Source organism: Bacillus infantis NRRL B-14911 (assembly GCF_000473245.1).
Classification (GTDB): domain Bacteria; phylum Bacillota; class Bacilli; order Bacillales; family Cytobacillaceae; genus Bacillus_AB; species Bacillus_AB infantis.
Window position 1 is genome coordinate 272501 of record NC_022524.1, and the last position, 57671, is coordinate 330171.

Annotated in this window: 59 protein-coding genes, 2 rRNA genes, 1 pseudogene and 1 riboswitch (2 of these 63 running past the window's edge); of the genes and pseudogenes, 49 read left to right on the forward strand and 13 right to left on the reverse strand. The window is 47.9% G+C overall.

Annotated features, from left to right (window positions below):
- From N288_RS01575 to purD, 16 genes are all read left to right on the forward strand, one after another.
- Positions 1-35, forward strand: a 23S ribosomal RNA gene (locus tag N288_RS01575) (it extends 2909 nt beyond the left edge of the window).
- A 69-nt stretch (positions 36-104) separates the two neighbouring features.
- A 5S ribosomal RNA gene (gene rrf, locus N288_RS01580) occupies positions 105-221 on the forward strand.
- Between the two features lie 647 nt (positions 222-868).
- Positions 869-1390 carry a DUF2179 domain-containing protein gene (locus N288_RS01585; protein WP_165352696.1) on the forward strand — a complete coding sequence of 174 codons (522 nt, stop codon included), beginning with the start codon at positions 869-871 and terminating at the stop codon, positions 1388-1390.
- A complete protein-coding gene (locus N288_RS01590; RefSeq protein ID WP_009792572.1) occupies positions 1387-1590 on the forward strand; it encodes an NETI motif-containing protein in 204 nt (67 codons plus the stop codon). Before N288_RS01585 ends, N288_RS01590 begins: the two co-directional genes overlap by 4 nt.
- Before the next feature lie 106 nt (positions 1591-1696).
- Positions 1697-1798: riboswitch (purine riboswitch) on the forward strand.
- Between the two features lie 146 nt (positions 1799-1944).
- The gene (gene purE, locus N288_RS01595) at positions 1945-2427 is read left to right on the forward strand and encodes a 5-(carboxyamino)imidazole ribonucleotide mutase (RefSeq protein WP_009792571.1); all 483 of its coding nucleotides are present in this window, start codon (positions 1945-1947) and stop codon (positions 2425-2427) included.
- Positions 2414-3574 carry a 5-(carboxyamino)imidazole ribonucleotide synthase gene (purK, locus tag N288_RS01600; RefSeq protein WP_009792570.1) on the forward strand — a complete coding sequence of 387 codons (1161 nt, stop codon included), beginning with the start codon at positions 2414-2416 and terminating at the stop codon, positions 3572-3574. The genes purE and purK overlap by 14 nt, the downstream gene beginning before the upstream one ends.
- Complete coding sequence (purB, locus tag N288_RS01605) at positions 3571-4863, forward strand: adenylosuccinate lyase (protein ID WP_009792569.1); 1293 nt, start codon at positions 3571-3573, stop codon at positions 4861-4863. The genes purK and purB overlap by 4 nt, the downstream gene beginning before the upstream one ends.
- A gap of 66 nt (positions 4864-4929) precedes the next feature.
- On the forward strand, positions 4930-5649 hold the full coding sequence (gene purC / locus N288_RS01610) for a phosphoribosylaminoimidazolesuccinocarboxamide synthase (protein WP_009792568.1): 720 nt from the start codon (positions 4930-4932) through the stop codon (positions 5647-5649).
- The gene (gene purS, locus N288_RS01615) at positions 5642-5896 is read left to right on the forward strand and encodes a phosphoribosylformylglycinamidine synthase subunit PurS (protein ID WP_009792567.1); all 255 of its coding nucleotides are present in this window, start codon (positions 5642-5644) and stop codon (positions 5894-5896) included. The genes purC and purS overlap by 8 nt, the downstream gene beginning before the upstream one ends.
- Positions 5893-6579 (forward strand): phosphoribosylformylglycinamidine synthase subunit PurQ, encoded by a 687-nt coding sequence (purQ, locus tag N288_RS01620; protein ID WP_009792566.1) that lies wholly within the window; start codon positions 5893-5895, stop codon positions 6577-6579. The genes purS and purQ overlap by 4 nt, the downstream gene beginning before the upstream one ends.
- Complete coding sequence (gene purL / locus N288_RS01625) at positions 6563-8779, forward strand: phosphoribosylformylglycinamidine synthase subunit PurL (RefSeq protein ID WP_009792565.1); 2217 nt, start codon at positions 6563-6565, stop codon at positions 8777-8779. The genes purQ and purL overlap by 17 nt, the downstream gene beginning before the upstream one ends.
- Positions 8764-10176 carry an amidophosphoribosyltransferase gene (gene purF / locus N288_RS01630; RefSeq protein ID WP_009792564.1) on the forward strand — a complete coding sequence of 471 codons (1413 nt, stop codon included), beginning with the start codon at positions 8764-8766 and terminating at the stop codon, positions 10174-10176. The genes purL and purF overlap by 16 nt, the downstream gene beginning before the upstream one ends.
- Before the next feature lie 61 nt (positions 10177-10237).
- The gene (gene purM / locus N288_RS01635) at positions 10238-11266 is read left to right on the forward strand and encodes a phosphoribosylformylglycinamidine cyclo-ligase (protein WP_022543256.1); all 1029 of its coding nucleotides are present in this window, start codon (positions 10238-10240) and stop codon (positions 11264-11266) included.
- A 20-nt stretch (positions 11267-11286) separates the two neighbouring features.
- The gene (gene purN, locus N288_RS01640) at positions 11287-11880 is read left to right on the forward strand and encodes a phosphoribosylglycinamide formyltransferase (protein ID WP_009792560.1); all 594 of its coding nucleotides are present in this window, start codon (positions 11287-11289) and stop codon (positions 11878-11880) included.
- A gap of 25 nt (positions 11881-11905) precedes the next feature.
- Positions 11906-13441 (forward strand): bifunctional phosphoribosylaminoimidazolecarboxamide formyltransferase/IMP cyclohydrolase, encoded by a 1536-nt coding sequence (gene purH / locus N288_RS01645; RefSeq protein WP_009792559.1) that lies wholly within the window; start codon positions 11906-11908, stop codon positions 13439-13441.
- An 18-nt stretch (positions 13442-13459) separates the two neighbouring features.
- Positions 13460-14743: a phosphoribosylamine--glycine ligase gene (purD, locus tag N288_RS01650; RefSeq protein ID WP_009792558.1), complete on the forward strand. Its 1284-nt coding sequence runs from the start codon at positions 13460-13462 to the stop codon at positions 14741-14743.
- Here purD and N288_RS25760 read toward each other — a convergent pair.
- Positions 14709-14822 carry an EYxxD motif small membrane protein gene (locus N288_RS25760; protein WP_323131897.1) on the reverse strand — a complete coding sequence of 38 codons (114 nt, stop codon included), beginning with the start codon at positions 14820-14822 and terminating at the stop codon, positions 14709-14711. The two genes, purD and N288_RS25760, sit on opposite strands and share 35 nt — an antisense overlap.
- Positions 14823-14891: 69 nt before the next feature.
- Positions 14892-15242, reverse strand: a complete 351-nt coding sequence (locus tag N288_RS24480) for a YgaP family membrane protein (RefSeq protein ID WP_009792556.1) — start codon at positions 15240-15242, stop codon at positions 14892-14894.
- 185 nt (positions 15243-15427) lie between these two features.
- Here N288_RS24480 and N288_RS01660 point away from each other — a divergent pair, with 185 nt between their 5' ends.
- The 13 genes from N288_RS01660 to N288_RS01725 all read left to right on the forward strand — a co-directional run bounded on the left by N288_RS01660 (position 15428) and on the right by N288_RS01725 (position 34147).
- Positions 15428-17173, forward strand: coding sequence for an adenine deaminase C-terminal domain-containing protein (locus N288_RS01660; RefSeq protein WP_022543258.1), 1746 nt, complete (start codon positions 15428-15430; stop codon positions 17171-17173).
- Positions 17174-17226: 53 nt separating this feature from the next.
- On the forward strand, positions 17227-18294 hold the full coding sequence (locus tag N288_RS01665) for a DUF3048 domain-containing protein (protein WP_442852298.1): 1068 nt from the start codon (positions 17227-17229) through the stop codon (positions 18292-18294).
- A gap of 37 nt (positions 18295-18331) precedes the next feature.
- Positions 18332-18646, forward strand: a complete 315-nt coding sequence (locus N288_RS01670; protein ID WP_009792553.1) for a YerC/YecD family TrpR-related protein — start codon at positions 18332-18334, stop codon at positions 18644-18646.
- A 219-nt stretch (positions 18647-18865) separates the two neighbouring features.
- The gene (pcrB, locus tag N288_RS01680) at positions 18866-19546 is read left to right on the forward strand and encodes a heptaprenylglyceryl phosphate synthase (RefSeq protein WP_009792551.1); all 681 of its coding nucleotides are present in this window, start codon (positions 18866-18868) and stop codon (positions 19544-19546) included.
- Positions 19547-19618: 72 nt separating this feature from the next.
- Complete coding sequence (gene pcrA / locus N288_RS01685; RefSeq protein WP_009792550.1) at positions 19619-21859, forward strand: DNA helicase PcrA; 2241 nt, start codon at positions 19619-19621, stop codon at positions 21857-21859.
- A gap of 319 nt (positions 21860-22178) precedes the next feature.
- Complete coding sequence (gene ligA / locus N288_RS01690) at positions 22179-24185, forward strand: NAD-dependent DNA ligase LigA (protein ID WP_009792549.1); 2007 nt, start codon at positions 22179-22181, stop codon at positions 24183-24185.
- Positions 24186-24199: 14 nt separating this feature from the next.
- Entirely contained in the window at positions 24200-25372 is a 1173-nt protein-coding gene (locus tag N288_RS01695) for a CamS family sex pheromone protein (protein WP_022543261.1), read from the forward strand.
- Positions 25373-25632: 260 nt separating this feature from the next.
- Positions 25633-26646 (forward strand): nuclease-related domain-containing protein, encoded by a 1014-nt coding sequence (locus N288_RS01700; RefSeq protein WP_009792547.1) that lies wholly within the window; start codon positions 25633-25635, stop codon positions 26644-26646.
- A gap of 63 nt (positions 26647-26709) precedes the next feature.
- The gene (gene pruA / locus N288_RS01705; protein ID WP_009792546.1) at positions 26710-28257 is read left to right on the forward strand and encodes an L-glutamate gamma-semialdehyde dehydrogenase; all 1548 of its coding nucleotides are present in this window, start codon (positions 26710-26712) and stop codon (positions 28255-28257) included.
- Positions 28258-28807: 550 nt separating this feature from the next.
- Positions 28808-30271 (forward strand): sodium/proline symporter PutP, encoded by a 1464-nt coding sequence (gene putP, locus N288_RS01710; RefSeq protein ID WP_035401909.1) that lies wholly within the window; start codon positions 28808-28810, stop codon positions 30269-30271.
- Positions 30272-30631: 360 nt separating this feature from the next.
- Complete coding sequence (gene putP / locus N288_RS01715) at positions 30632-32134, forward strand: sodium/proline symporter PutP (RefSeq protein WP_009792544.1); 1503 nt, start codon at positions 30632-30634, stop codon at positions 32132-32134.
- A 151-nt stretch (positions 32135-32285) separates the two neighbouring features.
- Positions 32286-33569 (forward strand): isocitrate lyase, encoded by a 1284-nt coding sequence (gene aceA / locus N288_RS01720; RefSeq protein ID WP_009792543.1) that lies wholly within the window; start codon positions 32286-32288, stop codon positions 33567-33569.
- A 131-nt stretch (positions 33570-33700) separates the two neighbouring features.
- On the forward strand, positions 33701-34147 hold the full coding sequence (locus N288_RS01725; protein WP_009792542.1) for a YueI family protein: 447 nt from the start codon (positions 33701-33703) through the stop codon (positions 34145-34147).
- Between the two features lie 73 nt (positions 34148-34220).
- Here the strand turns inward: N288_RS01725 and N288_RS01730 are convergent, their stop codons facing one another.
- Positions 34221-34679, reverse strand: a complete 459-nt coding sequence (locus tag N288_RS01730; RefSeq protein ID WP_009792541.1) for an NUDIX domain-containing protein — start codon at positions 34677-34679, stop codon at positions 34221-34223.
- Between the two features lie 284 nt (positions 34680-34963).
- On the opposite strand from N288_RS01730, the pseudogene N288_RS01735 reads away from it, so the two are divergent.
- Positions 34964-35762: pseudogene (locus N288_RS01735) on the forward strand (VanW family protein).
- 249 nt (positions 35763-36011) lie between these two features.
- Here N288_RS01735 and N288_RS01740 read toward each other — a convergent pair.
- A complete protein-coding gene (locus N288_RS01740; RefSeq protein WP_009792538.1) occupies positions 36012-36362 on the reverse strand; it encodes a cupin domain-containing protein in 351 nt (116 codons plus the stop codon).
- A 259-nt stretch (positions 36363-36621) separates the two neighbouring features.
- Here N288_RS01740 and N288_RS01745 point away from each other — a divergent pair, with 259 nt between their 5' ends.
- The 5 genes from N288_RS01745 to N288_RS01765 all read left to right on the forward strand — a co-directional run bounded on the left by N288_RS01745 (position 36622) and on the right by N288_RS01765 (position 42000).
- On the forward strand, positions 36622-37863 hold the full coding sequence (locus N288_RS01745) for an MFS transporter (RefSeq protein WP_009792537.1): 1242 nt from the start codon (positions 36622-36624) through the stop codon (positions 37861-37863).
- 179 nt (positions 37864-38042) lie between these two features.
- On the forward strand, positions 38043-38333 hold the full coding sequence (gatC, locus tag N288_RS01750) for an Asp-tRNA(Asn)/Glu-tRNA(Gln) amidotransferase subunit GatC (RefSeq protein ID WP_009792536.1): 291 nt from the start codon (positions 38043-38045) through the stop codon (positions 38331-38333).
- 11 nt (positions 38334-38344) lie between these two features.
- A complete protein-coding gene (gene gatA, locus N288_RS01755; RefSeq protein WP_009792535.1) occupies positions 38345-39802 on the forward strand; it encodes an Asp-tRNA(Asn)/Glu-tRNA(Gln) amidotransferase subunit GatA in 1458 nt (485 codons plus the stop codon).
- Positions 39803-39815: 13 nt separating this feature from the next.
- Complete coding sequence (gene gatB, locus N288_RS01760; protein ID WP_009792534.1) at positions 39816-41243, forward strand: Asp-tRNA(Asn)/Glu-tRNA(Gln) amidotransferase subunit GatB; 1428 nt, start codon at positions 39816-39818, stop codon at positions 41241-41243.
- A 205-nt stretch (positions 41244-41448) separates the two neighbouring features.
- Positions 41449-42000: a thioredoxin family protein gene (locus N288_RS01765; RefSeq protein WP_009792533.1), complete on the forward strand. Its 552-nt coding sequence runs from the start codon at positions 41449-41451 to the stop codon at positions 41998-42000.
- Positions 42001-42110: 110 nt separating this feature from the next.
- On the opposite strand, the gene N288_RS01770 is transcribed toward N288_RS01765, so the two are convergent.
- From N288_RS01770 to plsY, 4 genes are all read right to left on the reverse strand, one after another.
- Positions 42111-42434, reverse strand: a complete 324-nt coding sequence (locus tag N288_RS01770) for a hypothetical protein (protein WP_009792532.1) — start codon at positions 42432-42434, stop codon at positions 42111-42113.
- Positions 42435-42562: 128 nt separating this feature from the next.
- Complete coding sequence (locus N288_RS01775; RefSeq protein WP_009792531.1) at positions 42563-43003, reverse strand: NUDIX hydrolase; 441 nt, start codon at positions 43001-43003, stop codon at positions 42563-42565.
- A gap of 71 nt (positions 43004-43074) precedes the next feature.
- Complete coding sequence (locus N288_RS01780) at positions 43075-44322, reverse strand: dicarboxylate/amino acid:cation symporter (protein ID WP_009792530.1); 1248 nt, start codon at positions 44320-44322, stop codon at positions 43075-43077.
- A gap of 195 nt (positions 44323-44517) precedes the next feature.
- A complete protein-coding gene (gene plsY, locus N288_RS01785) occupies positions 44518-45144 on the reverse strand; it encodes a glycerol-3-phosphate 1-O-acyltransferase PlsY (protein WP_022543262.1) in 627 nt (208 codons plus the stop codon).
- 126 nt (positions 45145-45270) lie between these two features.
- On the opposite strand from plsY, the gene N288_RS01790 reads away from it, so the two are divergent.
- Together N288_RS01790 and lepB are read left to right on the forward strand one after the other, a co-directional pair.
- On the forward strand, positions 45271-46065 hold the full coding sequence (locus N288_RS01790; RefSeq protein ID WP_009792528.1) for a class I SAM-dependent methyltransferase: 795 nt from the start codon (positions 45271-45273) through the stop codon (positions 46063-46065).
- A 104-nt stretch (positions 46066-46169) separates the two neighbouring features.
- Entirely contained in the window at positions 46170-46721 is a 552-nt protein-coding gene (lepB, locus tag N288_RS01795; RefSeq protein WP_009792527.1) for a signal peptidase I, read from the forward strand.
- A 41-nt stretch (positions 46722-46762) separates the two neighbouring features.
- Here the strand turns inward: lepB and N288_RS01800 are convergent, their stop codons facing one another.
- Positions 46763-47896: an NAD(P)/FAD-dependent oxidoreductase gene (locus N288_RS01800; RefSeq protein ID WP_022543264.1), complete on the reverse strand. Its 1134-nt coding sequence runs from the start codon at positions 47894-47896 to the stop codon at positions 46763-46765.
- A 153-nt stretch (positions 47897-48049) separates the two neighbouring features.
- On the opposite strand from N288_RS01800, the gene N288_RS01805 reads away from it, so the two are divergent.
- Positions 48050-48595: a putative periplasmic lipoprotein gene (locus N288_RS01805; protein ID WP_009792525.1), complete on the forward strand. Its 546-nt coding sequence runs from the start codon at positions 48050-48052 to the stop codon at positions 48593-48595.
- 110 nt (positions 48596-48705) lie between these two features.
- Positions 48706-48870, forward strand: a complete 165-nt coding sequence (locus tag N288_RS24485) for a DUF3934 family protein (protein WP_009792524.1) — start codon at positions 48706-48708, stop codon at positions 48868-48870.
- A 65-nt stretch (positions 48871-48935) separates the two neighbouring features.
- Here the strand turns inward: N288_RS24485 and N288_RS25325 are convergent, their stop codons facing one another.
- Positions 48936-49091, reverse strand: a complete 156-nt coding sequence (locus N288_RS25325) for a hypothetical protein (RefSeq protein ID WP_009792523.1) — start codon at positions 49089-49091, stop codon at positions 48936-48938.
- 52 nt (positions 49092-49143) lie between these two features.
- Entirely contained in the window at positions 49144-49581 is a 438-nt protein-coding gene (locus N288_RS01810; RefSeq protein ID WP_009792522.1) for an Lrp/AsnC family transcriptional regulator, read from the reverse strand.
- A 122-nt stretch (positions 49582-49703) separates the two neighbouring features.
- On the opposite strand from N288_RS01810, the gene N288_RS01815 reads away from it, so the two are divergent.
- The 6 genes from N288_RS01815 (at position 49704) to N288_RS01840 (ending at position 53985) form a co-directional block, all read left to right on the forward strand.
- On the forward strand, positions 49704-50189 hold the full coding sequence (locus N288_RS01815; protein WP_009792521.1) for a carboxymuconolactone decarboxylase family protein: 486 nt from the start codon (positions 49704-49706) through the stop codon (positions 50187-50189).
- Positions 50189-50737, forward strand: a complete 549-nt coding sequence (locus tag N288_RS01820; protein WP_009792520.1) for a cysteine hydrolase family protein — start codon at positions 50189-50191, stop codon at positions 50735-50737. Before N288_RS01815 ends, N288_RS01820 begins: the two co-directional genes overlap by 1 nt.
- 120 nt (positions 50738-50857) lie before the next feature.
- The gene (locus N288_RS01825; protein WP_009792519.1) at positions 50858-51433 is read left to right on the forward strand and encodes an RNA polymerase sigma factor; all 576 of its coding nucleotides are present in this window, start codon (positions 50858-50860) and stop codon (positions 51431-51433) included.
- Positions 51430-51900 carry a hypothetical protein gene (locus tag N288_RS01830; protein WP_009792518.1) on the forward strand — a complete coding sequence of 157 codons (471 nt, stop codon included), beginning with the start codon at positions 51430-51432 and terminating at the stop codon, positions 51898-51900. Before N288_RS01825 ends, N288_RS01830 begins: the two co-directional genes overlap by 4 nt.
- Positions 51900-53000 (forward strand): hypothetical protein, encoded by a 1101-nt coding sequence (locus N288_RS01835; RefSeq protein ID WP_009792517.1) that lies wholly within the window; start codon positions 51900-51902, stop codon positions 52998-53000. Before N288_RS01830 ends, N288_RS01835 begins: the two co-directional genes overlap by 1 nt.
- A 40-nt stretch (positions 53001-53040) precedes the next feature.
- On the forward strand, positions 53041-53985 hold the full coding sequence (locus tag N288_RS01840) for a LiaI-LiaF-like domain-containing protein (RefSeq protein WP_101552163.1): 945 nt from the start codon (positions 53041-53043) through the stop codon (positions 53983-53985).
- Positions 53986-54024: 39 nt separating this feature from the next.
- On the opposite strand, the gene N288_RS01845 is transcribed toward N288_RS01840, so the two are convergent.
- A complete protein-coding gene (locus N288_RS01845) occupies positions 54025-54213 on the reverse strand; it encodes a hypothetical protein (protein ID WP_156916983.1) in 189 nt (62 codons plus the stop codon).
- A gap of 163 nt (positions 54214-54376) precedes the next feature.
- Here N288_RS01845 and N288_RS01850 point away from each other — a divergent pair, with 163 nt between their 5' ends.
- Both N288_RS01850 and N288_RS01855 read left to right on the forward strand, forming a co-directional pair.
- Complete coding sequence (locus N288_RS01850) at positions 54377-55732, forward strand: TrkH family potassium uptake protein (RefSeq protein WP_009792514.1); 1356 nt, start codon at positions 54377-54379, stop codon at positions 55730-55732.
- A gap of 97 nt (positions 55733-55829) precedes the next feature.
- Positions 55830-56348, forward strand: a complete 519-nt coding sequence (locus N288_RS01855; RefSeq protein ID WP_157638545.1) for a spore coat protein — start codon at positions 55830-55832, stop codon at positions 56346-56348.
- On the opposite strand, the gene N288_RS01860 is transcribed toward N288_RS01855, so the two are convergent.
- On the reverse strand, positions 56289-56939 hold the full coding sequence (locus N288_RS01860) for a hypothetical protein (RefSeq protein ID WP_022543266.1): 651 nt from the start codon (positions 56937-56939) through the stop codon (positions 56289-56291). The genes N288_RS01855 and N288_RS01860 overlap by 60 nt on opposite strands.
- 255 nt (positions 56940-57194) lie before the next feature.
- On the opposite strand from N288_RS01860, the gene N288_RS01865 reads away from it, so the two are divergent.
- A complete protein-coding gene (locus N288_RS01865) occupies positions 57195-57443 on the forward strand; it encodes a hypothetical protein (RefSeq protein ID WP_009792511.1) in 249 nt (82 codons plus the stop codon).
- Between the two features lie 15 nt (positions 57444-57458).
- Positions 57459-57671, forward strand: partial view of a GNAT family N-acetyltransferase gene (locus N288_RS01870; RefSeq protein ID WP_009792510.1) — the beginning only. The gene runs 345 nt beyond the window's last position; 213 of the gene's 558 nt are visible here — the first part of the coding sequence; it begins with the start codon at positions 57459-57461; its stop codon lies off the right edge, out of view.

Here is a 57671-nt window from a genome sequence, read left to right on the forward strand (position 1 = left end):
GCTGACAGATACTAATAGATCGAGGACTTAACCACATTTGATTGCTTTGTAATTCTTCTTCTGCATTATCTAGTTTTGAGGGAACAAAAACCTCATCTAAATAGTCTGGTGGCGATAGCGAGAAGGTCACACCCGTTCCCATACCGAACACGGAAGTTAAGCTTCTCAGCGCCGATGGTAGTTGGGGGCTCTCCCCCTGTGAGAGTAGGACGCTGCCGGGCGAAACGAAGAACAGTCTGCATGACTGTTCTTTTTTTATGCTTTTTTAGTGAAATGGAGAGATTTTTAATAAGAAAATTGCTCTTAAGCGGAAATGAGTGGCCAGGTAGGCGAATGAGAAGGGTTTTTGAAGGGGAGAATAGACGATTCAATCGCGAATTTAATTAATTCTCCCAATAATCTACCGAATTTACTATTTATTTACCGAATAGGCCGAGTAATTTACCGAATTCCAATGGTATTTTACCATTTGTCCAAGAAACATCAATTCACCTTCACCATTTATTTCACCAACCGCACTTAACCCGCCCAACTCAGCCAAAGCCCCAGCAAAGCCCCAATAAAGCCGCCAGCAAAGCCGCCAGCTAACCCTCCTGCTTACTTAATAACCGAAACCATCCTGCAGTCCCTGACTTCTAATCCCCCGGAAAAAACTCTGCGTCCTTCCTCCAGCTTCCCTCCATTTCCCTGCCCACGCTATCCGCAGCAGCGTTTTATCATGAGCCAAATAGGTTAACATAACAAAAAGATCCTTTTATTTTTTCTAAGTGGTTCGCAAATGCAGATTTCTCTTGTACAATAGGGATTTACGTTGAATTAAGGCCGAGGCTTGGAGGAGGTTTATTTTTTGCTTGAAAATAGTTTAGTGATGGTTGCCATCATACTTGTCATTAATATTGTATACGTCTCCTTTTTTACGATCAGGATGATCCTTACGCTGAAAGGGCAGCGTTATTTGGCGGCTTTTATCAGCATGATCGAAGTGGTCATTTATGTAATCGGACTGGGGCTTGTACTCGATAATCTGGATCAGATTCAGAATTTGATTGCATATGCTGTGGGCTACGGAATCGGCGTTGTTGTCGGTATGAAAATCGAGGAGAAGCTTGCTCTTGGATATATAACGGTTAATGTAATAACAAAAGAATATGATAAAGATGTTCCCAGGGTATTGAGGGAAAAAGGGTATGGCGTAACGAACTGGGCTGCCAATGGGCTGGAGGGCGACCGGATGGCTATGCAGATCCTGACGCCGAGGAAATATGAGCTTAAGCTTTACCAGACGATCAAGGAGCTTGATCCTAAAGCATTCATTATTGCCTATGAGCCTAAGACGATCCATGGCGGCTTCTGGGTGAAATCTGTCAGGAAAGGAAAATTGTATTCATGAGCAAGGAAAAGAAAAAGAAGCAGTTTGAAGTCCTTGAAAATGAGACGATTGGCCAATGCCTGGACCGTATAGCAAAGGAAGGCTATGTTCCGGTAAGAAGGACGGAGAAGCCGATATTTAAAGAAGTCAAGACCGGGGGCTCGGTCACTTATGAGCCGGCAGGACGGCAAATAGTCTTTGAAGCAAAAAAGGAAGAGTGAAACACGAACATTATTCTATTCTCAATCCTTATTGTTCGAATAGTGGTTGACACCCCCATAGGATAGTTGGTAAGATGTTGTTAGATAAGATTACAATTAAAATTATATTTATATAAAGATTTACCCTTATATAATAATGGGGATATGGCCCATAAGTTTCTACCTGGCTGCCGTAAATGGCCGGACTATAAGGGAAAGATGATATGACCGGTTCAAGGGTCTGCTTTCTTGTGTGTATGAGGAGCTTTCCTTTATTATCCGAGCCCGGACAGATTACTTTCTCTATTAGTGAAAAGTAACTGTCCGGGCTTTTTATTTTGAGGAAGATTAAATTTTCTGTTGGGGGAGAGGCATATGCAAGTGGCTGTTATTATGGGAAGCAAATCTGACTGGGATACGATGAAGCACACATGCGGCATGTTGGATAAGCTTGAGATTTCTTATGAAAAGCAGGTCGTTTCTGCCCATCGAACCCCGGATTTGATGTTCCGGTTTGCAGAAGAAGCAAGGGACCGCGGGATAAAAGTGATCATTGCGGGGGCTGGAGGGGCAGCTCACTTGCCAGGGATGGTGGCAGCGAAAACGACATTGCCGGTCATTGGCGTGCCAGTCCAATCCAAGGCGCTTAATGGACTCGATTCGCTGCTGTCCATTGTTCAAATGCCAGGAGGTGTTCCTGTAGCTACAGTGGCTATCGGAAAGGCAGGTGCAGTCAATGCGGCCCTCCTTGCTGCACAGATGCTGGGAGCATTTGACCAAAACATTGCAGGCAGGATAGAGGACTTGAGGCTGCACACAAAACAGGAAGTAATGGAGAGCAGTGATGAACTTGTCTAAACAAACCATTTTGCCTGGACAGACGATAGGAATCATCGGAGGCGGACAGCTGGGGAGAATGATGGCATTGGCGGCAAAGGCTCAGGGATTCAGGATTGCCGTTCTTGATCCGGCACCGGATTCTCCCTGCGGCCAGGTGGCGGACCGGCAGATAGTCGGCGGCTACGATAACCTGCTGTGTATAAAGGAGCTTGCTGAGGCGAGCGATGTGATCACTTATGAATTTGAAAATATCAATGCCGAGGCGCTTGACTGGCTGACCAGCCATGCCTATGTTCCACAGGGGTCTGAACTGCTCCGCATAACGCAGGACCGCCTGACGGAGAAAGAAGCGATCGAACGGGCAGGGGCAAAGGTTGCGCCTTACGCCCGCATCGAAAAGACGGCCGATATTTATGATAATATAGAGAAGCTTGATTTTCCTGCGGTACTAAAGACGGCACGCGGCGGCTATGATGGCAAAGGGCAATATGTGATCCGGTCAAAAGACGATATTCCTGAGGCTGCAGAGCTGCTTGAAAAAGGAATCTGTGTCCTGGAAAAGTGGATCTCTTTTCAAAAGGAAATCTCTGTGATCATTGCAAGAAACCCTGATGGGGAGACAGCTGTTTTTCCAGTAGGAGAGAATATTCATAAGGATAATATCCTGCATGAAACCATTGTACCGGCCCATATCAGCGAGAGTGCTGCACGCAAGGCTGAGGACTTGGCCAAAAGAATCGGCAAAGCGCTTGGGCTGGTTGGTACGCTTGCAGTGGAGATGTTTCTCTCTGACGGCGATGAGATTTACATAAATGAATTGGCCCCAAGGCCGCATAACTCAGGCCATTATACAATCGAGGCCTGTGAAACGTCGCAGTTTGAGCAGCATATCAGGGCAGTGTGCAATTGGCCGCTTGGAAGCACAAGGCTATTAAATCCGGCAGTTATGGTCAACATATTAGGAGAGCACCAGTCAGATGTGATCAGGGCGATACCGGGCCTGAAGGATTGGAAGATCCATCTGTATGGGAAGGATGAACCTAAGCATAAGCGGAAAATGGGGCATGCAACCCTTTTACGGCCGACAGCGGCAGAATCGCTTGCCGAGATAGACCGCAGCGGAATATGGAGCAAAGCAAAAGAAGGTATGGAGGTTTTACGATGATTGGACGTTATACAAGACCTGAAATGGGAGCGATATGGACAGAGGAAAATCGCTTTAAGGCCTGGCTGGAAGTAGAGATCCTTGCTTGTGAAGCATGGGCGGAGCTCGGGGATATCCCAAAAGAAGATGTGCAGAAAATCCGTGAGAATGCTTCATTCGATATCGAACGCATCAATGAAATTGAGCAGGAGACGCGCCATGACGTAGTGGCATTCACCCGTGCGGTTTCAGAAACGCTCGGTGAAGAGCGGAAATGGGTGCATTATGGCCTTACTTCCACGGATGTAGTGGACACAGCTCTTTCCTACCTGATCAAGCAGGCTAACAGCATCCTTCTTCAGGACTTGGAGAACTTCGTTGAAATTTTAAAGAATAAAGCAAAAGAACATAAATACACAGTCATGATGGGACGCACGCACGGTGTTCATGCAGAGCCGACAACTTTCGGGCTGAAGCTGGCTTTATGGTATGAGGAAATGAAGCGGAACCTGGAGCGCTTCAAGCAGGCCGCTTCCGGCGTTGAATTCGGGAAGATGTCCGGTGCTGTAGGAACTTACGCCAATATTAACCCCTTTGTGGAAAGCTATGTATGCGAAAAACTTGGCCTCCAGCCGGCTCCGATTTCGACACAGACACTTCAGCGTGACCGCCATGCCCACTATATGGCCGCCATCTCGCTGATTGCGACTTCCATCGAGAAGTTTGCTGTTGAAATCCGCGGACTGCAAAAGAGTGAAACACGTGAAGTGGAGGAGTTCTTTGCGAAAGGGCAGAAAGGGTCTTCTGCCATGCCGCATAAACGCAATCCAATCGGATCTGAGAATATGACAGGCCTTGCACGCGTAATCCGCGGCCATATGCTGACTGCCTATGAAAATGTGCCGTTATGGCATGAGCGTGATATTTCACACTCTTCGGCAGAGCGGATTATTCTTCCGGATGCAACGATTGCCCTGAATTATATGCTGAACCGATTTGGGAATATCGTTAAGAATCTCACTGTGTTCCCGGAGAACATGAAGAGAAATATGGACCGAACCCTTGGCCTCATCTATTCTCAGCGCGTGCTGCTTGCTCTAATTGATAAAGGCATGGCCCGCGAAGAGGCATATGACGTTGTCCAGCCGAGGGCGATGGAGGCATGGGAGAAGCAGGTAGCGTTCAAATCGCTGGTGGAAGCTGATGAAACGATTTCTTCCAGGCTGTCTGCTGAGGAAATTGAAGACTGCTTCGATTACAACTATCACATCAAGCATGTGGACACTATTTTTGACCGTCTAGGCTTATAAAATCCGGGGGCTTCGGTCCCCTTTTATCAGGAAGATTCCCAATATTCTTACCAAGGAGGCTCTGCCATGGAAAAGAGAGCGCAACTATATGAAGGCAAGGCGAAAAAGGTATATCTGACCGATGATGAAAATATTGTCTGGCTTGAATATAAAGATTCTGCAACTGCATTCAACGGGGAGAAAAAAGCAGAGATTGCCGGTAAAGGCCGTTTGAATAACGAGATTACAAGTCTGCTGTTTTCAGAGCTTCATAAAAAGGGCATCAGTTCTCATTTTATTGAGAAGGTTTCAGCAACTGAGCAGCTTGTACAAAAAGTCGAGATTATTCCTATTGAAGTGGTTGTAAGGAATGTGGCTGCTGGAAGCATGGCAAAAAGGCTCGGAATGGAAGAAGGGGCTCTTTTGAAAAAAACGCTTGTGGAGTTTTATTTGAAGGATGACAGTCTGGGCGATCCGATCATGACTGATGATCATGTGATTGAGCTTGAGCTTGCTTCTCCTGAAGAAGCTGCCCTGCTGAAGAGAAAAGCGCTTGAGGTTAATGCATTTTTATCAAGCTTCTTTAAGGAAATGGGCATTCGTCTCATTGACTTTAAGCTTGAGTTCGGAAAAAATGCTGCCGGCGATATTCTGCTGGCAGATGAAATCTCTCCTGATACTTGCCGCCTTTGGGATATGGAGACAAATGCGAAGCTTGATAAGGATGTATTCCGCCGTGATCTGGGAAGCTTAACAGATGCCTATGAAAATATTTTAACGAGATTGGGAGGACGCCAGCATGTATAAAGTAAAGGTGTATATCACATTAAGAGAAAGTGTATTGGATCCACAGGGGACGGTTGTAAAAGGGTCGCTCCATTCTTTGGACTTCAATGAAGTTCAGGACGTCCGGATTGGGAAATATATGGAGCTGACGATCGATAAGACTGATCGTGACATCGATGCGGCTGTAAAAGAAATGTGTGAGCGCCTGCTGGCCAATATAGTGATTGAGGATTACCGCTACGAGATCGAGGAGTGTGTTGCACTGTGAGGTTTGCAGTCATCGTTTTTCCAGGCTCCAATTGTGATATTGATATGTTCCATGCGATCCAGGATGAGCTCGGGGAGCAGGCAGAATACGTATGGCATGATACAGAAAGCCTTGATGACTATGATGCGATCCTTCTGCCTGGAGGTTTCTCTTATGGAGATTATCTCCGTTCCGGCGCGATCGCCCGCTTCAGCAAGGTGATGAAGGCCGTGATCAAAGCAGCAGAGGAAGGAAAACCGGTCCTTGGTGTCTGCAATGGATTCCAGATACTCCTTGAAACCGGCCTGCTGCCAGGAGCGATGCGCAGGAATGAAAGCCTGAAATTTATGTGCCGGCCCGTTCAGCTGCAGGTAGCGAATAATCAAACGATCTTCTCTTCCGCCTATCAACAGGGCGAAGAAATCACTATCCCAATCGCACATGGAGAAGGCAATTATTACTGCGATGAAGCCACACTAAAATCACTTAAAGATAATAATAGGATCGTATTCACATACAGCGGCGAGAATCCGAATGGAAGCCTTGGGGACATCGCCGGAATCATCAATGAAAAAGGTAATGTCCTTGGCATGATGCCGCACCCTGAAAGGGCCGTCGACCAGCTATTGGGCGGTGCCGATGGACTGAAGCTTTTCCAATCAATCGTCAAACAATGGAGGGAATCTTATGCCGTTAATGCTTGAGCCAAGCCCGCAGCAGATTGTAACAGAGAAAGTCTACAAAGAGATGGGATTGACGGATCAGGAATTTGCAATGGTTGAGGACATCCTTGGCAGATTGCCGAATTACACAGAGCTCGGATTGTTTTCCGTCATGTGGTCAGAGCATTGCAGTTACAAAAATTCCAAGCCGGTCCTGAAAAAATTCCCGGTCAAAGGCGAGCGCGTCCTGCAGGGCCCTGGGGAAGGAGCTGGCATCGTTGACATCGGAGACGGCCAGGCAGTTGTATTTAAAATTGAAAGCCATAACCACCCATCTGCAATCGAGCCTTACCAGGGAGCGGCAACGGGTGTGGGCGGCATTATCCGGGATGTATTTTCAATGGGAGCAAGACCGATCGCTCTCCTTAACTCTCTTCGCTTTGGAGAGCTGGATTCTCCTCGCGTTCGGTACCTTTTTAAAGAAGTAGTGGCAGGCATTGCCGGCTACGGAAACTGCATCGGCATTCCGACTGTCGGGGGCGAAGTGCAGTTTGATGCTTCCTATGAAGGCAACCCTCTTGTCAATGCCATGTGCGTCGGGCTGATCGATCATAAAGATATAAAAAAAGGCCAGGCGCATGGAGTCGGAAATACGGTTATGTATGTTGGTGCAAAGACAGGCCGCGATGGTATCCACGGCGCGACCTTTGCTTCAGAGGAACTGACAGAGCAGTCTGAAGAAAAGCGCCCTGCCGTCCAGGTCGGCGATCCGTTCATGGAGAAGCTGCTGCTTGAGGCATGCCTTGAGCTGGTTAAGAACGACGCGCTTGTAGGCATCCAGGACATGGGGGCAGCCGGGCTGACAAGCTCTTCTGCCGAAATGGCCAGCAAAGCAGGCTCCGGCATCGAGATGAATCTTGATCTTGTCCCGCAGAGGGAAACGGGCATGACTGCCTATGAAATGATGCTGTCTGAATCACAGGAGCGTATGCTGATTGTCGTCCAAAAAGGGCGTGAGCAGGAAATCGTTGATCTTTTTTCAAAATATGAACTTGAAGCCGTGGCGATCGGCCGGGTGACAGATGATAAAATGCTGCGCCTCCTACATAAAGGGGAAGTGGTGGCAGACGTTCCGGCTGATGCACTTGCCGAGGAAGCGCCTGTATACCACAAGCCTTCACGCGAGCCTGAGTATTTCCGTGAATTCCAGGCTATGGAGACGGAAATTCCGGCAGCAGGGAATGCAGGGGAAACTCTGATGCGCCTGCTGCAGCAGCCTACCATTGCAAGCAAGGAATGGGTCTATGACCAATATGACTATATGGTTCGCACGAGCACAGTTGTTTCTCCAGGTTCTGATGCGGCGGTCGTAAGAATCCGCGGAACGCGCAAGGCGCTTGCCATGACAACCGACTGCAATTCGCGTTATCTGTATTTGGATCCTGAAACAGGCGGAAAGATTGCCGTGGCTGAAGCAGCAAGGAATATTATTGCATCCGGTGCCGAACCGCTTGCCATTACAGACTGCCTGAACTTCGGCAATCCGGAAAAGCCTGAGATCTTCTGGCAGCTGGAAAAAGCAGCAGACGGCATGAGCAGTGCCTGCCTTGCCCTGAATACGCCGGTTATCGGCGGAAACGTGTCACTATATAACGAAACCAACGGTACAGCCGTCTATCCAACACCAGTAGTCGGGATGGTCGGACTTGTAGAAGATGTTGACCATATTACAACCCAGAGCTTCAAGCAGGCTGGCGATCTAATTTATCTTCTCGGAGAAACAAAGGCCGAGTTTGGCGGCAGCGAGCTGCAAAAGCTTGTTCACGGCGAGATATTCGGAAAAGCACCGGAGCTTGACCTGGAAAAAGAAGCACGGAATCAGGAGCAGGTGCTAAAAGCCATCCGTGCGGGGCTTGTCTCTTCCGCTCATGACCTGGCAGAAGGCGGACTTGCAGTTGCAGCTGCTGAGAGCGTGATAGGCTCTGAGGGACTTGGCGCTTTAATCCGCATTTCAGGAGACGAGACCAGCGCACTATTCAGTGAATCACAGTCCCGCTTCCTCCTCACTGTTAAAAAGGAAGATCAGCAGGCATTTGAAAGCATGACTGATGCGATTCTGGTCGGCGAGGTGACAGACGAGCCTGTACTTGAAGTCCACTCTGACAGCGGTCTGGTTATGAAAGAACAAACTGAAGTTCTGAAATCAGCCTGGAAAGGAGCAATCCCATGCTTGCTGAAATAAGAGGCCTGAACGAAGAATGCGGAATCTTTGGTGTCTGGGGGCATGAAAATGCCGCCCAGATCACCTATTACGGCCTTCACAGCCTGCAGCACCGCGGCCAGGAAGGTACAGGGATGGTCGTGACAGACGGGAAAAAGCTGAAGGGTCTGAAAGGTGAAGGACTTGTTGCGGAAATATTCACCGAGGATGCCATGGAGGCAATGGACGGAAAGTCGGCCATCGGTCATGTCCGCTATGCAACAGCAGGCGGCGGCGGATATGAAAATGTCCAGCCTCTTCTGTTTAACTCACAAAACGGCGGCCTGGCACTTGCTCATAATGGCAATCTGGTAAATGCCACTGCATTGAAAAATCAGCTTGAAGGACAGGGAAGCATCTTCCAGACCAGCTCAGATACAGAGGTGCTGGCCCATCTGATCAAGCGCGGCGGTTTTTCAGCCTTAAAGGACCGGGTTAAAACGGCCCTTTCCATGGTAAAGGGCGCATATGCATTTCTGATCATGACAGAAACCGAATTGATGGTGGCGCTTGACCCGAATGGCATGCGGCCGCTATCGCTCGCCAAGCTTGGCGATGCCTATGTGGTAGCTTCCGAGACCTGTGCATTTGATGTGGTCGGGGCAGAATTCATCAGGGATGTTCTTCCTGGCGAGCTCTTGATCATTGATGATGAAGGCTTCCGTTCCGAGATGTTTGCGGTTGCCTCAACGACAGCCATGTGCACGATGGAATATGTTTATTTCTCAAGGCCTGACAGCAATATCAACGGCATCAATGTCCATACGGCCCGTAAAAACCTTGGGAAGAAGCTGGCTGAAGAGTTTCCTTTTGAAGCAGATGTGGTGACAGGCGTGCCTGATTCAAGCATTTCAGCTGCCATCGGCTATGCAGAAGCATCCGGGATTCCTTATGAAATGGGGCTGATCAAGAATAGATATGTCGGCAGGACATTCATCCAGCCGTCCCAATCATTGAGGGAGCAGGGCGTCAAGATGAAGCTCTCCCCTGTGCGCGGCGTTGTCGAGGGCAAAAGGGTCATCATGGTCGATGATTCCATTGTCCGCGGCACAACAAGCAGAAGGATCGTCACCATGCTCCGCGAAGCAGGCGCGACTGAGGTTCATGTCGTGATCAGTTCACCGCCGATCAAGAACCCTTGCTTCTACGGGATCGATACATCGACACGGGAGGAATTGATTGCCTCCGAGCATTCTGTTGAAGAGATTCGGGAAATCATCGGGGCAGACACCCTTTCCTTTTTAAGCGCGGAAGGGATGATCGAAGCAATCGGCAGGACAGATTCGGGAGCATTGAAAGGCCAGTGCCTGGCATGCTTTACCGGGAACTATCCGACTGAAATCTATCCTTCTACCATTCATCCTTACGAAAAAGTCTAAGAAGCGGCATTCAGCAATGCTGCTTTTCTTTTCAAATAATCATGATAGAGGGGGAACTGTAATGGCTAATGCCTATAAGCAGGCTGGCGTCGATATAGAAGCAGGATATGAGGCGGTATCCAGGATGAAAAAGCATGTGCAGAGGACGCAGAGGGCTGGCGTAATGGGAGGCCTGGGCGGATTCGGCGGCATGTTTGATCTGTCAGTCCTGAACCTGAAGGAGCCGGTGCTGGTTTCAGGGACAGACGGGGTCGGCACAAAGCTTATGCTCGCGTTCATGATGGACCGGCATGATACAATCGGAGTGGATGCTGTTGCCATGTGCGTGAATGATATTGTCGTACAGGGCGCTGAACCGCTGTATTTCCTTGATTATATCGCATGCGGAAAAGCGGATCCGGCAAGGATTGAAGCAATCGTCAAAGGCATTGCAGACGGCTGCGAGCAGGCCGGCTGTGCGCTTGTTGGCGGAGAAACAGCCGAAATGCCCGGCATGTACAAAGAGGAAGAATATGATCTGGCCGGTTTTGCAGCAGGGGCATGTGAGAAGTCAGCGCTGATTGACGGGAGCACGATCAAGGAAGGCGATGTACTTGTCGGCCTTGCATCGAACGGGATCCACAGCAATGGGTATTCTCTTGTCAGAAAGATCCTGCTGGAGGATGCCGGCCTGATGCTGGACAGTTATCAGGAGGAACTTGGCTGCACATTGGGCGAGGAGCTTCTGAAGCCGACGCGGATTTATGTGAAGCCGGTGCTTGATGCGATGAAAAAATTCGACATCAAGGGATTGGCCCATATCACAGGCGGCGGATTCATTGAAAATCTTCCAAGAATGCTTCCAGAGGGGCTTGGAGCTGAAATTGATGAAAGCGGAAGGGAAATCCCGCCGGTATTCGCTCTTATGGAAAAGCTGGGCAATCTGGATCGCATGGAAATGTATAATATTTTTAATATGGGCACGGGAATGGCCGCGGCTGTCAGCCCGGAGCAGGCTGACATGCTCATCAGCCACCTGAATGCTTCAGGAGAAAAAGCCTACAGACTCGGGACGGTTAATAGGAAAGAAGGAATTCAAATTACCGTGTAAAACGGATTTCGGAGGTTCCCATGAAAAAGATAGCAGTATTTGCTTCCGGAAGCGGAACCAACTTTCAGGCTATAATAGATGCTGTAAAAAGCGGCGGACTGGATGCGGATATCCGGCTTTTGGTTTCTGACAGGCCGGGAGCTTATTGCCTGGAGAGGGCAGAAGCAAGTGGAGTGCCGAGCTTTTCCTTCCGTGCAAAAGAGTTTGAAAGCAAGCAGGCATATGAAGAGGAAATTCTCGTCAGGCTCAGGGAGTGCGGAGCTGAATTCATCATTCTGGCAGGATATATGAGGCTGATCGGTGAGGTTCTCCTTGCCGAATATGAGGGAAGGATTGTCAATATCCATCCTTCGCTTCTGCCCTCCTTTCCGGGAAAAGATGCCATCGGACAGGCACTCGCAGCCAGGGTGCCGATGAGCGGTGTAACGGTTCATTATGTGGATGCCGGAATGGACACAGGGCCGATCATTGCCCAGCAGTCTGTGAAGCTTGATGAAGCCGAGACGAGGGAGAGCCTGCAGGAAAAAATTCACCGGATCGAACACAGATTGTATCCTGCTACTTTGAAAAAGATATTTGCAGAAGATGCAGCAAGGATCAGCAGCAGTAAATAAGGACAGTCAACAGGAGGAATTCAAATTGAAAAAGCGAGCGTTAATCAGTGTGTCAGACAAAAACGGAATTGTCGATTTTGCCAAGGAGCTCGCCAGTCTTGGCTATGAGATCATATCAACGGGCGGCACAAAGAAAGCACTCCAGGAAAGCGGCGTTGATGTAATCGGGGTAAGCGACGTCACCGGATTCCCGGAAATTCTTGAAGGCCGCGTTAAGACTTTGAATCCGATGATTCATGGGGGCCTTTTGGCAAAATTCGATCAGCCCGGGCATCATGCCCAGATGGAGGAGCATGGAATTGATCCGATCAGCATCGTCTGTGTTAATCTGTATCCTTTCCAGCAGACTATCGCCAAGAGCGATGCATCAGTCGAGGATGCGATTGAAAACATTGATATCGGCGGACCTGCCATGCTGCGCGCATCTGCAAAAAATCACCAATATGTCACAGTGGTCATCGATCCCTCAGACTATGGAACCGTCCTTTCGGAACTCAATGAAAACGGTGAAACCCAGCCCGCAACACGCCGCAGGCTTGCAGCGAAGGTCTTCCGCCATACAGCTTCCTATGACAGTCTGATTGCTGAATATATGACTAAGCTTGCAGGTGAAGAGAATCCGGAAAAAATGACTGTTACATACGAATTGAAACAAACGCTGCGCTATGGCGAGAATCCTCATCAGAAGGCTGCTTTTTACCGGAAGCCCCTCGGCTCTGAATTTTCAATTGCCAATGCAGAGCAGCTTCATGGGAAAGAGCTTTCCTACAACAATATCAATGATGCAGAAGCTGCACTGCAGATCGTCAGGGAATTCAAGGATCCGGCTGCTGTTGCTGTGAAGCATATGAATCCTTGCGGCGTCGGAACGGGCAAAGATACTTATGATGCATTTACAAAAGCATTTGAAGCAGATCCTGTTTCCATCTTTGGGGGTATCATTGCGCTGAACCGGGAAGTGGATGCTGAAACTGCAAAGAAGCTCCATGAAATTTTCCTTGAAATTGTCATTGCTCCGTCCTATTCGGAAGAGGCGCTTGAAATATTGACAGGCAAAAAGAATATCCGCCTCCTGACCATCCCCTTTGACGTGGAAAAAAAGGAAGAGGCAAGGCTGACCAGCATAGAAGGGGGACTTCTCGTTCAGGAATATGACCGCTATTCCCTGGAGGATGCCACCGTTACTGTTGCAACCAGGAGAGAGCCGACAGAGGAAGAATGGGCGGCGTTAAAGCTTGGCTGGAAGGTTGTTAAGCATGTGAAGTCCAATGCGATTGTCGTAAATAACAAAGAGATGACTTTAGGCGTCGGAGCTGGACAGATGAATCGTGTCGGAGCGGCCAAAATCGCTCTGGAGCAAGCAGGTCACCGTGCAGAAGGAGCAGTGCTCGCTTCTGATGCGTTTTTCCCTATGGATGATACTGTTGAAGCGGCAGCCAAGGCAGGCATCACTGCCATCATCCAGCCTGGCGGCTCTATCAAGGATCAGGATTCTGTGAAAAAGGCAGACGAATATGGGATTGCGATGGTATTAACAGGAGTAAGGCATTTCAAACATTAATCAGGGAGCTGATGGATGGTGAACGTATTAGTCATCGGGCGCGGCGGCAGGGAGCACAGCATCTGCCGGAAAATGAGCGAAAGCCCGTCTGTGGATCAAGTGTATGCAGCACCAGGGAATCACGGAATGGCCGATTGTGCCATTCAGGTTCCGATAGATGAAATGAATTTTCCGGAGATAGCAGCCTTTGCAAAGGAAAATGAAATCGGACTGACAGTCATCGGTCCGGAGGCACCGCTTCAGGCAGGGCTGGCAGATTTCCTTGGCAGTCTGGGAATGAAGGTATTCGGCCCGAAAAAAGAGGCAGCTGTCATTGAAGGAAGCAAGTCCTTCGCCAAAGAGCTGATGGAGAAATACGATATCCCTACTGCAGAGTATCGGGCATTCACTGATTATGAAAAAGCCAGGAGCTATCTTATTGAAAAAGGGGCTCCCATCGTGATTAAAGCTGATGGGCTTGCGGCAGGCAAAGGAGTCACGGTCGCCATCACCCTCGATGAAGCCCAGCAGGCGCTGGAAGAAATGATGGTAGGTGCCCGGTTCGGGGAAGCCTCGGCGAAGGTAGTCATTGAAGAATTCCTTGAAGGGGAGGAATTCTCCCTGATGGCTTTTGTCAACGGAAGCACGGTGGTGCCGCTTGAAATTGCCCAGGACCATAAGCGGGCATATGATGGTGACCTTGGGCCGAACACAGGCGGGATGGGTGCCTATTCACCAGTCCCTCACATTGGCGATGCTGTGGTGGAGGAGGCCGTACGGACAATCCTTGAGCCGGCGGCAAAGGCGATGGAGCTCGAAGGCCGAAGCTTCTGCGGCGTGCTGTATGCAGGCCTGATCAATACAGGGCAGGGCCCGAAGGTCATCGAATTCAACGCGCGCTTCGGTGATCCGGAAACCCAGGCAGTGCTTCCCAGGATGAAGTCGGACCTGGCTGAAGCCATGCTGGCTGTGATTGATGGCGGGAAGCCGGAAATAGATTGGGATTCCCAATTTGTGCTTGGTGTCGTCGCTGCTTCCAAAGGCTATCCGGAGTCTTACGGAAAGGGAGACGTGCTGAAAGGGCTCAGTGAGCTGGATTCTTCCTTGTTTGTCTTCCATGCCGGCACAAAACAGAATGAAGACGGTGAGTTTGTGACTGATGGAGGACGGGTGCTTCTCGCCGGCGCCAGGGCCGAAAGCCTTTCAGAGGCGCAGGAAAAAGTCTATGCCGGGCTTGAAAAGCTTCAGTGCGACGGTGTTTTCTACCGCAGGGATATAGGCGGCAGGGCTATCGCGCGCCTTTCTTCCCGGACTTCCTTATAAAAGCGTAAAGAATTGCGACGATGCTGCCGATCAGGATGATCAGCACAAACGACATATCGGTAACATACTCAAGAAACATTCATATCATCTCCTTAAGATTCAAAAGCGGCAGGCACCTTTATACAGGTGTCCGCCGCTTTCTTTTTTCTCATTTAAGCGTGTTATTCTGCATCAGGGTCTTTTCAAGCATGGCCAGATCCTGATCGTTCAGGTCCTGTTTGCTCCCGCCAGCCTGGTGTTCATGATGCTTCTGTTCAGAATGATCTTTCCGGCTGCCGCTTTCATTCATCATATCCTGTCCGCGGTCAAGCATGGCTGTCACCGGACAATAGCGGACAATCCCTTCTGCCACCTTCATGGCCCCAAGCATAGCCATTACCAAATAAGAATCACGCCAAGGCATTTTTACCAGCTTCGCGGTGCTCCAGGAAAGGACGGTAAGACCGATGGTGATGCGGATAAGAGCATTCAAGATGCCGATGTTCTGCTTGATCTTCATGACTTCTGCACTCCTTCACAAAATTTTCAATTTCTTTACAATTCTTTAATGCGTTAAACAGTGAAATATGTTAGTATAGATAGAACAGCTCTGAAAGGGCTTTCTTTTTTAGAATCTGATCTTTTAAGATCTTTTTAAAATATAACTAAGCCGTCTCAGCGGCATCGTAAACGGAGGGGACATTGTTGCTCGAACAGCGGTATCGGTGGAAAAACAAACAAATTAGGGAACAGGTCTCCGTTCTGGATGGAAAGCTTGCCCCGACTATGCTTTTGAAAAATGCCACATACTTAAACCAAGTACTGAATAAATGGATTACCGCCAATATCTGGATCTATGACGACCGGATTGTCTATGTCGGAGAGAAGCTTCCCGCACGGACAGACGGCTGTGAAATCAGGGACTGTCATGGCGAATGGCTTGTTCCAGGCTATATTGAGCCCCATGCCCATCCATTTCAACTTTATAATCCCCATTCTCTGGCGGCCTATGCATCACAACTCGGCACAACGACACTCATCAATGATAATATGTCGCTTGTTTTGCAGATGGATAAAAAGAAAGCGTTTTCTTTATTGAGGGAGATGCGCAATATTCCTTCTACGATGTATTGGTGGTGCCGGTTTGATGCTCAGACAGAGATTCAAAATGAAGAACAGGCCTTCTCCCATGGAAACATCAAATCCTGGCTTGAACATGACGCCGTCCTGCAGGGCGGGGAACTCACAGGGTGGCCGCGGCTTTTGGACGGCGATGATATGATGCTTCACTGGATACAGGAAGCTAAACGGATGCGCAAGCAGATTGAAGGGCATTTCCCGGGTGCATCGGAAAAAACACTGGCGAAGATGATGCTCTTTGGCGCAGACTGCGACCATGAAGCGATGACAGGAAAAGAGGCTTATGACCGGCTCATGCATGGATATACGGTATCCCTTCGCCATTCCTCCATCAGGCCGGACCTGCCTAAGCTGCTGGAAGAAATTCATGAGCTGGGAATCAATATGTATGACCGGTTTATTTTTACGACGGATGGTTCGTCCGCTTCCTTTTACGAGCAAGGCATGATTGATCATATGATCAGGATTGCCATCGAAAAAGGGGTGCCTGTAATAGACGCTTATAATATGGGGACGATCAATCCCGCCCGCCATTATAACATCGACTATCTTCATGGCAATATCACGACAGGCAGAATTGCCAACATCAACTTCCTTGAAGATGAAAGAAACCCCACACCGGTTTCTGTCCTGGCGAAAGGCAAATGGGTCAAAAAGGACGGCAAAGAAGTGGAAGGTGCTTACGGCTGGAATACCTGGGAGGAACATGGCTTTGAAAAGCTGGACATTGACTGGAGCCTGACGGGTGATGATATGCAATTCTCCATGCCGTTTGGGATCAAAATGGAAAACGCAGTGATTACAAAACCGTATTCCATCTCCATTGATGTTTCCTATGAAGAGCTGTCAGAAGATCATGATGAATGCTTCTTCATGCTTGTTGACAGGAAGGGCAAATGGCGGATCAACACCATGCTGAAGGGCTTTGCCAGCAGGATTGGGGGCATGGCGAGCTCGTTCTCCAATACCGGGGATATCATCCTGATCGGGAAGAACAAACAGGATATGCTGACAGCCTTTGAACGGATCAAAATGCTCGGCGGAGGGATTGCGATTGCCGGAAATGGAACGATTGAATGCGAGGTCGAGCTCCCGCTGAATGGAGGGATGTCCGCAAAGGCCGTTCCAGACTTGATAGAGGATGAAAAGAAGCTGCTGAGGCTGCTCGAAGAAAAAGGGTACAGATTCGAGGACCCGATCTATTCGCTCCTCTTTTTCTCATCGACCCATCTTCCGTACATCCGGATCACTCAGCATGGAATGTATGATGTCATGAATAAAACGGTACTCTTTCCAACGATAATGCGTTAAAATATAAAAGAATAGACTATAAAGATAGATAGGGATCAACAGGGGTGAAAAAGATAAAGAAGTGGATGATGCTTTCAGCAGCAGTGCTGATGCTTATTTCAGGGTGCAGCAAGTCAAATGATGAGGCAGAGCCTGGAAAAGGGAATAATCAGGCTCCGGTTGAACAACCTTCCAAGGAAGACGAAGGACAGGAAACAGTGGCAGAATCGCCGTATGCCTTTCCGCTGACAGGGATTGGCACAGAGAAGGAAGCCGCTGGCCGTGCCGTCGCAGTGATGATCAATAACCATCCGGCTGCAAGACCGCAATCCGGACTTCCGGAAGCTGATATTGTTTATGAGCTTTTAGCGGAAGGGGATGTGACCAGGTTCCTGGCCATCTACCAAAGTGAACAGCCGGAGAAGATCGGTCCGGTCAGGAGTGCCCGTGATTATTACATCGAGCTTGCCAAAGCATATGATGGGCTTTATGTCTGCCACGGAAACAGCCCGGACGCGAAGGAGCTTATGGACAACGGCTATATCGACCATCTGAATGGTCTTTATTATGACGGAACCCTTTTTCAAAGGGCCGGTTTCCGCAAGGCGCCGCATAACTCGTATACCTCTTATGAAAATATTCTGAAGGGGGCAGCGGAAAAGGACTATGAAATGGAAGAAGCCCCCGGTCCCCTCAGCTTCATGACAGCTGAAGAAGCAGGGCAGCTCACAGGCGAAGAAGCAGAGAGTGCAACAGTTTCGTACCTTTCAAACGAAACATTCTCGAGCACCTATGAATACGACAGGAATCTAGATAAATACAAAAGATATTCCAATGGCGAACTGACCGCTGATTATGACAGCGGCGCCCCCGTCCTGATTGACAATATATTCATCATAGAAGCCTCCCACAAAATTGTTGACAGTGCAGGCAGGCGTAAGATTAACTTAACATCTGGGGGAAGAGGCTATCTTCTTCAGAAAGGCCTCCTCAGGGAAGTTGAGTGGAAAAATGAAAAAGGAAGGCTGCTACCTTATATTGATGGAAAGGAAGCACCGCTGGTCCGCGGAAAGACATGGATCAATGTTGTTCCATCAGACCCTGGCCTCGGCCAGGCAGTCAGCTTGAATGAATCTAATTAAATCTTAAAAAATATGGTTTAAATAAAGGAGACCCCATATGCAAATTGAAAAACTTAGAGGCAAAGAACTGGATCAATTGTTCAAATCGGTCCTGTCCCTAAAAGACCTGGAAGAATGCTATCGATTTTTCGACGATCTTTGCACGGTAAATGAAATCCAATCTCTTGCCCAGCGCCTTGAGGTTGCCCGGATGCTGCGCGAAGGAAAGACCTATCATAAGATCGAAACAGAAACAGGAGCAAGCACGGCAACGATTTCCCGTGTAAAACGCTGCCTGAATTATGGCAATGACGCCTATGAAATGGCCCTTGAGCGCATCAAGGACGAAGAAGCACAGGCCGCAGCAGAATAATTGATGTAAAGCCGCAGGATGAAGATCCCGCGGCTTTTTCTTTAGGAAAAGCCAGCATTCCGGTCTGCGCTTTTTGTTTTCGCTGCCGCCCCGCATCCTGCAGGCATGACTTGCCTTCTTCCATCAATATGCAGGAAAAGTCCTCCCTGCTTTCCTTTTTGATTCCAGTGTCTAATGCTATAATGTTGTAATGGAATGATAGAATGGAGGCAAGTATGCATGTATGATGTTCGCGAGTGGCGCCACGCCTTTAAACTCGATCCCAATAAAGAAATTTCTGACCGCGACCTGGAGCGGATCTGCGAATCAGGGACGGATGCTGTAATAGTCGGAGGAACAGACGGCATTACACTTGAAAAGGTGCTGGACCTCATGGCAAGAATACGCCGCTATACGGTGCCCTGCGTGCTCGAAGTTTCGACGATTGAGTCTGTTACTCCGGGCTTTGATTTGTATTTTATCCCGTCTGTCCTGAACAGCGGGGACAGCAAATGGATCACCGGGCTTCATCATCAGGCGGTCAAGGAATACGGCGAGATCATGAGCTGGGAGGAAATCCTTGTCCAGGGCTATTGCATCCTGAACAGCGAATGCAAGGCGGCAAAGCTGACAGGGGCGAAGACGGATCTGGATGCAGAGGATGTTGTTGCATACGCCATGATGGCAGAGAAGATGTTCCATCTCCCAATCTTCTATCTCGAATACAGCGGGACATATGGCGATCCCGGGCTTGCGGCTGAAGTCAAGCGCACACTGGAGGAAACAACCTTTTTCTACGGCGGAGGAATCTCGTCTGAAGCACAGGCAAGGGAAATGGCTGAAGCAGCGGATGTCATCGTTGTCGGCAATATAATATATGAAAATCTAGATGAAGCTCTAAAGACAGTTTTGCCTAAATAATGTTGCTTGCAGAGGGACTTAAGGATACACTAACTATAAAGAACATATGTTTGTTTGGCGGTGAATAAAAAGATGCAATATTTAACGGATAAACTATTAAACGGATTGAATGCCCAGCAGCAGAATGCTGTAAAGGCAACGGACGGGCCGCTGCTTATCATGGCCGGTGCGGGAAGCGGAAAGACGAGGGTGCTGACCCACAGGATTGGATACCTGATGGTTGAAAAAGGGGTAAACCCTTATAACATCCTTGCCATCACCTTCACTAACAAGGCTGCAAGGGAAATGCGCGAGAGGATCCAGAACATGATGGGGGGAGCAGCCGATGATATTTGGATTTCAACGTTCCACTCAATGTGTGTGCGGATTCTCAGGAGAGATATAGACAGAATCGGCTTTAACCGTAATTTCACGATCCTTGATACAACAGACCAGCAGTCTGTCATCAAGGCGATCCTCAAGGAAAAGAATCTGGATCCCAAAAAATACGACCCGCGTGCGATTCTGGGCAGCATCAGCTCGGCGAAGAACGAACTGATCGACCCGGAGGAATATGCAAAGGCGGCCGGCGGCTACTTCGAGCAGATCGCAAGCGACGTATACACAGAATATCAAAGACGCCTCCGCAAAAATCAGGCGCTGGACTTTGATGACCTGATCATGACAACGATCCAGCTATTCCAGCGGGTGCCTGAGGTGCTGGAATATTATCAGCGCAAATTCCAATATATCCATGTTGATGAGTATCAGGATACAAACAGAGCACAATATATGCTTGTAAAGCTGATGGCAGACAGATTCAAGAATCTTTGCGTGGTCGGGGACTCCGACCAGTCAATCTATCGCTGGCGCGGAGCTGACATTGCCAATATCCTGTCATTTGAAAAAGATTACCAAAATGCCCGCACGATCCTCCTGGAGCAGAATTACCGTTCAACAAAGCGGATCCTGCTGGCTGCCAATGAGGTGATTGCCAAGAACCTCAACAGGAAGGCCAAGAATCTCTGGACAGAAAATGCAGAAGGCAATAAACTGTTCCATTACCGCGCCGACAGCGAGCAGGGTGAAGGGCAGTTTGTCGCTGGGAAAATCAAAGAAATGGTCGACAGCGGCAAACGGAAGTATTCCGAGATCGCCATCCTTTACCGGACCAATGCCCAGTCACGTGTAATGGAGGAAGTGCTGCTTAAATCAAACATCGAGTACTCCATTGTCGGCGGCATCAAGTTCTATGACAGAAAAGAAATCAAGGATATCCTTGCCTATCTGAGGCTGATTGCCAATCCTGATGATGACATCAGCCTGCAGCGCGTGATCAATGTGCCAAAACGCGGCATAGGCTCAGGGTCCGTGGACAAAATCGCCAATTTTGCGCAGATGCATGATATGACGATGTACCAGGCACTCGATGCCCTTGACCTGATTGGCCTGAGCCCGAAAATCACGAAGGCGGCAACCGAGTTCCGCGATCTGATCAGAAGCTACGAACAGATGCAGGAATATTTGTCTGTAACTGAGCTTGTAGAGGAAGTGCTGGAGAAGTCCGGCTACAGGGACATGCTGAAGGCAGAGAAGTCAATTGAAGCCCAAAGCCGCCTGGAGAACATCGACGAGTTCCTGTCTGTAACGAAAAACTTCGAGGACGGCAGCGAAGATAAAACACTCGTCGCTTTCCTGACAGACCTGGCCCTTGTTGCAGACATTGACAAGCTTGAAGACGATGGCACAAAGACCGATAGTGTCGTCCTTATGACGCTTCACTCCGCAAAGGGGCTGGAATTCCCCGTTGTATTCCTGATCGGGCTTGAGGAAGGCGTCTTCCCTCACAGCCGCTCCCTCATGGAAGAGGCGGAAATGGAAGAAGAACGCCGCCTCGCCTATGTGGGAATCACCCGTGCAGAGGAAGAATTATATATAACCAATGCTCAGATGAGGACATTATTCGGACGGACGAATATGAATCCTCCATCACGCTTCATCCAGGAAATCCCGGCAGACCTTATCGAAGGGATCGAGCCGAAGAAGGCATCACCTTCTCCATTTGGCAGCCCGGCAGCAGGAGGACGGCAACCATCATCCTCAGCACCGCGGCAGGCTATGCGCAAGGCCGTGGTCAAGCCGGCTGTTGCCTCGACCGGCGGGGATGCCCTTGGCTGGCAGGTCGGAGACAAAGCCGTCCATGGAAAATGGGGCACCGGAACAGTTGTCAGCGTAAAAGGCCAGGGAGAAGGAACAGAGCTCGATATCGCCTTCCCGAGCCCGACCGGCATCAAACGCCTGCTGGCAAAATTCGCTCCGATTACAAAAGGATGATACAGTACAGAAATATAGGATAAAAAAGCATAATTGCTGCGGAGCTGCCAGGCCTAATTGGAGGCGGGCAGCGGCCGAGTTTTTCTAATGGTAAGAAAGTTTATTTTTTATCTTCGATTACTGTCTAGCTCCAGCGCCTACCCCCTCGAGGTCACAAGCCAATCCTCCCAAAAAGGCAAAGAACGCCTTTTAGGGAGGATCGTCTTGAGGCCCCCAGGATGGGGGTCATGCAGACGTTGCCACAGGACGTGGCGTTCTTAGTCTGCGTTCCTTTAGGGAGCAAGGCGCTTGCGCTTTTCTAATGAAAGGGCTGGAAAATATGGACCTTCAAAATGCCGAAGCAAGAGTAAAAGAACTGCATAATCTGCTGAATCAATATGGCTATGAATATTATGTCCTTGATAAGCCGTCAGTGCCGGATTCTGAGTATGACCGGCTTCTGAAAGAGCTGATGGAGCTTGAAAATGAACATCCTCAGCTGAAAACCGCTGATTCCCCTACCCAGCGGGTCGGCGGCGAAATACTCGATATGTTCGAAAAGGTCGAGCACCAAACACCTATGCTGAGCCTTGGCAATGCCTTCAACGAAGAAGATCTGCGCAGCTTTGACCGCCGGGTGCGGCAGACTGCAGGAGAAAATCTTTCTTATGTGTGCGAGCTGAAAATTGATGGCCTGGCCGTCGCCCTGAAATATGAGGATGGGCTGTTCATCCAGGGTGCGACAAGGGGGGACGGGACGATCGGAGAGGATATCACCGTAAACCTGCGGACAATCCGCTCCATTCCCCTCCGCCTTTCAGAGCCTGTATCCATTGAGGTGCGCGGGGAAGCATTCATGCCTGGCCGTTCCTTTGAAGCATTGAATAAAGGGAAAGAAGAGCGGGGCGAGGAGCCGTTTGCAAATCCGCGCAATGCGGCTGCAGGCTCCCTTCGCCAGCTCGATCCCCGCATCGCCGCTTCCCGAAATCTTGATATCTTTTTATACGGGATATCAAACACTGGCGATACAGGTGTAGAATCACACAGTGCCGGACTGGATTATCTGGAAACACTCGGATTCAAGACGAACAAAGAGCGCAGAAAATGTGCCAGCATAGAAGAAGTTATTGAATATGTCAGCAGCTGGACCGAGAAGCGGCCTAACCTGGATTACGATATAGACGGAATCGTCATCAAGGTTGACTCGCTTGCACTTCAGGAAGAGCTGGGTGCAACAGCGAAAAGCCCGCGCTGGGCGATTGCTTATAAATTCCCTGCTGAAGAAGTGGTCACCACTTTAAGGGATATTGAGCTGAGCGTCGGACGTACCGGCGTTGTCACTCCTACAGCCCTGCTTGAACCGGTCCGTGTCGCCGGGACAACTGTCCAGCGTGCATCACTTCATAACGAAGACCTGATCCGTGAAAAAGACATCAAGATCGGTGACAAGGTCGTCGTCAAGAAAGCCGGAGATATCATCCCGGAGGTTGTCAATGTGCTGGCTGAGCAGAGGACAGGAGAAGAGCGAGAATTTATAATGCCGACACATTGTCCGGAGTGCGGAAGCGAGCTGGTCCGCCTTGAGGGTGAAGTGGCCCTGCGCTGCATCAATCCGAAATGCCCGGCCCAGATCCGTGAGGGGCTGATCCATTTTGTCTCCCGGAATGCGATGAATATTGACGGACTTGGCGAAAAAGTGGTCAGCCAGCTGTTTGCAAAAGAGCTGATCAAGGATGTCGCTGACCTTTATAAGCTCACTCATGAAGCTTTGATCGGAATGGAGCGCATGGGCGAAAAATCAGTCAATAATCTGGTGCAGGCCATTGAGGCATCAAAGCAGAACTCCCTTGAAAAGCTGCTGTTTGGATTAGGAATCAGGCATGTAGGCGCCAAGGCAGCCAAAACGCTTGCCCAGCATTTCAGCAGCATGGATAACCTGATGGCCGCCTCTGAAGATGATCTGACGGCGATCAATGAAATCGGCGGTAAAATGGCTGGCGCAATTGTCGCATTCTTTGAGCAGGAAGAAGCGAAGGAGCTTATCCGCGAATTAAAAGAATCAGGCGTCAACATGGAATACAAAGGGCCGAAGCCGGTTGCGGCAGAGGACTCCGACTCGTTTTTTGCAGGAAAGACGATCGTGCTGACAGGCAAGCTTTCCATATTGAGCCGAAATGAAGCAAAAGAAAAGATCGAAGCACTGGGCGGAAATGTTTCCGGAAGCGTCAGCAAGAAAACGGACCTCCTGATTGCAGGCGAGGATGCCGGCTCCAAGCTGGCGAAAGCCCAGGACCTGGGAATTGATATTTGGAATGAGGAGCAGCTGGTTGAAGAATTAAATAATTAAGAGGTGTAAAAGCAGTGAGAAGAACATCAATAATCGCCTTGTCCCTTGTCCTTTTGCTGACAGGCTGCGCCCCAAACTTCCAGAAGCAGGAGGAAGTGGTGCAGGAGCAGGATGACTCAAAGGAAAATGCGATTATTCCAAACTATAAGATCTCGGATCAGTACTATCGTACGATCCTGCCTTTTAAGCCCGGGGAAGCACGCGGATTGGTCGTCAATAATATCAATACGAGATATGACCTGAATGAATTTGAGACAGGCCTCATGAGAGTGGCCCAAAACTCATTCGATCCTGATAAGTTCTTTTTCCAGGAAGGCCAGTATCTGAAAAGAGATATGGTCAGCAAATGGCTGAGCCGCAAATATACGGCCGCGCAGCTGAAGGAAAAGAACCTCGAGGAAGAAGACAATCTTGGCCTGAATCCGGTTGATGATGAGAAAGGCGACATCAAATCGAGGGAAGAAAGAAACCCGATTTACCTTGCCCATATCCTTGAGCATAACTACCTCCTGAAAAATGAAGATGGCAAAGCCTATCTCGGGGGAGTCGTCATCGGTCTCGCCATGAACTCTGTACACTATTACAGAACAGTGGAGTATGGAGACGTTTTTGAGAAAAAAATCGATCACGCCACCCTTGAAAAAGAAGGAAAGCAGATTGCCGATCAGGTATTAAGCAGACTCCGCAGCATGGACGAGCTTAAAAATGTACCGATCACCATCGCCCTTTTCGAGCAGGAAAGCAATAAATCAGTCGTGCCTGGCACTTTCTTTGCCTATGCCCAGGCGGACAAAGGAAGCAGCAAGCTAGGCGGCTGGGAAAACGTAGATGAAGAATATGTGTTATTCCCATCCCCTGGAGCCACCGAAGATCACAGGGAAGACGTCACCTCATTCCTTAACTTCAAGCAGGACGTCGAAAAATACTTCCCGAACTTCAACGGGGTCATTGGGAAAGCCTTCTATGCTCAGGATCAGCTCCAGGAGCTGAACATTGAAATCCCGATTCAATTCTACGGGAAAGCAGAAGGCATAGGCTTTACCCAATATGTGACCGGACTCGTCATGAAGCATTTCCCGGACTATATATCCGTCCAGGTCAGCGTCACCTCCGTCAACGGCCCGGAAGCACTCATCGTCCGGAAAGCCGGAGACCAGGAACCATTTGTGCATATTTATCAGCAGTAGAAGAGACAAGCAGCCGGTTGGGGGGCTGCTTGTTTTTTTTGTGGGGCGGGAGCAGTAAAAACTCCTGTTCGATAATATATTTGTTAAATCGATAATAAATCCTCAATTTCGATAATATAAATGGAGTTTCGATAATATATCCACAAATTTGATAGGATACCACTCTTATTAGAATTAGCTTCCATTTTTACAGTCTAAAATAAAGGAATTTTTTACTTGCGTGGAGTATTCTTACGATACTAAGACAGAAGGGAGCTATTATGATTATAAAAAATAAAGAAATGCCAACTTCTTTGGAAAAACTGCAGGCACTTTATAAGAGAACTCCATTTACCCATCATAAATACAAGCTAATAAAAGAAAACCTTGCAAAGCAGTCTGCTGGCTATAAAGGTGAGCTTTCTCTGGCTTATCCGCTTAGCTTACTTTCTGATAAGAAATATTATATATTTCATGACATCCGATTATTGGCAGGTATTCATAATTTTCAGGTGGATGCCCTGCTGCTATCGCGTAAATTCATAGTTTTATTGGAAGTTAAGAATATAACAGGAACCCTATATTTTGATCAATATTTTCACCAGTTGATACGCACTCAGGAAGATAAAGAAGAAGCATTTCCGGATCCGCTTACCCAAATAAGCAGACACACATTTTTAATGAAAAAATGGTTGAAGTCTCAAGGGTTTCCGGATATACCAATAGAATCATTCGTTGTTATCAGCAGCCCCTATACCCTCATTAAAACTTCTCCCGAAAACCAGTTAATCTCCCGCAAAATACTTCGAAGCGATTATATACCGATTAAGTTTATCCAACTGGATTTACATTATAAGACAGATGCTTTAAGCCAAAAGGAGCTTGAAAAATTATCCGGAATAATATTAAAGAATGATAATCCCGGAACTATCGACATCCTGAAACAATATGGAGTGGCAAGAGGAGAATTGATCAAAGGGGTAGAATGTCCATTATGCAAAAGGATGCCTATGGACAGGACACATGGCAATTGGCAGTGTCCAGCATGCGGGATAAAAAAACCCGACCTTCATCTATCTGCATTAAAGGATTATAGTCTCCTTATTTCATCGTCTATCACAAGCCGTGAAGCCAGGGATTTCCTGCTTTTCAGTTCAAAACCGCTTGCTACAAGACTATTGCGCCCTTTTCCAGTTCTGGCAGCAACAAAGGAAAGATATATCATCTTGACATTAAAACACACTGAAAGAAAGAACTTTTGGAAAAATAAACATTTCTCAGAATGTTGGAGATAAATAGAAAGTCATGTTAAAATGGAACCTGGATGTAAACGTTTTAGTACATAGGAGGCGTTATAAATGGTACAACCTTACAAGCATGAACCTTTTACTAATTTTTCTGTTGAAGAAGAGCGCGAGGGCTACCTGCAGGGATTAAAGACTGTTGAGGGCTATCTTGGCCAGGATTATGATCTGCTGATTGGCGGAGAGCGCGTGTCGACTGAAGATAAAATAGTTTCCTATAATCCTTCTAATAAAGAAGAAGTGATCGGCCGTGTATCAAAGGCGACGCAGGAGCATGCCGAGCAGGCAATGCAGGCGGCTGTCGAAGCCTTCAAGACTTGGAGAAAAGTGAAGCCTGAGACGCGTGCTGATGTGCTTTTTAAGGCAGCAGCGATTATCCGCCGCCGCAAGCATGAGTTCTCTGCTTTGCTGACAAAGGAAGCGGGCAAGCCTTGGAATGAGGCTGATGCAGATACAGCGGAAGCAATTGACTTCCTTGAGTACTATGCACGTCAAGCTCTGAAAGTGAAAGACGGCATGCCAGTGAACAGCCGTCCGAATGAATATAACCGCTATGATTATATTCCATTGGGCGTGGGCATCGTTATTTCACCTTGGAACTTCCCGCTTGCAATCATGGCTGGTACGACTGTGGCTGCGATTGTTGCCGGAAACACTGTACTGCTGAAGCCGGCTTCAACTACTCCTGTGGTTGCAGCAAAATTCGTTGAAGTCATGGAACAGGCAGGCCTTCCGAAGGGCGTCCTGAACTTTGTACCTGGAAGCGGTGCAGAAGTGGGCGACTATCTGGTTGATCATAAGGACACTCGCTTTATTTCATTCACAGGATCACGTGATGTTGGTCTGCGCATCAATGAACGTGCTTCTAAGTTGAATGATGGCCAGATCTGGCTGAAGCGCGTGATTGCGGAAATGGGCGGAAAAGATACAATTGTTGTTGACAAAGAGGCAGATCTTGAGCTTGCTGCACAGTCAATCGTTGCTTCCGCATTCGGTTTCTCCGGTCAGAAATGCTCAGCCTGCTCACGCGCAGTGGTGGTAGAGGATGTGTACGATCAAGTGCTTAACCGCGTGGTTGAGCTGACAAATGATCTGACACAGGGCAACCCGGAAGACAAGAGCAATTTCATGGGTCCTGTTATCGACCAGAATGCATTTGACAAGATTATGAGCTATGTTGAAATCGGCAAAGAAGAAGGCAAGCTGATGACAGGCGGAGAAGGGGACAGCTCTAAAGGCTACTTCATCAAACCGACTGTGTTCGCTGACCTTGCTCCTGATGCACGTTTGATGCAGGAAGAAATCTTTGGTCCGGTTGTAGGCTTTACAAAGGCTAAAGACTTTGACCATGCATTGGAAATTGCCAATAATACAGAGTACGGCTTAACAGGTGCGGTCATCACTACGAACCGTGAAAACATCCAGAAAGCGCGCGAAGATTTCCATGTCGGGAATCTGTATTTCAACCGCGGCTGTACAGGAGCAATCGTTGGATACCAGCCATTCGGCGGTTTCAACATGTCTGGTACAGATTCAAAAGCTGGAGGACCTGATTATATCCTTCTGCATATGCAGGCGAAGACAACTTCTGAAATGTACTAATCCGCCGGACATGCCCGCATCCCAATATGGGATGCGGGCTTTTTGTGCTTGTTAAGGAATTTATAAATTGTAATTCTTGTGGATGATTAGTATTTCTTGATCAACGTCCAGCTCCAGCGACTACACCCTCGAGGTCACAAGACGAACCTCCCAAGAAGGCAAAGAACGCCTTTCCGGGAGGTTCGTCTTGAGGCCCCAGGATGCGGGTCATGCAGACGTTGCAACAGGACGTGGCGTTCTTAGTCTGCGTTCCTTAGGGTGATCAAGGCGCTTGCGCTCTTCTAGTAGGATAGTCATGTTTTTATCTTAATATTTATACTATTAAATTAATTGTGTATAATTTTATTAGTTTTACCCTCTTAAAGCCGCTTGGTAGGAGGGTGGAACAGGAATTAATCAATCGTTTGATGAAGAGGCTTTTACTAAAAAAATGGAGGTGACGGGAGATGGGCTTGAGCGGGATGACGATTTTCTGGCTGTTTGTGCCGATGCCGGCATTGATTTTGCTTTCTATCGTTACGTATTTTACGGAGAGGAGAATGGAAAGATGATGTCTACGGCTACATTGGTTACTTTTATTGTCTATTTGGCCGGGATGCTGGCAATTGGCCTGTTTTTTTACCGGATGACCAGCAATCTGTCTGATTATGTTTTAGGCGGGAGGAGCCTGGGGCCGGGTGTAGCAGCGCTAAGCGCCGGGGCCTCTGACATGAGCGGCTGGCTTCTCCTGGGATTGCCGGGCGCGGCCTATGTTTCAGGATTTTCTGCTGTCTGGATCTGCATCGGCCTATCTGCAGGCGCTTATTTGAACTGGCAGTTTGTTGCAAGAAGGCTGAGGGCCTATACAGAGGTTTCACGAAATTCCATTACGATTCCTGATTATCTTGAGAATCGCTTCAGGGACCATTCAAAAATGCTGAGGGTGATTTCTGCATTTGTTATTTTATTATTTTTTACCTTTTATGCTTCATCAGGAATGGTGGCAGGAGGCAAGCTGTTTGAAAATTCCTTTGGTCTGCAGTATGAAGCAGCCTTGTGGATCGGAGCCATTGTCATCATTTCCTATACTTTCCTTGGCGGCTTTCTCGCAGTAAGCTGGACTGACTTTGTGCAGGGAATCCTGATGTTCATTGCCCTTCTCATTGTCCCGATAGCGGCCATCAGCGAAGTCGGCGGATGGAGTGAGGCTGTTGATAAGGTGGGAAGCATTAAGCCGGACGGCCTTGATGTTTTTGCCGGCACTACTGCAATCGGGATCATATCTTCAATGGCCTGGGGCCTCGGTTACTTTGGGCAGCCGCATATCATCACCCGTTTTATGGCATTGAGATCAACCAGGGATGTGCCGATGGCAAGGCTGATCGGGATGGTATGGATGATTGCAGGGCTGTTTGGTGCTATATTTACTGGTTTTGCAGGCATTGCTTATTTTGCGGATACGCCGTTAAAGGATTCGGAAACCGTCTTTATGGATTTTAGCTCTCTGCTTTTCAATCCCTGGATCTCTGGCATTCTTCTTGCTGCGATCCTTTCAGCGATTATGAGTACAATTGATTCCCAGCTGCTTGTGTCCTCAAGTGCTGTGGCCGAAGATTTCTATAAGGCAGTCTTCAGGAAGGGAGCCGGAGAAAAGGAGCTTGTATGGGTCGGCAGGATCTCGGTCATTGTGATTGCCCTGATTGCCATCATTCTTGCCATGAACCCGGAAAGCTCTGTCCTTGATCTTGTGAGCTATGCGTGGGGCGGATTTGGCGCGGCATTCGGTCCAGTGATTATCCTGTCGCTTTTCTGGAAGCGAATGACAAGGAATGGGGCACTCGCAGGGCTTATTTCCGGAGCTGCCACTGTTGTCATTTGGGAAAAATTGAAGGGCGGCATCTTTGATTTATATGAAATTGTTCCTGGCTTTCTGGTATGTACTGCAGCCATTATTATTTTCAGTCTGGCATCTTCTTCACCGGATAAGGAAATTGAAGAAGAGTTTGAAAAGGCAAAGGCATCCTCTTTTGATTGAAAAAATTCATCTATTGAATGGCAGGCTATTATGGCCTGCTTTTTTATATTCCAGAGAAAATGATGACTTAATTTTATAAATTTAGATGAATAGATACTCGTGTATAACCGTTTTCTTAATTATATATGCAGATTTAGTGAATAAATATAAAAGGCATTACGGAAAACTGAATTTTCTCCCTGTTCTGATTATGTATCTGTGTTACGCTTATTAACGGCTGTTAAACGGCGGGAGTGAGGATTGTTTTCTTTCAGTATTTTTTCAAATGATGATCCCTGCATAAGGTTGCAGAAATACTGCATAGAAAATGATGCTCGTATTTAAATATCTTAGTTATGGAAAGGAGAATGCTTTAAAACAATGGAAACGGCTACGTTAATTACTTTTATTGTGTATTTAATTGGAATGCTTGCAATTGGACTTATTTCTTATAAACTGACAAGCAATCTGTCTGACTATGTTCTCGGAGGTAGAAGCCTTGGGCCTGGAGTGACAGCCCTTAGTGCTGGTGCTTCTGATATGAGCTCCTGGCTGCTGCTTGGACTCCCGGGCCTTGCTTATGCAACAGGACTTGATTCTATTTGGATGTGTGTAGGCTTAATTATTGGTGCTTATCTCAATTGGAAATTTGTTGCTTCCAGGCTGCGTGCCTATACGGAGGTTGCGAATGACTCCATCACAGTCCCCGACTTTTTTGAAAACCGCTTTAAGGATGGATCACGGCTTCTCCGTGTTATATCCGCTCTCGTCATATTAATCTTTTTCACCTTTTATGCTTCATCGGGTCTGGTAGGAGGAGCCCTGCTTTTCCAGGAGACCTTTGGGATGACGTATAATACAGCTCTGCTGATTGGGGCGATTGTCATCATTTCCTATACTTTCCTTGGCGGCTTCCTGGCTGTCAGCTGGACTGACTTTTTCCAGGGCCTTCTGATGTTCCTGGCACTTGTGATTGTACCGATTGTGGCTTTCGCAAAGCTTGGCGGGTGGGGAGAAACGATTGATACAGTCCGGTCCATCGATCCGTCTTATCTGGATCCAATTGATACGATGTCAGGCCTGGGAATCGTTTCTCTGATGGCTTGGGGGCTTGGCTATTTCGGTCAGCCGCATATCATTACCCGATTTATGGCCATCAGATCTACAAAGGAAATTCCTAAAGCACGTTTTTATGGGATGTCCTGGATGACCATTTCCATTATCGGCGCCATTTTGGTCGGTCTTGTAGGAATTCCGTCATTTGCGGAAAACCCCCTGATCCAGGGAGACGTGGATAATAGCGAAAAGGTATTCATTTTCTTCGCCGATATCCTGTTTAATCCATGGGTATCAGGCATCCTGCTGGCTGCAATCCTGTCAGCCATCATGAGTACGATTGATTCCCAGCTGCTTGTATCATCGAGTGCTTTGGCGGAGGACTTTTATAAAGGCATCATCCGCAAAAATGCGAGTGATAAAGAGCTTGTCTGGGTCGGGCGCATCGGTGTCATCGTCATTGCATTGATTGCGATTCTTCTGGCTTATACCGGCAATCCGAAAAACGGAGGGGCTTCGATCCTCGATCTGGTCAGCTATGCATGGGGCGGATTCGGCGCTGCATTCGGTCCGGTTGTTCTTTTGTCCCTGTATTGGAAACGGATGACACGCAACGGCGCGCTTGCAGGTATGCTTACCGGTGCCATCACGGTGGTCGTCTGGAAACAGCTGACTGATAAAGAAATCATCCCGTTTGAGCTGTATGAAATTGTCCCTGGCTTCTTCCTCGCTCTTCTGGCCATTATAATCTTCAGCCTTATCGGCAATCAGCCGGACAAGGTGATCAGGGAAGAATTTGAAGAAGCAGTAGAGAGCGATCGGGAATAAACGGGAAAAAAGCTGATGAGATCTCTCATCAGCTTTTTTTTGCGGGAAGTTTCAGAAAATTTAACAAAAACTCTTTTCAATCTCTCGACAGCTGTTATATAATACAAAATGTAAATATTTATCTGTATTATAACATAAAGGAGGAGTTGGAATGGTTACTAACACAGCTGCAGCAATTCAGGAGAAGTGGGAAATGGAGGATCGGTGGAAGGGAATTGAGCGTCCTTATTCTGCGGAGGATGTATTAAGGCTGCGAGGGACGGTTCAAATTGAACACACATTGGCCAGAAGGGGCGCCGATAAGCTGTGGAATCTGGTTCATGAGGAAGATTTTGTGAATGCACTGGGAGCACTGACAGGCAATCAGGCGGTCCAGCAGGTAAAAGCGGGTCTGAAGGCGATTTATTTGAGCGGATGGCAGGTGGCGGCAGATGCCAATCTTTCAGGCCATATGTACCCTGATCAAAGCCTTTATCCTGCCAACAGTGTTCCGCAGGTGGTCAAACGGATCAATCAGGCGCTGCAGCGGGCTGATCAGATTACACACAGCGAAGGTGACCATTCTATTGACTGGTTTGCCCCGATTGTTGCCGATGCAGAAGCCGGCTTCGGGGGGCAGCTGAATGTATTTGAGCTGATGAAAGGGATGATTGAGGCAGGAGCGGCTGGTGTCCATTTTGAAGACCAGCTTTCCTCAGAAAAGAAATGCGGCCATCTTGGCGGAAAGGTGCTCCTGCCGACACAGACAGCTGTAAAAAATCTGATCGCTGCCAGGCTGGCGGCAGATATAATGGATGTCCCGACTGTGCTGGTGGCACGGACAGATGCCAATGCGGCTGATTTGATCACAAGTGATGTTGATCCATATGATCACGCGTTCATCATGGGTGAGAGGACACCGGAAGGCTTTTTCCGGACCAGGGCAGGGCTTGATCAGGCCATCGCCCGCGGGCTTGCCTATGCCCCTTACGCGGATTTGATTTGGTGTGAGACATCCGAACCGGATCTGGAGGAGGCGAGAAGGTTTGCAGAAGCCATGCATGAAAGGTTCCCGGGAAAATTGCTTGCCTACAACTGCTCACCTTCATTCAACTGGAAGAAAAAGCTGGATGATGAAACAATAGCGAAATTCCAAAAAGAGCTCGGCAGCATGGGCTATAAATTCCAATTTGTCACACTGGCAGGATTCCATGCTTTGAACCACAGCATGTTTGAACTGGCACGGGGCTATAAAGACAGGGGGATGGCTGCCTATTCCGAGCTGCAGCAAAGAGAATTCGCCAGCGAGGAATTCGGCTATACGGCCACCCGCCATCAGCGCGAGGTGGGCACAGGTTATTTTGACCAGGTTTCCATGGTTGTTTCCGGAGGCACATCCTCAACAACTGCGCTAAAGGGTTCGACTGAGGAAGATCAGTTTACGGTGTCCCAATAGCATTTTGATTCCCTCCTTGGGCAAAGGAGGGTTTTTTTTATCCGGGAAAAGGAATAGTAAAAAGAGGAGCATCACAATCTTAGACAAATTTACATACATAATAGTAGGCTCATACTAGAGGAGGTGTGGAGATGCCCCAAAATGTGGATGATTATGTGAAGCAGGGAATGTATGGGCAGAAGCAGACAAAACCGGATGAACGAAGAAAATTCCTCGGAACGATCAGGGAGCGGATTGTGATTGCACTCACCCAGCCCCAAGTCAGAAGGGAAGGGACGCACCGTGAGGTTGAAGCTGCGCTGAAGGAGAACCCGTCTGCCCATCTATACTTAAATGGGAACATGAATTACTCTTATCTGTCCAAGTATATTAAGCTCGCGTCAAAATTCGGAGTCGAATATACCATTGTTACAAACAAAGAGCACAATACGGAAATCGGTCTTGTCCTTGCTTATGATCATGCGATAGATAAGGAAGAGATTTATATTAGCAGTGACAAGGCTGGAAAGGAAGCTCCTGAGAAAAAGGCAAAAAAGGGAGTGGCTGGTTTTTTGAAGAAATTTTTCAAAGGTAATTAAAGAATGCTGAGGCCGATGGTCCTCAGCATTTTATGTTAAAATTAAGAAGTATTTTCCAAAACTATTTCTTCAGTCAATTGACATCCCCCATATAAACAGGCAGCCCTGTTTCACCATCTGCATGCCTGATGATCAGCTCCCTGATGGGGGCAGGAAATAAAGGGCAGTCTGCCAATTCTTTTAGGGGAAGCCATTCAATTCCAACCTGATTTTTATCCGGGATGCTTCCTGATGCCGGAGAGCCTCCGTCCTGGATGCAGCAGGCAAAAAAGAATTCTACTTGATGCTGTCCTGCGTGAGGTTCATAGCCATGATTGCTGCCGATATAATCACGAACAAACAGCAGGCTGCCGATCTCGACAGGTACGCCGATTTCTTCCAGGCATTCGCGCTGCAGATTGGCATGCAGATTTTCACCGTTTTCCTGGCCGCCCCCCGGAAGGACATAGAAATCCTCCCCGCTGTCATGCATCTTGATGGCAAGCAGGCAGCCATTCTGTATAATGATTGCTTTTGAAGCTGTTCTGATCATTTTTATATCCTCCTTGGGAATACATCCTTGAGTCTTTCATGGAATGGGGACATTCAGACTCTATTTTTTTGTTAAGAGTAAATAAAAGTTCAGGAGCCTCTGTTTATTGGAGTGGAAGGCACGTAGACTCCTGTGGGAAAGCAGCGGCAATGCTGATACCCCGCAGCGCGCAGCGTGAGGAGGCTCAGCGTCGCCCCGCGGAAAGCGAAGTGCCTGGAACGGAAATGAACAGACCCCATATGAATGCTATCCCTTTTGTTTTATTTTTAAGCGAGGTGTCATGGATGAATATTGCCGAATTGCGCCCCAAAAAACGTTCAGACTTAAGAATTAGAGCCGGCACGTGGTTTTACACCTGGAAAAGATATGGCCGCTGGCTGGCAGAAGCCGCTCTGCCATATCCGGTGTTCAGGCACCAGACCCCCCTTCTCAGAAAGCTGAAGGACGTAGACATGGCCTATCAATTATAATAAAATCAAAAACCTGAAAATTGCGGTTGAGCGTCTGAACTCGATCGTCATTTATCCCGGGGAAACATTCAGCTACTGGAAGCTTATAGGCAGGCCGACTGCCAGAAAAGGATACCAGCCCGGCATGATTCTTCATTGCGGCAGCTTTAAGATGGGAACGGGGGGAGGTCTCTGCCAGCTTTCCAATCTGATTTATTGGATGACACTGCATACTCCGCTGACAGTGACAGAAAGGCACCGCCACAGCTATGATGTATTCCCGGACTCAAACCGCACCCAGCCGTTTGGGAGCGGCGCTACATGTGCCTATAATTATCTGGACCTGCAAATTACCAATCATACTGAAGAGCCTTATCAGCTGATCCTGTATCTGACGGATGAGTATTTATGCGGCGAGTGGCGGACAGTTTCAGAGCCTTTATACACGTATATGGTGTATGAACGGAGCCATGCCATCACGCCTGCATACTGGGGCGGATATGTCCGCCATAATGAAATCTTCCGCAGGTCCTATAACCGGCAGGGAAAGCTTTATGAAGACGAATATGTAACAGAGAACCATGCCATTATGATGTACGAGCCTCTTCTGGAAGGAACAGCCCGCCCGGATTAACAGAGCGGGCTTCCTTATTGTGCAGGAAATTTAAAAATTGTAAGTCTTGTGGAATATTATCAATCCTTGATCCACGTCCAGCAGCTGCACCAAGTTCACAAGCTAAACATCCCAAAAAGGCAAAGAACGCCTTTCCGGGATGTTCGTCTTAAGGCCCCCAGGAAGCTGGCCATGCAGACGTTGCCACAGGATGCGGCATTCCTAGTCTGCGTTCCTTAAGGGTGATCAAGGCGCTTGCGCTTTTGTTCTTCAGAGAGGCTGAAGCTGCGAAGAAGGCTCAAGTCCGGGGCCTTCAATAATAACGGCGGTCATGCCAAGAGCAGAGCCGGATTCATGTTCTTCCCCATCTTCCCAGAAAACAGCCGTTCCAGGACCTACAGCTATTCGCTCTCCATCAGCAATCCTTACCCAGCCCTCCCCCGAAACAATCAGGAAAAGCTGCGGGCAGGCCGCAGGATGCATGCCAAGGACGCTGTCCTCCTTCAGATGCATGCAGCCTACCGTAACCGTGATTTCTCTGGATAATAGAGTATAATAGCTGTTCAGGCTGCCAAATTTTGAAACCTCTTTGCCGTCTGAATCAAATCGAAATAGCTTCATCTAAAACCTCTCCTTGAATGGATTCACCTTCTATTATAACTAAAAAAAATGAATAGATGGAATTGTAAAAAAACGGGTGTGACTTATTGGATTCAGCCCGTATAATAGTTTTATCAGGCAGCAAATGCCAGCATACAAGGAGGAGTTCAATATGACAATCAAGGTGCTTGTTTCCTAGTCTGGGACGGGGAGCTTGTCACGAGATCTCCGTTTCAGACTTTCTTAGTTTTTATTAAGAAGGAGAAGCGGAGGAAGGGCAATGGAGGCAAAAAAAGTATATTATAGGCTGACGGGAATTCGGGCATTTTTATTTCAAGTCATTTTTACCGTAAATGCGATTTATTTTGTTGTGGAGGCTGGGCTTAATCCGCTCCAGCTTGTCCTGATCGGGACGATTATGGAATTGTCCATTGTGCTGTTTGAAGTGCCGACAGGAGTCATAGCTGATCATGTCAGCAGAAAGAAATCCGTTATCATAGGAACGATCCTGCTCGGACTGGCCCATCTTCTGGAGGGGGCAGTGCCTGCATTTTGGGGAATCGCATCAGCTTATGCTGTCTGGGGCCTGGGATACACATTTCTCAGCGGTGCGGAAGAAGCATGGATTGCCGACGAAGTGGAAGGAAAAGGTCTTGATAAGGTTTTTCTAAAAGGATCGCAGATTGCCTCTATTGGCAAAATTGCCGGTATCATAGCAAGCATGATTATATCCATGCTCTTTTCAGTTCAGGCAGCGATTCTGATTGCGGGCGGTTCTTTCATTATATTGGCTGTCTGGCTCTGGTTTCGGATGCCTGAAGAACGATTTGAAAAGCTGGAGCGTGAAGAATCATCCCAGCTCCGGCAGCTTGCCGGAGCCATACACAAAGGATACAGGACAGTGAAGGGCCATCCGGTTCTTGCCGGCATGGCTGGCATTGCCCTTATGTGGGGGCTCGCAAGCGAAGGTTTCGACAGGCTGTGGGCTGCCCATTTTCTGGAGGATATTCAGCTTGCCGGGAGCTCTGCAGTTCTCTGGTTCGGATTGATCAATGGGATTGCATTGCTTCTGAATATCGGGGTGGTCGAGTGGATCAGCAGGAGGCTGAATGGGGAAGGGGAGCAGACATATGTCCGCCTGCTGCTCCTCGTGAACGGAGCTCTCGCGGCCAGCACACTGATTTTTGCGCTTAGCGGGGAGCTTTGGCTTGCCCTTGCCTCTTATTGGGCCAGTTTTACACTGAGAGGCCTTAACAGCCCGCTTTACAGCATCTGGCTTAATCAAATGCTTGAGCCAAAGGGAAGGGCCACCATGCTTTCACTGTTCGGACAGCTTGATGCAATCGGACAGATTGCAGGGGGGCCGCTTGTTGGCTGGATCGCGTTTTCGATTTCCATCCAGGCCGGATTATTTGCAACAGGTCTGCTTACTGTACCGGTCCTGATTTTTCTTTGCATCGCCGGCCGCTATGCGAGCAGCCGCGGAGTGTCCAAGTCATCCGGACAGGAAGGTGCAGGATGAAACCGGATGAATGCAATATTTAGAACAAGGGTAAAGGCGTCTGGGATATCCAGGCGCCTTAGCTTTTCACTGCGGCCGCCATATATTCCACTACTTTCGGCAATTGCTTTAAAGCGCTGGAGTCTGATATGATTCTATCTATACTTATAGCATTTTTAAAATATTTGGAGGTGACAGAGATGTCTAGAATATCAGAAGATCAGGTCAGGCATGTAGCCCACCTGGCACGTTTGGAGATTTCGGATGAGGAAGCAGCGCGGATGCAAAAAGAGCTGGAAAAAATGCTTTCTTTTGCAGAGCAGCTTAGTGAACTTGACACAGAGAAGGTTGAGCCAACTTCCCATGTACTGGATATCAAGAATGTATTCCGGGAAGATATCGCGAAAGAAGGGCTGCCGCAGGAGGAAGTGCTGAAAAACGCGCCGGACCACCAGGATGGGCAAATTAAGGTGCCATCCATACTGGAATAGGGGGAAGACAAATGAGTTTGTTTGATCATAAAGTTTCAGAGCTCCATGAACTTTTACATAAAAAAGAAATTTCCGTATCTGATCTGGTTGAGCAGTCTTTTAAGCGGATTGGGGAAGTAGACAGCCAAGTGGGGGCATTCCTGACCTTGAATGAGGAAGAAGCACGGCGGCAGGCAAAGCGCTTAGACGAAAAGCTGGGCACGGAAGAATCGAAGGGCCTCCTTTTTGGCATGCCGATCGGCATTAAAGATAATATTGTCACGAAGGGACTGAGAACCACCAGTGCCAGCAAGATCCTCGAAGATTTCGACCCGATCTATAATGCGACTGTTATGGATCATTTACATAATGCCGAGACCATCACGATTGGAAAACTGAATATGGATGAATTCGCGATGGGTTCCTCAAACGAGAATTCAGGATTCGGAAATGTCCGCAATCCATGGAATCTTGAGAAAGTGCCAGGCGGCTCTTCAGGCGGCTCGGCTGCAGCGGTCGCAGCAGGGGAAGTGCCTTTTGCCCTTGGGTCAGATACAGGGGGATCCATCAGACAGCCTGCTTCCTATTGCGGAGTGGTTGGGTTAAAGCCTACCTATGGGCGTGTTTCCCGGTTCGGTCTTGTTGCGTTTGCCTCATCCCTTGATCAGATCGGCCCAATAACCAGGAATGTTGAAGATAATGCTTACCTTCTTCAGGCGATTTCCGGTCTGGACCCGAATGACTCTACCTCAGCAGATGTTCCTGTCGATCATTACGCCGGCGCCCTGACCGGAGATGTGAAGGGTCTGCGAATCGCTGTGCCAAAAGAGTACCTTGCTGAAGGTGTGGATGAAGAAGTCCGCCAGTCAGTCCTCGATGCGCTTAAGGTGCTGGAGAATCTGGGAGCTGTATGGGAAGAAGTATCCCTCCCGCATTCCAAGTATGCTCTGGCTGCCTATTATCTGCTTTCATCATCAGAAGCGTCCGCCAACCTTGCCCGCTTTGACGGTGTCAGGTACGGCTACCGCTCTCCGGATGCTGAAACATTGATGGAGCTTTACAAAAAGTCGCGCGCCCAGGGCTTCGGCGATGAGGTGAAAAGAAGGATCATGCTCGGAACCTTCGCCTTAAGCTCAGGCTATTATGACGCTTATTATAAAAAAGCACAAAAGGTCCGCACTTTAATTAAAAAGGATTTCGAAGAGGTATTTCAATCTTATGATGTCATCATCGGGCCTACAGCGCCGACTCCGGCATTCAATATCGGGGAGAATATAGACGATCCGCTGACTATGTATGCCAATGATATATTAACTATCCCTGTTAACCTGGCCGGTGCGCCTGCCATTTCGGTTCCGTGCGGATATTCGAATGGCATGCCGCTCGGACTGCAGATCATCGGCAAGTATTTTGACGAGAGCACGATCTACAGAACAGCTCATGCCTTTGAGCAGGCAACTGACTTCCATAAGCAAAAGCCGGGACTGTAAGGGGGAAACAGACATGAACTATGAAACGGTTATTGGACTTGAGGTCCATGTTGAATTAAAAACAGATTCGAAAATCTTTTCCGCGAGCCCGAACCATTTCGGGGCGGAACCCAATACAAACACAAGCGTTGTGGAACTCGGCTATCCCGGCGTGCTGCCGGTGCTTAACCGGAAAGTGGTCGATTACGGGATGAAAGCGAGCATGGCGCTGAACTGCCAAATAGCTGATGTAACGAAATTTGACCGCAAAAACTATTTTTATCCGGATAATCCAAAGGCCTATCAGATCTCACAGTTTGATAAGCCGATTGGTGAGCATGGCTGGATTGAAATAGAAGTGGACGGATATAAGAAAAAAATCGGAATCACCCGGATCCATCTGGAAGAGGATGCCGGCAAGCTGAATCATGAAAAAGGCTATTCCCTCTGCGATTACAACCGCCAGGGAACCCCGCTGATTGAAATCGTGTCAGAGCCTGATATCAGGACAGCCAATGAAGCCTATGCTTATCTCGAAAAACTGAAAAGCATCATTCAATATACGGGTGTTTCTGATTGTAAAATGGAAGAAGGATCGCTCAGATGTGATGCGAATATTTCCATCAGGCCAGTTGGCCAGGAGGAATTCGGCACTAAGACCGAGCTGAAAAATCTGAACTCTTTCAACTTTGTCAGAAAAGGGATTGAGTATGAAGCAAAGCGCCAGGAGGAGGTGCTTCTTGCCGGAGGTACGATCCAGCAGGAAACCCGCCGTTATGACGAGTCTACTAATACGACCCTGCTTATGCGTGTAAAAGAGGGTTCTGATGATTACCGCTATTTCCCTGAACCTGATCTGACGGATATTTACATAGACCAGGAGTGGAAGGACCGGATCCGTGCCGAGATTCCGGAGCTGCCGGACGCGAGGCAAAAGCGTTATGTAGAAGAGCTTGGCCTCCCTGCTTATGATGCTGCAGTCCTGACGGTAACAAAGGAGACAGCTGACTTCTTCGAGGCAGCGGTCGAAGCAGGAGCGGACGCCAAGCAGGCATCAAATTGGCTGATGGGTGAAGTGTCTGCCTACTTGAATGCGGAGCAGAAAGAGCTGGCTGATGTAAAGCTGACACCGGAGAACCTGGCCGGGATGATCAAGCTGATTGAAAACGGGACAATCTCCAGCAAAATCGCTAAAAAGGTCTTCAAGGAGCTCATCGAAAATGGCGGGACCGCGGAAGCCATCGTCAAGGAGAAGGGCCTCGTCCAGATTTCTGACGAAGGAGCGCTCCTTCAATATGTGACAGATGCACTTGATGCAAATCCGCAATCGATCGATGACTTCAAGGCAGGCAAACAAAAAGCAACCGGGTTCCTGGTCGGGCAGATCATGAAAGCCTCCAAGGGACAGGCTAATCCCCAAATGATCAACAAGCTGCTGATGCAGGAAATAACAAAACGATAGAGAATAAGCCGCTGGGGAAATCCAGCGGTTTCTATTTATTATGGGGAAATTTGCTGGTCTGTTTAGACAAACTTCCTCTTTATTTCCCAGGAAAGGATGAAATGCAGCAAAGTCCGGCAAAAAAAGGATTGTACTGTATTCGCAGAGAATAAATAAGAGATGCAATAGCCAATTAATCAATATTGATAGGAAAGGAAGTGCTTGTATGGAATTGAAAGACTGGTTTGCGAAGGGACTGACCTTCTCTGAATATGTGGAAGGTATGAGTGTTAATAAGCAGGAGATGGAAAGCATAGAAAATAAGTTTTCTCTTACAGAAGAGGAAGAGGCCAAGCTGGGGAATGTGAAGGGAAAAGGATTAAAAGTGATTGTCCTGACAGAGGACTGGTGCGGGGATGCGATGCTTAATATTCCGATCCTTATGCATATAGCAAGAGAGACGGATATGGAGACAAGGTTCATTCTGCGGGATGAAAATCTTGAGCTGATGGATCAGTATTTAACCAATGGAACGGCACGTTCAATTCCTATTTTTATCTTCATCGATGGAGACGGACAGGAAAAGGCTGTATGGGGCCCGCGGGCAGAGACCGTTCAGGCCTTTGTCGATAATGAACGGGCGCAGCTTCCATCAGCCGACAGTGAAGACTTCAAAGAAAAGCAAGGCATCATGTTTAAAAAGATGAAAGCGGCATACCAGGAAGATGAACAGGTCTGGCATGATGTGGCAGCAAGCATTATAGCTAAACTTCAATAAAGGCAGCAAAGAATAGCCGCCCATATTAAAAGTATAGCAGGCAGCCCGGCTGGCTTCTCAATTACAAATAAAGCTTCCGCATCTCAGCGGCAGCTTTATTTGTATTCTGTTCAAGAGAACAAAAACGAAATTCCAAGGGAAGCAGCGAGCATAAGCAGGGAGGATGCGAGCAGGGGATTGACTCTGATGTGGAACATTTCTCTGGCTTCCCTGTGCCCTGTATCCCGGTGGTTCATGAATGAACTGGCGATGACTCTGTTGGTCCAAGCATCGCCTGTGCTGGAAAAAAACAAGACGAAAGCAAACCACAGAGCGGAAAATAAGAATGAGAAATCAATCAGTCCATAGCCGGAAAAGAAGAAATGCCAGATGGAGAAAAGCAGCAGGGCCTGGATGGTCAAGGAAGCAGCAAGGATGATGGCAAAACGTTTCATGAATTTATCTCCTTTCCATTATTAGAGGAAGCGGCGTATGGAAGGATGTGTGTTTCAAAGTGGGCGGCTTGCCCCCATGCTACTTTTTTTACGATTAAAGAAAGAAAAAGTTCCAAAAAAAGTAAAAATTAAGAGATGGTATGAAAGAAAGAGAGAGGGATATAACTTTGTTTCAGTATAGAGCGGGCTATTTGCTTGATTACACCGGGCTCCCGCAGCCCGTTATCGTCCATGCTGAGAATTTCCTGAGCTGTCATCCATTTATATTCTGTCATCCCATTTTCTAATTTAATAGTGCCGCCGGCAAATTCAGCAAGAAATTGAAAAAGGAGAATAGGGTGGCCTGTCCTGCTGGTAAACTGGAAGATTCCTGCCGATTCCGCAATTTTAATATCCAGCCCTGTTTCTTCTTTTGTTTCCCGCCGGGCGGCCGAAATTATATCTTCCCCGGGCTCCACATGGCCGGAGGGGAAATTCCAGGTGGGACCAGCCTCATTTTTTTGTTCCTTAATCATGAGCAGGCGGCCATCCATCAGGACGGCAGTGCTTGCAATCAAGATAGAATTCATTGAGTACCTCCTGTATACTTTTTGGTTCATTATAACATGAGAAATGCCCCCTTCATTCAGGGGGCATGGTGTTAAATGATAGCTTCCTCTTCTTTTTCAAAGTGTTTATCCATCCAGTCTTTCCCTTCGAGCTGTTTGGTGACAAGCATGCTGGAAACAGTATCTCCGGTGACATTGACGGCAGTGGCTGGCGGATCGACCACTACGCCGATTGCTGAAATGATCGGAAGCGCCTCAATTGGCAGGCCGTAAAGTGTGATGATCATCATCTCGCCAATAAAGCCTCCTCCTGGCACACCGCTCATGACTGTCCCTGCAAGCAGAGAGATGCCGATTGCCGTTAAGAAGGTGTCCAGGCCAGTGAAATCCATATTGAAAATGCCGAATACAAAAGATATCTTCAATATGGCCGCCAGGCAGGAGCCATCCATATGAATGGTTGCGCCGAGCGGAAGAACGGTTTCCCTAATATCTTTAGGCACGCCGATTCGTTTGGCGGCCTGCAGGTTAACAGGCAATGAGCCAACGCTGCTTCCAGTGGCAAGAGCGGTGGCAGCAGGGGAAAAGATATTTTTCCAAAAGCGGGCCACTCCTCTCCGTCCCCCGGCAATAAAGGCATAAAGCGTAAAGCCGATCAGGAAATAAAGAATGGCAGCAGGGTAATAGACGATTACGGCACGGGCATAATCTCCGAGAAGTTCAGGACCGAATACGCCTATCAGTGACGCAAAGTAAGCGCCAAGTCCAATGGGTGCATAATACATGACAAGATTGATCAGCCTCATAAAGACTTCTGAACCGCTGACCAGAAACTTTGTGAAAGGGCGTCCTTTTTCACCAGAAAGGCCTGAAGCCACCCCAACCAGGACTGAAAAGACTATTAAAGCGAGCATATTCTTGCGGGAGAAGATTTCAATAAAGTCAGGCACAGTAAAGGTTTTGACCAACTGATCGGGCAGGCTCAGCTCTTCTGTATTTTCCGGCTGTGTCAGAGGGATGTCAGTCCCCTGGGCCGGCGGGAAGGCTGTTACCGCAACCAGCATTACAATAGAGGCAATAATGCCTGTAGCAATGAATACAACCATCATGCTGCCCATGATTTTTCCGAGCCGCTTCATGCTGTTCATATTGGCGATAGCCGATGAGATTGTGAAAAAGACGAGCGGTACTACTAACATAAATAAGAGATTTAAGAATAAGTCCCCAAGCGGCTTGATTACTTCCGCTTTTTCTCCGAAAACGAACCCGATAATGCTTCCAATGATAATTGAAGCAAACAGGATAATGGGAAAGCGGTATGCTTTTAATTTTTCCTTCATTTAGGTAACTCCTTTTGCAAAAAAAATTGAGATGATGCCCATAGGATATGGGTGAACCTCTACCATTCTACCCGAAATGGAATGGATATGACAGATTGGGAAATGAACAGGTATTTTTTTCATTCAAAGGATCTGCCATTCAGAAGGCGGACCGGGCTTGTTTATACAACAAAAAAAAGAGAGCCATCACAGCTCTCAAGCCTGCTTCGGCCCTTTTTTCGCAGGTATCCTGTCATTCTTTAAGTTTTTGTCATTGATCTTTGGCTCTTTATTTTGGCGGAAGTTTGAGATGTTTGAACGGTGCAGGATGATCAGAAAGATTGTAAAAAAGAAAAATATAAGTTCATGGGTCCAACCGGGCTGAAATAAAGAAAAAATGAAAAGGGCAATTCCGACAGAGATTGAACCGAAAAATACATATTTTGTTGCATAAATGACTCCGACAAACGCTGCATAGGCCGCCAGAAACATCCAGGCATTGGCAACCAGCAGCACCCCTGCGGTTGTTGCAATGGCTTTGCCTCCGCGGAAGCCAGCGAAAATAGGGAAGCAGTGGCCCGCAACCGCAATCAGTCCGGTGTAGAGCGGATCCAGGTCAGTATGAAGAAGGAGAGGCAGACCTGCGGCAAGTGCCCCCTTGCCTGCATCAATGAGAAGGACGGCAATCCCGGCCCGCTTTCCAAGGACCCGCACGGTGTTGGTTGCCCCGGGATTATTGCTGCCATGCTCACGTATGTCGATTTGGAACAGCCACCTGCCAATCAGAAGAGCGGTTGGAATCGAGCCGATCAAATAGGCGGCTGCAAGAATAGCAAAATTCATAAATCCTCCTTTCTGCAAGCCCTACAGCAAAAATAAAGTGAGAGAAATTGTAATTGCTTTCATTCTACCATATAATGAGCATACCCCGATTTAAATTCCTAATATTTTGAAAAAGGATGTGGCGGAATGGGTATTGTTGATTTTGGAAACAGGGCAAGTGAATATGCACGTTCCCGGAACGATGTTCCAAATAGTCTGTTTGATAGCCTTCATCTAAGAAATATTAATTTTACCGGCAAAAAAGTGGTTGATCTGGGCTGCGGGACAGGAGCGCTGACTAGGAGGCTGATTTTCCGCAAAGCAGACGCTGTCGGAATCGATCCCTCAGAAAAGCTTCTACAGGAAGCCGCCGGGATCAGCCGGGACAAGTATCTTGAAATCCCTTATAAAAAAGGAACTGCAGAAAATACAGGCCTTGACGGGGCTGAGTATGATATGGCGACGGTGCTCCGTGCCTGGCACTGGTTTGACAGGGAAGAAGCCCTCAGGGAAATTACCAGGATTCTTAAGCCGAAGGGTCACCTGATTGTGGCAGATACAGGATTCAAGACAGACCAAAGGCTTGTGGAAATCACTTTTGATTTTTTGAAGAAAGAAGGAGCAGAGCTTAAACCTGCCGGAAGCAAGGCAGAGTCAAGCCAAAGAATCAATGGATTTCCTGTAGAGTGGTTCCGTGAGTGGGAAGAGGCAGGGTTCGGGCTGAAGGATTTGTATGCGCTTCCATACGATGTCCATTTCACCAATGAAGAATGGCTGGACAGAGTGGCTTCTTTATCGTATTTGGCGGACCTCTCAAAAGAGGAAGGAGATGGATTGCTGCAGCGCCTGAAAGAAGAGCTGGAGGCACACTATGGGGCCAGTGCCTCACATGAGATTGCGCATTTCTGCACTATAGCTATTCTTCAGGAGGGAATCCGGTAAAGTGACTGATGGAGGACATTCAGTACAGAGCGCTTTTTCAAACCGAAATGTGCATATGCCATTCTTTTCGCTTATAATAGATTCATATAGTGATTGAGAGGAGAATGACCATGGCAGGGAACAGCAAAAAGTCTGAATGGATTTCATGGGCCAAATCGATTGCCCTCGCGCTCGTCATTGCGTTTATTTGCCGCCAGTTTATATTTGCGCCGGTGACTGTCCAGGGCGATTCCATGATGCCGACCTTCCAGAATCAGAATAAAGTGATCGTGACCAAGCTCAGCAAGATTGAGCGTTTGGATGTCGTTGTATTTCATTCGCCTGATTCCGAGGATGATTATATAAAAAGGGTGATCGGTCTGCCAGGGGATGAAATTTCTGTGAAGGACGACCAGCTTTTTGTGAATGGGAAAAAAGTGGACGAACCATATCTGGCTGAAAACCGCAAGGAAGCGGCAGAGTTCGGCATTGAGCATCTGACAGAAAATTTTGGACCGCTTGTCGTGCCGGAGCATCAATATTTTGTGATGGGCGATAACCGTTTGAACAGCAATGACAGCAGAAGCTTTGGATTCATTTCTGATGAGTCTGTCGTTGGGGAAGCCAAGTTCCGCTACTTCCCGCTCAATCGGATAGGAAATCCTGAGAAACCATAAAAGAAGGAGCCCGGCTGCTAATTAGCCGGGCTCTTTTCCTGTCACTCGCTTTTTTGATCCTTTAAAGCTCCTTGAACGTGATAAGGATTGAGATCAATGTCTGTATCATGCCCCAATGCCAGCTTTGCAAGCTGCTGTCCAAGAAACGGCCCCATCGTCAGGCCGGAAGCGCCAAGCCCGTTGGCAGTGAGCAGGCCTTCCCACCCAGGGACAGCTCCGATGACCGGAAGGAAGCCGGGAGTAAAGGGGCGGAAACCGACCCTGGCTTCTATCAGACTGGCATCCGCCAGGCCGGGAGCTGTAGAGAGGGCTTTTGAAAGGACCTCCTGCATGCCTCCGGCTGTGATTCTCGCATCAAAACCGGATACATCATTTTCATGAGTTGCCCCTGCAACAATCCGTCCGCCGGTGAAGGCAAGCAGATACTGGTCACCGGGGGGCATAAGGACAGGCCAGCTGTCAGTTGCTTCATCCGGAAGCTTTAGGTGGGCAATCTGGGCCTTCTGATAGCTGACATCCATTTCAATGCCGAGCGGCTTGAATATTTCCGCTGCCCATGCGCCGGCACAGACGATGACAGCATCTGCCTCCCACTGTTCTTGACCGGCAAGGATGCCTGTCACCCGGTTTCCTTCATAGATCAATGAAGCATCCTTTTCGAGAAAGACTGCCCCTTCCTTTTCTGCCGCACGGATCAGGGAATCCCTCAGTGCCCGTCCGTCTACCCGGGCGGCTCCGCTGACCTGCACTGCTTCAAACTCTTTATCAACCGGAGGGAAAGCCTCTGTTGTCTGTTCCCGGGTAAGAAGTGTGACTTCGCCGATTTCCGGTGCTTCCTCCCTCCGCTTCAATGTCCGTTCTTCAGCCTTTTCCAATTTATTGGTTTCCTTGTGCAGGATAAGGGCCCCAACCCTGCTGTAGCCTGTATCCGACTCGCCGCGTTCCTCAAGCTCCTTCACGAGCTCCGGATAATAGCGTGCCCCCGCTTTAGCAAGCCGGTACCAATCTTTATTGCGCCTCTGCGATACCCATGGGCAGACAATGCCGGCAGCAGCGGCAGTAGCCTGTCCTTTTTCATTCCGGTCCGCCAAGATCACCCGGTTCCCCGATTTTGCCAGGTGGTAGGCAGCTGAGGCGCCCAATATCCCTGCACCTATCACAATATATTTTTTCATAGCCTGCATCCTTTATAATGGAATTTAGTTATAGTATACCGTCCTGTCGGCTTAATTGTAAAAAGTGCATAGAGCATCTTTGTGGAATCTGGCAGAATATGTATTTTTGTGTGATATAATAAAAGCATCCTTACAAGAAAGCAGTGACAATAGATGAAAAAACTCCTCATGATCGGCCTTGCCGCAAGCCTTCTTGCAGGCTGCCAGAATATGCAGAGCGGAAAACTGGATACAGATAATCTGAAAAAAGTGGAGATGGCCGACGTGGATAAAGAACAGGCCAAAAAAATTCCTGTTACATATGAAGCGCAGACTGTTGAAGAGGGACTCGATGCGCTCCCGTTTGAAATGAAGCTGCCGAAAAAGCTGCCGTTTGATGGGGAGGGGTTTCAGCCGCCGGCTATTATGGATATGAACCATACCGGAAAACAAATCAAGGCGGAATTCAAGGCCATTCCAAAAAGCAAAAAAGAGGATTACTTGTTGATGGTTTTTGCTGATTACCCGGTCGAATCCTCCGAGCAGCCCAATTCCGAACCAGTGGAGCTTGAAGGAGGAGCAGAGGGCATGTATCAGGGAAACACCTTGTCCTTTCTGCGGGATAAGGTTCAGTACACCATTATGTACAATAACAAAGCCATTCCGGAAGATCAGCACAAAAAAGAGCTGACTGAAATGGCCAATGAGATGCTGAAGTAGTTCGCTTAGCAGGCTCCTGATATGGTATGCTAATGTTCATGTGCAAGCCTTGCTGCGGACCGTGTGTTGGCAGGAAGAACGCTTCACAGTTACATGGGAGCTGATTATTGATGACCAAAGCAAAAAAAGGAAAAAGCGGCACTGGCAGCGGAACTGGAAAGAAAGGGTGGAACCGCTGGCAGGCGGGTGCCAAAAAAGCAAAAAGCGCCAAGCCATATAAAAGCAAAGGCACAAAAAATCAAGGGAAATCCGGGGATTCCGGCGGGAATGACTAAGGATGGGGATAAGAGCCAGGAAGTTCCTCTGGCTCTATTTTATTTGTTCATAAAGACCCCTGCAGTTATTTGTAATCCTGCTGATCCTCTCTTCCGTCATTTCCTTCATCAACGCCCGTTGCCCGGTTGAATGCCTGGGAGATGATATTGAGCCCCTGATCCATCGCGTCCATCGACTTCATTTTTTCCCCGACCTTTTTGTCCTTCTTTTGTTCTTCCATAAAAAGCACCTCCTGTGTTTATAGGATTCGATGCTATCCATGGATTATGCGCCTATTCCAGGAAGAAGCTGTTCACAGGCACCTCCGACAGGGCAATATGGGTGACTGTTCCTGCATAAGGTGTAATTTCATTGATGAATCCTTCAATATCCTCAAGCTTTTTCAGTCTCAGCTTGACGAGATAGCAGGCCTGGCCGGCTATACGGGAGCAGAATTCCGCGTTGGGGACCTCAGCTATTTTTTCCCTGAACTTCTGATAATCTCCTTGCCGCAAGGTGACTTCTACAAAACATTCAATCCCATATCCGAGTTTTTTATAGTCAATGGAAATGGTGTATCCTTTGATGATTTCCTCACTTTCCAGGCGTCTGACGCGTTCTGTGACTGAAGGGGCTGAAAGGTTTACTTTCTTTGCCAGCTCCCTCATTGATTGCCGGCCGTTTCTCTCCAGCTCCTGCAAAATACGCTTGTCTGTCTCATCGATTATCATTTGTAAGCCTCCTTGGTAGAAACATATTTCATTTGAAACGAGTATCGGTAAAAGCTGGTTTCATATTTAATTCATTATTATTTTAATTCCTTCTATTATAAAAGCAGAAGGAGGAGTTGCAAATGCCAAGAATTAAATTGAATGAAAAACAGGGGGAGACCAATTTTCAAAAAGCGCTGGCTTATGTGCCAGAAGTGGCCGCCCTGTATGATGCCCTGTATGAGCAGCTGTGGAATGAGGAAGGAATCAGCCTGGACGTAAAAGAGAAGGTGCGTTTATATCTGGCTAATAAAAATGGATGTGCGACTTGCATGAGCCTCTCGTATACCGGCGGAATGGAACAGAATGAAGCCATCGCTTATGCTGTGGAGCACAATAATTTCTCGGATTTCTCTCATTGGGACCGGAAGCTGTTTGATTTTCTGGAAACCTACAGATCCAATCCGCGGCTCTTAAAAGACTCGGATTTGGAGTGGCTGAAAAATTCCTATGACGAAAAGGAAATCATGAAGCTGCTGGCACTCATCAATCTTTTTGACGGCTATCATAAAATGATTGTCAGCCTTGATTTATACGATTTTTGTTCTTTAGGGAAGGAGGGTGCCTGATGGCTGTTCTGCTGTTGGTTGATATCCAGAAGGCCTTCGAGGATCTTTCCTGGGGTGAGCGGAATAATCCTGGTGCGGAAAAAGAAGCTGCAAGGCTTTTGAAGCATTGGAGAAACTGCAATCTGCCGGTGATTCACGTCCAGCATACCTCTCAAAGCAGGGAGTCTTTATTTTTCAAAGGAAGCATCGGCCATCAATTCAAGGAAGAGGTGAAGCCTGCAGCTGGGGAAAGCATTATCCAGAAAAGCGTCAACAGTGCGTTTATCGGCACGCCCCTTGAAGATTTGCTTAAAAATCTAAGAAGCAAAGAGCTTGTCATTGCCGGGCTTACCACACCCCATTGCGTTTCAACCACTGTCCGGATGGCAGCTAATCTCGGCTTTTCGGTCTGGCTGCCGGAGGATGCCTGTGCATCCTTTGAACGGAAAGGCCATGACGGCACCATCTTCTCTCCCGGTCATATTCATCAAATAGAGCTTGCCATCCTCCATGGGGAGTTTGCGGAAGTGTGTACTACTGAAAAAGTATTAAAGGAATTCCCGGCCTGAAGAGCCGGGATTTTTTGATTCCAGTGGGATCCGGAATGGGGGATGATAGAATGAAAAGGACTTTTAATTTTTTTTTTTTAAAACCTGTAGGGGTCTTTTATCCCGGTTTCGTCTATTACGTTGGAAGCTGCCAGAAAGGGGGAGAGAGAGATTAGCGACCAAGTTCTTATCCAGCAAGCGAAGAGCGGCAAGGAGCATGCCTTCCGGCTCCTGGTTGAAAAATACAGCAATGATTTGTTCCGGACAATCTTTGCAGTATTAAGGGACCGGAAGGAAGCGGAAGATGCCGCTCAGGAAGTGTTTATAAAAATCTATTCCTCTCTCCCCCAATATGAGGACCAGGGCTTTAAAACCTGGATCACCAGAATTGCAGTCAATCATGCTATTGATGTAAAAAGAAAGAGGGACCGGCGCAGGGAGGATTCCCTTGAGTATGCCGGATATGAGCTTCACGGCACCCAAAAAGAGGCTGTAGAGGCCGAAGTTATGAATAAGGAAAGGCGGAAGCGGGTGAGGGAAAAGCTTCACCAGCTGCCTGATAATTATCGAGATGTAATCTATGACTTTTATATAGCTGAAAAAAGCTATCAGCAAATAGCGGAAGAACAGAATGTCCAGGTGAAGACTGTGGAGACAAAGCTCTACAGAGCGCGCTTATGGATGAGGAAGCACTGGAAGGAGGATGATTTCTCATGAAGCACTTTACGTATGAAGAGTGGAAGCGGTATGCGAATAATGAACTGGCAGAGGCGGAAAGGGAAGTTTATGAAGATCATCTGTACAGCTGTGATGAGTGCCTCGACGTCTATCTGGAGGCAGTTGCGGTAACAGAGCTGCCGCAAATGGAAAGCGGCTCAGGCTTCACTGATCTGGTGATGGCGCAAATCTCAGCAGAAGCATTAGAGCCTGCCCAGCCTCCGGTTTATGAAGAAAAGAAGCGCAGGCCATTCTACCAGTCGCCGCTGTTCCACTACTCCCTTGCAGCGGCAATGACCATCCTGCTCATGACGACCGGTGTTTTCCAGTCGATCACCCAGTATGCTGGAGCTGTTCAGGATCCGGATTTCCAGGAAAAGAAAACATCTGTGACAGAAGGGCTAGTGGATAAAACCTTTGCCTGGATGGATACGATCGAGAAGAAGAATAAGGAGGCAAATAAATAATGAAGAAAAATCCGATTATCGCTTTTCTTTTAGCTTTTTTCCCTGGGGGAGGCCTGCTTTATCTGGGAAAGACCCTTAGAGGTTTATTTTATACAGCAGCTGTGTTCGGGCTGATGATCTTAACGGTGGCTTTGATCAGCATGTATGTTTACGGGGACGGGGCAATCATATTTGCACTGTTCGGCCTGCTGATCTATTTCGTCAACTTTATTGATACGGCCATCACTGCATCAAAGCTCTACCAGCAGGGCGGCACAGCCTTTACGGATGGCAGCGGGGCTGCCGGATCAGCTAAGCCGGCAGCAAGCCAGGAGTCGGAGCGCTTTTTTACCATCATCCTGTCCTTTGTGCCTGGTCTTGGACACTTTCAGCTGGGCCTGATGAACCGGGGTTTAACGCTCCTGACCGCTTTTCTTGGTCTTGGTGTGATGGTGCTGTTTGTGTCGGTGCTGACCCATCGAAGTGAGTTCCTTGTATTCTGGGCGATCCTGCCGGTTATTTGGGTATACGGCTTCTTTGATAGCATCCAGCAGCTGAACCGTAAGCATCGGGGAGAAGAGCTGGTGGACCGTACAATCATGGAGGATTTCGAGTCGAAGCGGGATGAAGGCAAGAAAAGCAAATCTATTGCCACATTCCTGTCCATTTTTCCGGGAGCAGGCCATCTGTATCTCGGACTGCAGCGGCGGGGCATTCAGCTGATGGCTGCCTTCCTGTTCTCCATTTATATCCTGGATGTACTTAGGCTGGGGATCTTCCTGTTCCTGATTCCGATCATCTGGTTCTACAGTTTCTTCGACGGACTCCAGAAATCATCCAGATATGGAAATGAGCCTTTGGAGGATACGCCGATCATTTCGTATTTCATCAATCATCAGAAATGGGTGGGGATCGGCCTGGTCCTTGTAGGGCTGTACTATCTGACAACAAGCATCGTCCTTCCCGCCATTTCTCCAATGCTGTATAACATGATTGATATAGACATCCGCTATTGGTTTGACCGCTACTTCCAGACAGGCATTGTATGCATCCTGCTGATCGGCGGCGGGCTGCGCCTCCTTCTTGGCAGCAAATCTGTAAAAGAAAAGGCGGTTGATTAATTTGGGCATGGATGAGAAAAATGAAGGGCGGAATGAAGGAATGAGGACATGGCGTGTTGGTACATTTTCCATGGGGGCGGCACTGCTTTTCCTTGGGGTTTTCCTGCTGCTTTCGCGTATGCTTGATATGGATTTCGGCTATGCCATGATGTCATGGTGGCCGATCATCCTCGTAATCCTGGGAGCGGAAATCCTGCTTTTCCTGCTTTTTTCCAAACAGGAAAAGCCTTATTTGAAATATGATTTTCTCAGCATTCTCTTTGTCGGCATTCTCGGCACGGCCGGCATCGGATTTGCGGCAGTCAGCTCAACGGGCATTCTGGATAAATTGGATGATGTGGTGAGCAGGGAAGAACGGACTATGGATCTGCCTGAGTTCACCGAAAAGCTGGATGGAAGCATTAAGAGGGTTATTGTCCAGACCGGAAATTCCCCGATTACTATTGAAGGTGCTTCCGGGAAAGACGTTTCCATGTTTGGCACCTACAGGGCAATGACTGGCAAAAACGAAAAACTGGTTTCAAAGCCCTCAGATTATGTCAGTTCCCACCGGAACGGCGACTCGCTCTATATCACGGTCAAAGAGCTCCCGAATGAAACAGCGGGGCCGTTTGAACGATACGCCTCCACAGATGCCACGCTCCTTATTCCTAAAGGTGTGAAGCTTGAAGTGACAGGAAGCGGCAACACGGTGACCATGAAGCCGAGGGAGCTGATGAGCGACTGGAGTGTTGAACAGGTATCCCATGTCTCCCTTTATATCCAGGAAGAAAGCAGCCTGAAGGTAAATGCCTTTGATATAAAGGATCTTCAGGGCAGCGAGGGAGACTGGAAGGTGACAAAAGAAGAAAAGCCCTCTGCTGAAGAGGGATATGCAGATTCCGGCAGCGGCGGAAAGGATGCAACCTACCAGTCTGGCAGCGGAGAGCACCGGATCAGCATTTCCGGCAGCTATAGTGTGAGTTTGAATACAGCTGCAGAATAAGATGCAAGGCCGATTGGGCCCTGCATCTTTTTGTTATCCTTATACTTCTTGTGCGGAACTGCTTTTGATTGTTTCTTCTTTTTTAGCCTTTGCCCTCATGTACATGCCGATATTCAGGATAACAAGGATGCTCGAAACCATTAAAGAGCGGTCTGTCAGCCCGTCGCGGAAAATATAGCTGGACGCAGCCGCCAGAATAATGAGTGCTGCGAGTAATAAATGGTGCATGATCTTATTTCCTCCCATAATGTCTTTTTCCCAAGTATACAGGCCGGAAATTTCAGCGCTGTGAACAGAACCTTACGGGAACCTTAACAAGGCAGGAATTAACAGCAGGGTGAAAATTGGGTATACTGAAAAGACTCATACTCTTACATAACGTTGGTGAAATATGAAGACATTTATTGAAAAAGTCCTGGAGCGGTTATCTTCCGCGCAGCTGATTGTTCTGTTCTACTTATTTGCTGTTATTCTTTCGGCTGTACTGCTGGAGCTGCCGATCACCCTGAAGGAAGGCGTTGAACTGTCCTTTATAGATGCTTTTTTTACTTCAGTCAGCGCCATCAGCGTCACGGGCCTCTCCACTGTGAATGTCAGCGAGATCCTCAGTGTGCCAGGCACTTTTATCTTTGCTTTTATCCTGCAGTTCGGCGGAATAGGGATTATGACGCTTGGCACTTTTTTCTGGCTGCTTGTTGGAAAGAAAATCGGGTTAAGAAAAAGGAAGCTGATCATGACCGATCAGAATCAGTACAATCTTGCTGGACTGGTCGTGCTTATCAGGCGTATTCTTGTTATCTTTATAACCATTGAATTAATTGGCGCCATCATTCTTGGCTTTCATTTCCTGAGGTATTTTCCTACCTGGCAGGAGGCGTTCCTTCAGGGATTCTTTGCCTCTGTCAGTGCAACGACCAATGCGGGTTTCGATATTACAGGGCAGTCCCTGATCCCGTTTGCTGATGATTATTTTGTGCAGCTCATTAACATCATCCTGCTGATCGTCGGGGCCATCGGCTTTCCTGTATTGATTGAGATACGAGAATTTATACGGCATCGCGGTACGATTCCGTATAAGTTCACCCTTTTTACCAAAGTTACGACCGTGACCTTCTTTCTGCTGGTTGTACTGGGTACTGCGTTTATCTGCCTTTTTGAATATAATCATTTCTTTGCTGATAAATCGTGGCATGAATCCTTCTTCTACGCGCTGTTCCAATCTGTATCAACCCGGAATGGGGGGCTCGCAACCATGAATATCAGCGATTTTTCAGAGCCAACCTTGTTCTTTATCTCTATCCTGATGTTTATCGGCGCCTCTCCCAGCAGTGTCGGCGGAGGAATCAGGACAACCACCTTCGCTATCATGGTGCTGAGCATCTACACATATGCCAAGGGCAATACGCATATCAAAGTGTTTAAAAAGGAAATCATGCAGGAGGATGTAATCAAATCTTACATTGTGTTCGCAACCGCTATCCTGATTTGCAGCCTGGCAGTCATCCTGCTCACCTTCACTGATCCGAAGTTCACCTTTCTGCAGATTGCCTTTGAGGTGGCTTCTGCATTCGGGACAACCGGCCTTTCCATGGGAATTACAGCGGATCTGACGGATGCAGGGAAAATCATCATCATCCTGCTGATGTTCATCGGGCGGATCGGCATTCTGTCCTTCCTGTTCCTGATCAGGGGAACCCCGAACAAGGAAAGATATCATTATCCGAAGGAAAAAATCATAATTGGATAACATACAGCAGCCTGCTTCGAAAGCGGGCTGCCTTTTTTTGTTCATGAATGGGATATCTTTTCAATATATAAATATATACACAATGGGGGGGATTGGAATGATTATAAAAGCGATAGATCTTGGGCTGATGTCAGAGCATTTAATGGTGCATAAAGGTGTCCTTGGAAAGCTGGAGCTGTATTTTTGCCTGGCGGAGGATGAGAGGCTCAAACAAATACTGTATGAACAGGCTGTGGTGATGAAAAACCATGTAAATGTGATGATCAAGCTGATGAATCCAGAGACAAATGAAGGAGTGACTGCAGCCGCCCTTCAGGAACTGAAACCATTAGAAATGGTATGTACTGATACAGAGGGCAGGTTGAGCGATCAGGAAATCGCCCTGGAAGCGAGAAACACGGCAAAGTCGATGGCCGGCACCAATTTCAGCTCGGCACTTGATATGAAAACCCCGAATGTCCGCCGCATTCACATACAGATGGCACTTCAGCAGACAGGGATACAGGAAAGATACAGTGAACTGATTAAGGAAAAGGGCTGGGAATACGCCCCCGATTCAAACAGAGGGGAGCAGGAAGAGGCTGCCCGCCGATTCAAAGAGCTGTTTAGAGAATAAGGCCTGCTGCTCTTCTAAAATCCACCATCTTACCGCATAATGGCTGTTTGGGAGGTAGGCGATCTTCAGCTTCCTTCCCTCCAGCCGTTCTTCATAATAGCTTCGGCTGATATCCATGGAATACACGTCCACCATCAAATCATCAAAAATAAGCTCCATTACAAACTCGGTGCCTGTTTCGGGATCATCGTACTCTGCCTCATCTGGAACACCTTCTACAAACAGGAACTCTTTATTTTCATAGGCATCCTTATCCTTGTAGAGCAGATGGGCTTCGTGTATGAAATATCCCCCGGATGCGAGGAAGACTATGGTAAAAAGAGAGATAATAATTCCCCCCGACCAGCTTTCTGCAGTCCATACTAAAGCCAGGAAAGCAAGGCCTGCGCAAAGGCATATAGAGACAGCAATAATTAAGCTGAGTACCTCCGACCAGAGGAAATCGTTAATCAATCCGGACACATCCCAAAGAACGAGCGAACAAATCAAAAAGAAAAGGCTTCCAATGCCAGAGATTGCAGTCAGCCATTCCAGGACAGACTGCGGCCTTTTAATTTTTTTGTTTTTGAAGTTCGGCTTCTTTTTCTTCATATAAACCTCCATCTGCCTTTTTCTTTTTATACGTTAAAAAAGGAGAGAAGTTTCGTCAAGAAAAGCAGAAGGCATTCAGGGAGATCCGGAAAGCAAAGAGCACCAAATCAGGACTCTATGCATTTTAATCAAGTAAAAGATAAAATGTTTGAATTTTTAGATATATATCCTTATAATTAAATAAACTAATTGGTTTATTTAATGGGGAAACAGGGAAACACAATGCGGTTGTTTTAAGAAAAGCGGGTGAGAAAGATGAGCAGAAGAAGAATCTCAAGCGAGATGAAGAAAACGAGCAAGAGCATCCATATGGAAGAATGGATATGGGAGCTTTCCGGGCATATCCAGCCTTGCCGGTCAGGTGCGATTAAGGAGCTGTTCTTAGATAGAATCAGAACAGAACTGGTGAAAGAGGGGCTGATAGGTGAAGATGCTGTTATTACCAAAGAGCATGGGGAACTTTTTGCAGTGCTGATGGAGAAGCGTGCAAAAAGCTGCGGATAGAAAGGATTTTGCGTGATGGAAAACTATTTTACAGGAAACCGGGTCAGTCTGCGGCCTTTTAGAGAAGGAGACAGCACCCATATTTATCAGGCCCTCCTCGATCCTGAGTTCAGGAAGCTTACAGGGACACAGACCTTTTTTACAGAAGACAGCCTTGAAAAAGCCTATAAGAACTTTGCTGAAGACAAATCACGGATCGATCTTGTCATAACAGACAAAGAGACAGGA

Coding starts and splice junctions, on each gene's coding strand:
- N288_RS01740 (WP_009792538.1), bottom strand. CDS start 36,362: ATGAAGCTATTTCGATTTGATTCAGACGGCAAAGAGGTTTCAAAATTT.
- N288_RS01790 (WP_009792528.1), top strand. CDS start 45,271: ATGGGTATTGTTGATTTTGGAAACAGGGCAAGTGAATATGCACGTTCC.
- N288_RS01820 (WP_009792520.1), top strand. CDS start 50,189: ATGGCTGTTCTGCTGTTGGTTGATATCCAGAAGGCCTTCGAGGATCTT.
- N288_RS01840 (WP_101552163.1), top strand. CDS start 53,041: ATGAGGACATGGCGTGTTGGTACATTTTCCATGGGGGCGGCACTGCTT.
- N288_RS01725 (WP_009792542.1), top strand. CDS start 33,701: ATGCCCCAAAATGTGGATGATTATGTGAAGCAGGGAATGTATGGGCAG.
- N288_RS01845 (WP_156916983.1), bottom strand. CDS start 54,213: ATGCACCATTTATTACTCGCAGCACTCATTATTCTGGCGGCTGCGTCC.
- N288_RS01815 (WP_009792521.1), top strand. CDS start 49,704: ATGCCAAGAATTAAATTGAATGAAAAACAGGGGGAGACCAATTTTCAA.
- gatA (WP_009792535.1), top strand. CDS start 38,345: ATGAGTTTGTTTGATCATAAAGTTTCAGAGCTCCATGAACTTTTACAT.
- N288_RS01780 (WP_009792530.1), bottom strand. CDS start 44,322: ATGAAGGAAAAATTAAAAGCATACCGCTTTCCCATTATCCTGTTTGCT.
- plsY (WP_022543262.1), bottom strand. CDS start 45,144: ATGAATTTTGCTATTCTTGCAGCCGCCTATTTGATCGGCTCGATTCCA.
- pruA (WP_009792546.1), top strand. CDS start 26,710: ATGGTACAACCTTACAAGCATGAACCTTTTACTAATTTTTCTGTTGAA.
- N288_RS01835 (WP_009792517.1), top strand. CDS start 51,900: ATGAAGAAAAATCCGATTATCGCTTTTCTTTTAGCTTTTTTCCCTGGG.
- purL (WP_009792565.1), top strand. CDS start 6,563: ATGCCGTTAATGCTTGAGCCAAGCCCGCAGCAGATTGTAACAGAGAAA.
- putP (WP_009792544.1), top strand. CDS start 30,632: ATGGAAACGGCTACGTTAATTACTTTTATTGTGTATTTAATTGGAATG.
- purM (WP_022543256.1), top strand. CDS start 10,238: ATGGCTAATGCCTATAAGCAGGCTGGCGTCGATATAGAAGCAGGATAT.
- N288_RS01810 (WP_009792522.1), bottom strand. CDS start 49,581: ATGATAATCGATGAGACAGACAAGCGTATTTTGCAGGAGCTGGAGAGA.
- N288_RS01730 (WP_009792541.1), bottom strand. CDS start 34,679: ATGATCAGAACAGCTTCAAAAGCAATCATTATACAGAATGGCTGCCTG.
- N288_RS01830 (WP_009792518.1), top strand. CDS start 51,430: ATGAAGCACTTTACGTATGAAGAGTGGAAGCGGTATGCGAATAATGAA.
- N288_RS01590 (WP_009792572.1), top strand. CDS start 1,387: ATGAGCAAGGAAAAGAAAAAGAAGCAGTTTGAAGTCCTTGAAAATGAG.
- lepB (WP_009792527.1), top strand. CDS start 46,170: ATGACCATGGCAGGGAACAGCAAAAAGTCTGAATGGATTTCATGGGCC.
- N288_RS01865 (WP_009792511.1), top strand. CDS start 57,195: ATGAGCAGAAGAAGAATCTCAAGCGAGATGAAGAAAACGAGCAAGAGC.
- N288_RS01855 (WP_157638545.1), top strand. CDS start 55,830: ATGATTATAAAAGCGATAGATCTTGGGCTGATGTCAGAGCATTTAATG.
- gatB (WP_009792534.1), top strand. CDS start 39,816: ATGAACTATGAAACGGTTATTGGACTTGAGGTCCATGTTGAATTAAAA.
- N288_RS01805 (WP_009792525.1), top strand. CDS start 48,050: ATGAAAAAACTCCTCATGATCGGCCTTGCCGCAAGCCTTCTTGCAGGC.
- purC (WP_009792568.1), top strand. CDS start 4,930: ATGGAAAAGAGAGCGCAACTATATGAAGGCAAGGCGAAAAAGGTATAT.
- gatC (WP_009792536.1), top strand. CDS start 38,043: ATGTCTAGAATATCAGAAGATCAGGTCAGGCATGTAGCCCACCTGGCA.
- purK (WP_009792570.1), top strand. CDS start 2,414: ATGAACTTGTCTAAACAAACCATTTTGCCTGGACAGACGATAGGAATC.
- N288_RS25760 (WP_323131897.1), bottom strand. CDS start 14,822: ATGTTTCTTGAGTATGTTACCGATATGTCGTTTGTGCTGATCATCCTG.
- purS (WP_009792567.1), top strand. CDS start 5,642: ATGTATAAAGTAAAGGTGTATATCACATTAAGAGAAAGTGTATTGGAT.
- N288_RS24480 (WP_009792556.1), bottom strand. CDS start 15,242: ATGAAGATCAAGCAGAACATCGGCATCTTGAATGCTCTTATCCGCATC.
- N288_RS01860 (WP_022543266.1), bottom strand. CDS start 56,939: ATGAAGAAAAAGAAGCCGAACTTCAAAAACAAAAAAATTAAAAGGCCG.
- N288_RS24485 (WP_009792524.1), top strand. CDS start 48,706: ATGACCAAAGCAAAAAAAGGAAAAAGCGGCACTGGCAGCGGAACTGGA.
- pcrA (WP_009792550.1), top strand. CDS start 19,619: ATGCAATATTTAACGGATAAACTATTAAACGGATTGAATGCCCAGCAG.
- aceA (WP_009792543.1), top strand. CDS start 32,286: ATGGTTACTAACACAGCTGCAGCAATTCAGGAGAAGTGGGAAATGGAG.
- pcrB (WP_009792551.1), top strand. CDS start 18,866: ATGTATGATGTTCGCGAGTGGCGCCACGCCTTTAAACTCGATCCCAAT.
- purB (WP_009792569.1), top strand. CDS start 3,571: ATGATTGGACGTTATACAAGACCTGAAATGGGAGCGATATGGACAGAG.
- N288_RS01770 (WP_009792532.1), bottom strand. CDS start 42,434: ATGAAACGTTTTGCCATCATCCTTGCTGCTTCCTTGACCATCCAGGCC.
- N288_RS01850 (WP_009792514.1), top strand. CDS start 54,377: ATGAAGACATTTATTGAAAAAGTCCTGGAGCGGTTATCTTCCGCGCAG.
- N288_RS01800 (WP_022543264.1), bottom strand. CDS start 47,896: ATGAAAAAATATATTGTGATAGGTGCAGGGATATTGGGCGCCTCAGCT.
- ligA (WP_009792549.1), top strand. CDS start 22,179: ATGGACCTTCAAAATGCCGAAGCAAGAGTAAAAGAACTGCATAATCTG.
- N288_RS01775 (WP_009792531.1), bottom strand. CDS start 43,003: ATGAATTCTATCTTGATTGCAAGCACTGCCGTCCTGATGGATGGCCGC.
- purN (WP_009792560.1), top strand. CDS start 11,287: ATGAAAAAGATAGCAGTATTTGCTTCCGGAAGCGGAACCAACTTTCAG.
- N288_RS01700 (WP_009792547.1), top strand. CDS start 25,633: ATGATTATAAAAAATAAAGAAATGCCAACTTCTTTGGAAAAACTGCAG.
- N288_RS01745 (WP_009792537.1), top strand. CDS start 36,622: ATGGAGGCAAAAAAAGTATATTATAGGCTGACGGGAATTCGGGCATTT.
- N288_RS01585 (WP_165352696.1), top strand. CDS start 869: ATGGTTGCCATCATACTTGTCATTAATATTGTATACGTCTCCTTTTTT.
- N288_RS25325 (WP_009792523.1), bottom strand. CDS start 49,091: ATGGAAGAACAAAAGAAGGACAAAAAGGTCGGGGAAAAAATGAAGTCG.
- N288_RS01670 (WP_009792553.1), top strand. CDS start 18,332: ATGCAAATTGAAAAACTTAGAGGCAAAGAACTGGATCAATTGTTCAAA.
- putP (WP_035401909.1), top strand. CDS start 28,808: ATGTCTACGGCTACATTGGTTACTTTTATTGTCTATTTGGCCGGGATG.
- N288_RS01765 (WP_009792533.1), top strand. CDS start 41,449: ATGGAATTGAAAGACTGGTTTGCGAAGGGACTGACCTTCTCTGAATAT.
- purF (WP_009792564.1), top strand. CDS start 8,764: ATGCTTGCTGAAATAAGAGGCCTGAACGAAGAATGCGGAATCTTTGGT.
- purE (WP_009792571.1), top strand. CDS start 1,945: ATGCAAGTGGCTGTTATTATGGGAAGCAAATCTGACTGGGATACGATG.